The following is a 56365-nucleotide window of genomic DNA, read 5'->3' on the forward strand; positions in this document are numbered from 1 at the left end:
CCGGCGAGCGCGAGGCGGGCGCGGGGGGGGGGAGCCGTCCCCAACACCCCCCCCCCCCCACCACCCCCGACGCCCCCCCCCCCCCCCCCCCCCCCCCCCCCCCCCCCCCCGGGCCCTTCCCCGTTCGTGTGCCGCTGATGCGCGGGCGGTCCGCCCGGGCGGTCCGCTCAGGCGTCGAGGACCTGGCCCTCGCGGCGCACCACCGGCGGCTCGACGGACCACGGGAAGTTGATCCAGTCGTCGGTGCGCTTCCAGACGTACTCGCACTTCACCAGCGACTGCGGCTTCTCGTAGATGACCGCGCTGCGCACCTCGGCGACGGTCTCCAGGCAGAAGTCGTGCACGAGCTTGAGCGTCTTGCCGGTGTCGGCGACGTCGTCCGCGATGAGGACCTTCTTGTTGGAGAAGTCGATCGCGTTCGGCACCGGGGCGAGCATGACCGGCATCTCGAGCGTGGAACCGACACCCGTGTAGAACTCGACGTTCACCAGGTGGATGTTCTTGCAGTCCAGCGCGTAGGCGAGGCCGCCGGCGACGAAGACGCCGCCACGCGCGATGGACAGGATGATGTCCGGCTCGTAGCCGTCGTCCGCGATGGTCTGTGCCAGCTCACGGATGGCCTCCCCGAAGATCGGGTAGGTCAGGTTCTCGCGGATGTCGCTCACGTTGCTCTTCGCCTTGTTCCCTGGTCGCTCAGACCTGCGTGCGGTGGAAATTCTGGAAGGACCGCGAGGGCGTCGGCCCGCGCTGGCCCTGGTACCGGGAACCGTGCTTCGCGGACCCGTAGGGATGTTCGACGGGGGACGTCAGCCGGAACATGCACAGCTGCCCGATCTTCATCCCGGGCCACAGCTTGATCGGCAGCGTGGCCATGTTCGACAGCTCCAGCGTCACGTGCCCGGAGAAGCCCGGGTCGATGAAGCCGGCCGTGGAGTGCGTCAGCAGGCCGAGGCGGCCGAGGCTGGACTTGCCCTCCAGTCGCGAGGCGACGTCGTCCGGGAGCGTGATCACCTCGTACGTCGAGGCCAGCACGAACTCGCCCGGATGCAGGATGAACGCCTCGTCGCCCTCCGGCACCACCTCACGGGTGAGGTCCGCCTGCTCGACCGCGGGGTCGATGTGCGGGTACCGGTGGTTCTCGAACACCCGGAAGTAGCGGTCGAGCCGCACATCGATGCTCGACGGCTGCACCATCGATTCGTCGAACGGGTCGATCCGCACTCGGCCGGCGTCGATCTCGGCCCGGATGTCCTTGTCTGAGAGAAGCACGCCTCGAGGATACGCAAAGAAGACGGACAACCTGACAACGCGGGCCCGGGCCGCCCGGCCCGGGCCCGCGCCCGATCACCTCTTCTCGCCCGTCACCGGCACGGACCGGCGCAGTCGCGCGCAGCGCGGGCAGCGCAGCAGCCGCCCGGGGCCGATCCGGGCCGCGTCGAGGTTCTGCATCGGGAACGAAGCGGTGCTGAACACGTGCCCCTCGGCACAACGAACGACGGTGCGCTCCATCGAGCTCCCTTTCCCCACGGCATGAAAGACAAAAGCCACATTAGGGGATGTAACGGACCGACTCGAAGGCGGCACCCCGACAGCCCCCCGGCCGCTTGCCGACCCCCACGGTACGCCCCAACTGCCGTCCCCCACGCCCGCATCCCCATGCCGCGCACACCCCCCTCACACACGAAGAAGACCCCCGCGACAAGTGCGACGGAGGCCTTCGATGAGGTAGAGTGTGCGACGATGCGACGCCCTACGGGGCGCCCTCAAGCGGGCGTAGTTTAATGGTAGAACATGAGCTTCCCAAGCTCAGAGCGCGAGTTCGATTCTCGTCGCCCGCTCGGTTTCCGGCCCCTGGACCCTCGGTCCAGGGGCCGTTCGCGTTCCGGGCCCTTCACCGGCCGGGTCAGGTCCCGGGGTCCTCGTCCTCGTACGGCGCCTCCTCCGCGAGGCGTTCGGCGATCTCGGTGGCCCAGGTGCCGGCCCAGTGGCGGAGGGCGGTCGTCGTGGCGGGGTCCAGGCCGCAGGCGGCGAAGTCGGTGTCGTCGGTCCAGTCCGCCGCCTCCAGGCGGGCCTGGAGGTCGGCCGGGTCGAAGGTGTCGGGGGCGTGGCGGCGGCCGAACTCCTCGAGGTCGGCCGGGGACCAGCGGGCCGCCGCCGCGTGGACGTCCACCAGGTCGCGGGCCAGACCGCGGTCCGCGAGGGCGCGGACGCGGGTGCCGACGACGTCCTCGGGGGCGAGGGCGAGGCCCAGGGCGGTCCGGACGGGCGGGCGCCACATCGTCTCCTTGAGGAGGACCACCAGGTGGTCCTCCTCCGTCGTGGCGTCGGTCAGCCCCAGGCGCGCCTCCAGCGGGCCCGTGTCGGCGTCGCCCGGCCGCCAGCCGCGCTCGGCCAGGCCCGAGCGGACGGCGGCAGCGATGCCGGTCATGGGCACCGGGCTGTCGGTGGCCAGCTCCACGGTCCGGCACGGGCGGTCCACCAGGCCGTGCGCGTACATCGCGTGGCCGCCGGAGAGGGCGAGCGGGTACGGCGCCCCCACGGCGGCCAGATCACCGAGCAGCCGCAGGCGGGATGCGGTGAGGCTCATGATCCGGATTATCGCGCGGGCACGGCCCGGGTGGCGTCAGCGACCGGGCCAGCCGCCGTCCAGCCGGCGGTGGACCTCGACGGTCGGCCGGGCCGCGTGGGCGGCCGTGGTGGAGGCGGGGTCGCCGAGGAGGTTCTTGACCTCGCCCGCCAGCGCGTCGGCCTTCTTCTTCAGCTCGGCCGCGGGGAGGCGGGAGCGGCCCAGGGCATCCAGGCGGTGGTGGACGTCGGCGAGGCGTCGCTGGGCGCTCGCGGTGAGCCGGGTGGGCTTCGCGGTGGAGAGGACGAACTGGTAGGCGCCCGCGAGGGTCTGGCAGCCGGTGCAGTGCTCGTTGACGGCCCGTCCGTTGTTCACGGCGTTGAGCCGGACGCGCGGCCCGGAGACCGTGACGATCTGGAAGGACAGCGCCACCGAGCGGCAGGCGTCGTCCGCCGAGCAGCCCACCGACCGGGCGGTGGCCCGGTTGTCCGCGCGGGCGGCGGTGACGGCCCCGAGCTCGCGGACGGAGAAGCTGTCGCGGAACTGCGTGGGATGGCGGTGGTCGGCGGTGGTGCGGACGCTGTCGGCGACCACGACCGCCTCGGCGGCCTGGGCCGGGCCGGCGGTGACGACGGTGGCGAGGCCGGCCGCCAGCAGACCCAGGCGGACGAGGCGGCGGGAGGGACGGTGCTTCACGGGCTCCTCCTGGAGCTGATCATGGCTCCTGGAACGGTTCGCGGTTCGCGGTTCCGGGAGCGGTTCACGGTGACGGTGCGGTGCGCGGGTGACGTGCGCGGTGCGCGGGTGACGTGCGCGACGCGCGGGTGACGTGCGCGACGCGCGGTGCCGATCGAGCGACGCGCGTGGCGGTGTGATACGCGGTGGCAGCGCGCTTCACGGTGACGGTGCGGTCGACACCGCCGGCGCGGGCGGCGCCGGGGTGGTGGCGGCCGCGGACGGGCTCGCCGACGGCGCGGGGGCCGGGGCGGGCGGCGCGGACGCCACGGGCGAGGGCGCGGCCGTGGCACTGGGCGCCGGAACCGGTGCCGGCGCGGGGGCCGGCGGGGCGGACGGCGGCAGGGCCGGCGGGAGCGCGGGTGGCATGGAGGGCGGGATGACGACGGGGACCGGGGCCGCGGCGGTGGGCCGGGGCGCCGGGGCCGGGGTGGCCGCCGGGGCGCCGGGCGGCACCCGGACCGCGGCCGGGGCCGGGGTCGGCAGCCCGGGGGCGGCCGGCGGGGTGCGCCAGGGCAGCGGCGTCACGGCCGGGGCCGCGCCGTCCGGCGTCCAGGCTCCGGGGCGGCCCGGGGCGGACGGGTCGTGGCCCGGCAGGGTGGGGCTCGGCGCCACCGGGGCGACGGGCACGTGGGGCTGGAGGATCGGGGCGATCGGCGGCTGGGGCGGCAGCGGCTTGGGCGTGACGCCGCTGGTCCAGGCGTAGGCGAGGGTGGTGGCGACGGCGCCCACGGCCAGCACGAGCCCGACCCGCAGCCGGGGCCGGTCGGCGGTGTAGCGCAGCGCGTTGCGGCCCAGCCGGCCGGAGAGCCGGACGGACAGGTACGTCATGCCGGCCAGCGGGACGACGAGCATGAGGCTGCCGAGCACGCCGGCCAGCCCGGCCGCCAGTTCGCCGTCGCTGAACGCCTCGTAGGTACCGGTGAGTTGCTGGGTGAGCGAGCGGATGCCGGTGGCGACCAGGCGCGGCAGGTTCCACAGGGCGTAGCAGAGCTCGCCGAGCAGGAAGGGCACCATGGTGAGTACCCAGGTGGTGACGATGACCCGGGTCCTGCGCTTGAGGTCGGCGACGGCCGGGTCGGGCCTGCGGCCCGGGATCATGCTGAGCAGGATCGGCTTGATCTTGCCGTAGAGGTCCGGCACTCCGGCGAGGTCGCCGAGGATGAAGTAGCCGTCGAGCCGGACGGCCGGCATCAGCTGTTCCAGGACCTCGAAGTGGCCGAGGTAGACGGCGCACAGCAGGAAGGGCTGCCCGGTGACGAAGTAGGCGCCGGTCAGCAGCAGCATGAAGACGACGTTGAAGTAGACGCCGCCCAGGTCGGTGCGGATGCGGCCGGCGCGGCCGAGCCGGTAGACGTCGGTGACGTCGGTGTACATCGAGGGCCAGATGAGGAAGATGCCGCAGCCGATGCAGCCGGGATGCGCGCCGTCGTATCTGCACGCCGACGCGTGTCCGAACTCGTGGAAGACGAGCGAGGCGACGGTCAGCACGAAGACGACGAGCAGCAGCAGCGGCTGGTCGAGGACGCTGAGCACGGGCTCCATCGCGCCGTGGAAGCCGAAGAGCCAGACGTCCATGGCGACGGCCGCCAGCAGGACGGCGGTCACGACGGGCGGGCGGTGGAGCCAGGCCAGCGAGCGCGCGATGACGGCGACCCGCTTCTCGTTGAAGACGACCCGGTGGCCCTTGAGGCTCAGCAGCAGGTCGGAGCGTGGTCCGGTGACCTCGTCGCTCTCCTGGCCGGGCGGCACGGTGATGCCGAGCGGCTCCAGCTTCCGCTCCACGAGGTAGGCGATGTTCTCCTCGCTGACCTCGCGCCCGTAGCCGGCGCTGACCTGGGCCGCGATGGCGCGCAGGTCGCGTACGCCGTCGATGGCGGACGCCACCAGGTGAAGCAGCCGGGAGAGCTGGACGACCTGTCCGTCGCCCCGGCGGGCGATGTACTTGGGCTCGTTGAAGCCGGAGCCCTGGTACTCGCCGTGCAGCCGCAGCCCGGCGCCGAGCCGTGGGACGACGGCTTCCGCGCCGGGCCGCCACGACGGCTCGGGCTGCCGTGCGAGCGGCGGGCCCGGGGGTGGTGGCCCCCCGGGGTCCTCCGCGTCGTCGGCCCCGTCCCCGTACGTCTCCTCGTACGCGCGGGACGCCGCGTACGGGAATCCGCCGGGGCCCGGCACCGGGGCGCCGGCGTCCCCTGTCCGGACGTCGCCGGCCCCGGTGTCCCATGGGAGTGTCGCGGTCTCACCGATGCTGCGATGGCGGCTGCGGCCGGCCTCGTGGTCTCCGACCACCGTCATCCACGTTCCTCCCCCTCGGCGAAACCGCTGGTGTCCCCCCCCTGTCGGCGGGCCGCGCTTCCCCTGGACGCGACCCGCCGAGCGTGTGGGCCGGGCTACTGCTTGATCGAGATGACCTGGCTCGCCTCGGACTGCGCCACGGCGAAGGGCGAGTTGTCGTTGACGGCCAGGGACTCGTTGTGCGCGTGGACGGTGGCCACGTGCTTGGTGACGTTCGTGGTGCGGGAGAAGCTGAACTTCAGCTTCCCGAGCGCCTCACGACCGGGCAGCAGCTCGGCGGACTCGGCCTCGAGCTCCATCGGGTTCATGCTCATGGCGATGCCTTTCTCTCCAACGACGTGTGCAACGACGTGCCGTGCGGCCGGTGCGGGCCGCGGACACTTCTGACGACGATCTGTCGCACGCCTGTTGCGGACGGCGGCGTGCGGCCGCGGTGTACTGGACGCGGCGTCCTGGACGGGTGCCCCGGGACGTCCCTGACGGACGTCCCGGGCGCGGCGTCCTACTGCTGGATGGCGATCGCCTGGCCGGCCGCCGACTGGGCCACGGCGTCCGGCGAGCAGACGTTCAGCGCCGACGAGGCGTTGTGCGCCGAGACGTTGGCGACGTGCTTGGTGACGTTCGTGGTGCGGGAGAAGCTGAACTTCAGCTTCCCGAGCGCCTCACGACCGGGCAGCAGTTCAGCGGACTCGGCCTCGAGCTCATGCGCGTCGAGCATGGTCGTCCCCCTCCGGGATGGTGTTCGCGGGATGCGCGCTCGGGCACGGGCAGGACCCCCCGGCCTCGTGTCCGATACGGTCGGACGTGCTGTCCAACGAGATTGGACACTAGTGGCGGTCGGCGGCCCCGCGCAAGCGGTTCCTCTGGACGCCGCCCGTAGAATCGGTTCCACCCGAGGGACGGGCCAGCCGAGAGCCGAACCGCCGAGAGCAGGAAGCGACCGTCAGTGGCCAACGCACTGCAGCAGTTGATGAGACAGCGCCTGGACCGGCAGGGATGGTCCTACGGGGAGGTGGCCCGCCGGGGCGGCATCCCCCGCTCGACCGTGCACCATCTGGCCACCGCCGAACGCCTGGTGCGCATGCCGCAGCCCGCCACCCTGGAGGGCCTGGCGCGGGGCCTCGAACTCCCCCTGGACACCGTGCGGCGGGCCGCAGCCGAGGCCTGCGGCATCCACCTCTACCCGGCGGGCGAGGAAACCCCGGCGACACGGCCGGACCCCGAGGTCGACATGCTGATCGCGAGTGTCCAGCGGCTGTCGTCCGACGACCGCCGGCATGTGGCCGCCCTGGTGGAGTCATTGCTCGAACGCGCGCCCAAGGAGTCACCCGCCGGGGACTGAACCGAACCGTTCCGGCCCAGGCCGGCGTACCGGACGCCGCCCTCAACCCGGCCGGTTCCCGGAACAGTTGAATCCAGCGAATATTCCCGACCGGCCGAGGATCATGCCCCGCCCCGGATATCGTCTCGCTCTGCCGAGGCCAGGGGGAATGTGTGCTCGTAGTCAGTGGTGGTTCGACGTCCCACGCCGTCGTCCGGGGACGCACCGGGGAATCCGTCGTCCTGCTCTCCGGCGATCTGCCGGAGGTCCTCACGGACCGGAGCGTCGCCGAACTCCTCGACCTGGCGGCCGCGGTGCTGACGGGCGAGGAGATGACGATGTTCCGCGCCTGCCTGCGGGCGCTGCGCCGCGGCGAGGGCCTGGGGCAGCGGCGCGTCGAGGTCGGCGGTGCCGTGCTCACCGTCTACTACGAGGGCTGACGCGACCGGGGAGCCCGTACGTGGAGCCCGTACGTGGAGCCCGTACGTGGAGCCCGTACGTGGAGCGAGCACCGCCCCGGGATCGCCGGGGGCGGTGCTCGCTCCTGAAGGGCCGCGCGGGACGCGTGCGGTCAGTGTCCGCCGTGCCCGTGGTGGTCGTGACCGTGGTCGTGCCAGTGCTCGTGACCGTGGTCGTGACCGCGCCCGTGCTCGTGCTCGTAGCCGAGCACCCGGTCCAGGCGTTCGTTCCCCGAGCCGTTGCCGGACAGGATCGGGATGTCGTCCAGGATGTGCGACAGCGGGTCGTCGCCGTCGTTGATCGTGGAGTTCTCGGTGCACTGCTGTTGTTGCTGCGAGGACAGGATCGGGATGTCCTGGACGCTGATCAGGCCGACGAGCGAGTTCAGGCCCAGCTTGCCGATGGCGATGCACGGCTTGTTGAAGGAACCGTTGATGAGCCCCATCTGCGGGCTCATATAACCACCGGTCCAGGTGTTCCCGTACATCTGCGTGGCGCCGTTGCCGTTGATGACGTCCTGGTGGTCACCGCCGCCGGCCGCCAGGGCGGGGCCGGCGGTACCCCCGACCGCGGAGAAGGCGAGCGCGGCCGTGGCCATCACTTTTTTGATCACAGTTGTTCCTTCGCTCCTGGGCGGCGGGCCGACGGGCCGACACATGACAAGCCATGACAAGAACGTCATGCCTAACCCGGGCGCGGCCGCGAAGGTTATCGGGCTTCATTCGTACGGCCCATTCGACGCCGCGTTCCGGCCCGATTCCCATGACAAGCCGATGAGTTCGCGGATCGTGCGCGCCGCGATTTCCGCATCGGTCCCCGGCACGGGAAACCCCCCGCGACGGGTCCCGCACACCCGTCGCAGGGGGAATTCCCATGGTCCGTACGGATCCCGGTCAGTGACCGTGACCGTGCTCGCCGAACAGGCCGCCTCCGCTGTTCCCGGAGCCGTTGCCCGACAGGATCGGGATCTCGTCCAGGATGTGCGACAGCGGGTCGTCGCCGTCGTTGATCGTGGAGTTGTCGGTGCACTGCTGCTGCTGCTGGGACGTCAGGATCGGGATGTCCTGGAGGTTGATCGGAACGGCGCCGAGCAGGCCCTGCGCGTTGATCTTCCCGATGCCCAGGCACGGCTTGTTGAGAGTGCCCTGGATCAGGCTCATCTGCGGGCTTTCATGACCGCCGGTCGCGGTGTTGCCGTAACCCGTCTTGGCGCCGTTGGCGTTGGCGACGTCCTGGTCGTTCCCGATGGCCATCGCGGGGGAGGCGATGGCGCCGACCGCGGAAGCCGACATGGCGGCCGTCGCGAGTACCTTCTTGAGCACGTCTATAGCCTTTCGATCGTGTAGCGCCCCCACTGAGAAAGCGTTCTGAATAACTCCGGCCCTTTACGGAGGTTCCGGGCATTCACCGGGCTTTCACTCATTCGAGCCAGTGGAATTCGCTACCCCGAAATCGGCATCAACGTGTCAGCCGTCGATAGGAAAAAATGCTGGTCAGTGTCACATAGCGGTACTGCCCGCCGCGTTCGCTGCACAGTTCGCCGCGCTCGATGAGGTGGGCGACGGTCCAGGGCGTCAGCCCGAGGAGCGACGCCGCGGTCCGGATGGGGACGCTCATCCCCTCGAAGACCGCGGGAAGGGGCTCCTCGGTCGCACCGCCGTCCAGCTCGTGCTCGTCCGCCGCGTGGTCGTCCGCCGCGTAGTAGTCGTGTGCGGCGTAGTAGTCGATCGCGGCAGCAATGTGTCGTGCCATCCCGACGCGCACCATCCCCTCGGTCCAGTCGCGTTTTTCGTACTTGCCGCCAGGCCAGCCAGCTCCGCCGGAAGAGTATGCAGCCCCTAACCGGGCGTCAAGTATGCTTTTTACTAACTTGCCGACCGGTAAGAGACCTCTCAACGAAATATCCCGGCCACAAGGTTCCGGCCAGCGGCCCGATGGTGAGGGAGCGTCACATCCGCGGGTTGACCGCGCGGACGGTGACCAGCGGGAAGTTTTGTTCACGCCGGCGGAACGGCGTCGCGGGCCGGCCGGGGGCACGGGTGCCCTGGCGAGGGCGCGGCGGACGACGCGACCGCACCCCCTACGCCCCCGGGAGGACGGGGTCCGGGCGGTATCGCCGTACCGATCGTGTCCTGGGAGCCGATCTTTCTCCCCTAACGTGGGCGGGAGGCCCCCCTGTACTTACTTGCCGACGGGCTAGTTGAGTACATGGACGACGGACGACGGACAGCAGGAGAGTGAGCCCATGGGCAGCACGCCACAGCCCCGCAAGAGCGACACCCGCGAGCGCATTCAGAGGACCGCGCTGGACCTGTTCGTGACGCGGGGCTACGAGAAGACGTCGCTGCGGGAGATCGCCGAGGAGCTCGGGGTCACCAAGGCCGCGCTGTACTACCACTTCAAGACGAAGGAGGACATCCTCGGCGCGCTCTCGGACCAGTTCGGCGCCCCGGTCGACGAGCTCATCGCCTGGGGCGAGGCGCAGCCCGCGACCCTGGAGACCAAGCGGGAGCTGCTGCGGCGCTACAGCGAGGCCCTGCGGGAGGCCGCCCCGATCTACCGCATCCTCCAGGAGAACCAGGCGACGCTGCGCGAGCTCACCATCGGCCGGACGCTGCGCCGGCGGGTCGCGGCCGTGTCCCGGCTCATCCAGGCCGGGGACGGCGAACTGGAGAGCTCCGTGCGGTACTCCAGCGCGCTGCTGACGGTCCACTTCGGCACGTTCATGGACGGCATGAAGGGCGACCCCGAGGACAAGCGCGCCGCTCTCCTCCGGGTCGCCCTGGAGATCCTGGACTCGGCCGGTCGCGAGGACGCGACCGAGGCCCCCACGGTCCGGTGACCGCGGCGCGGCTCCGCGGGACCTTCCATACCGGCGAGTCGGTTTGGCTGAATGCCGCGCGGTCGGCCGCTCTTCCCGGCGCGTACGCCGGGGCGCTCCGGCCCTCCGGCCGGAAGGGTTCGTGCCGTCAGCCGGCGGCGATCAGGTGCCCGTCCTCGGCCCGGCCCCCGGTCCCGTGCTCCGCCCGGATCATGGCCAGCACCCGGGCGCCGCGGCCGGGGCTCATGTCGAGCCGGGCCAGCACCGAGGGAACCGCCACGCTGGGCATCACGTGCTCGTAGAGCACGATGGCCCGGCGTTCGAGGTCGGCGCGGTTGGTGACCACCTGGGACATGGTGTTGACGCCCGCGTACGCGCCGACGATCAGCTCGGCGGTGTCGGCCGGCACCACGTGGGGCAGCACCTCGCCGCGCTCCTTGCCCTCCAGCAGCACCCGGGTGTGCACCTCGGTCCAGCCGATGAAGGGGCTGGACCGGTTGAGGTTCGACGACCCGTGCTCCAGCGTCAGCCGGACGCTGCCGCGCAGCAGCGGGTCCTCGAGCATGCGGTACGCGAAGATCATGCCCATGTCGACCAGCTCCTGCATCTTGCAGGAGCCGGCGAGCTCGGCCGGCTCGGGGACGGTTGTCATCTGGGCGTCTATGACCGCGAGCGCCAGCTCCTCCTTGGAGGCGAAGTGGAAATACAGCGCCCCCTTGGTCACCTCGGCCCGCGCCAGGATCTCCGTAATGGTGGCGGCGTCGTAGCCACGCTCGTCGAACACCACCGCGGCCGCTTCGAGAATGGACTGGCGAGTCCTGATCGCACGGTCCTGCTTTGCCACGGTTGCCTCCGGATCAATGGGGTCGCTTCGCCGCATGTCGGCGGCGAGGACGACAGGTGCACCCCCTGGTGCGGTTGCCGCCCCCGAAATCAAACCGGCGAGTCCGTATCCTATCAAGCCCGGCCTCGCAATCTGGCGCAATTCTCACCCTGGTGAATGGGACCCGCCAAGGCGAATCGCACCGGCTGGAATCACACCATGGTGAATCCGCCGTCCACCGGCATGGTGACGCCGGTGACAAAGGACGCGCGGTCGCTGAGCAGCCACGCCGCCGCCTCGGCGATCTCCTCCGGCTCCGCCGTGCGGGGCTGCGGGGTCGCGGCGTGCAGCGCGGCCTCGATGCCCGGGTTCCGCGCGAACCAGTCCGCCACGACCTCGGTGCGGGTGGTGCCCGGGGCCACGGAGTTCACCCGGATGCCCTGGGCCGCGTACTCCGCGGCTGCCGCCTTCGTCAGACCGATGACCGCGTGCTTGGCCGCCACGTAGGGCGCGGCGACCGGGGTGGCCAGCAGACCGCCGACGCTGCTGTTGTTGACGATCGCGCCACCGCCGGACTCCAGCATCGCGGCGATCTCGTCGCGCAGGCAGTTCCACACGCCGCGGGCGTTGACGTCCATGATGCTGTCGTACTGCTCGTCGTCCATCAGGTGCAGCGGGGTGCGGCCCGTGCCCCAGCCGGCGTTGTTGAACGCCACGTCCAGTCGCCCGTGGCGCTCGACCGTGAACTCCACGGCCCGCGCGGTGTCCTCGCGCCGGCTGACGTCCGTCACCACGTACGCGGCCTCGGCGCCCTTGGCGCGCAGCTCGCCGACCAGCTCGCGCAGCCGCTCCTCGCGCCGGGCGGCCAGCACCACCGTGGCCCCCTCGCGCGCGAACACCCGCGCGGAGGCGGCTCCGATGCCGCTGCTCGCCCCCGTGATCAGCGCGACCTTGCCTCGGAGCAGCCCGTGCTCGCCGTTCATCCCCTTGTCCCCTCTTTCTTTTCTGCGCCGGTCCCCGTCCACAGGGTCCCGGCCTCGGCCTCGGCGTCGATCGCGCGCAGCAGCGCCTCGTCGATCGCGGAGAGCGCCCCGGCCACATGGCGCACGCCTGCCGCCCGCATCAGCTCGCCCTGGAAGCCATGGGCGAAACCGGAAGGGTGACCGATGAACGCGGTGCCCAGCGAACGCGCCGTCTCCGCTACCCGGGCCACGTCGTCGATGAAGACCGCCGCGTCGAAGCGGAGGCCGAAGACGTCCCTGGTGATCTCGGCGATGCCTGGCCGGAAATCGTTGGTGCATACATACCCCGGGCCGTCGAAGAGGTCCGCGTGCTCCCCGAGGTGGCGCCGGAAGTGGGAGGCGTCGAGGCCGCCGTAGCAGACCGTGCGCAGCCCGAGGGCGCGCAGCCGGTGCAGCAGCTCGACGGCGCCGTCGAGGAGGCGGATCGGGTCCTCGCGGAGGTACTCGGCACGCTCCTCGAAGTAGGCCTCCAGGACCTGCTCGGGGGTCCAGTCCAGCCCGGCCGCCCTGCCCATCGCGGCGGCGGCCACCAGCTGCGTCTGCGAGAAGACGGCGCGTTCCACGTCCGCGGTGTACCGACCACCGCGACGGGTCACGAAGCGGTGGATCATCGGACTGAACGTATCGTTGAGAAGAACGCCGTCGATATTGACGGCGGCCAGTCGTATCCGGCGCAGCGGCGCGGCCACAATCAACCTCCATCGTCGAGGGAAGAGCCCCCCGAAATTAAACCGCCCGGCCGGGTTTTTCCGCATGCGAGAGGTGAATCACATCGAGGCTGATCGGTCGTCAACCGCCTTGTATCTTGGCCCCCCGAAGGGCGTTCACCCGGGAACGTTAGCACTTTAAAAGAAAACCCGACGGAACGCACCTTGACATTGATGGACAACCGGCCCGATCCACTTATCGACTGAGGGGGAAACATGTACCCGACCACTACCGTGCCCGGGTCCATCACGTCCGATCTGCCCCGGCTCACCACCACGGTGCCGCGTGAGTTCGTGCACCGCGCGGCGGTTGCCGAGGTCCTGCTCACGGGGTGCCGCGGAGTGGCCGCGGAGCGCTTCCGGATCACCGCGCAATGGCCTCGTGGCCACAGCTTCTTCACCCCGGTGCACGGCGCCCGGCACGACCCCATGATGGTCGCCGAGACGATTCGCCAGGTGGGCGCGCTGCTGGCGCACACCGAGTTCGACGTCCCACTGGGCTACCAGTTCCTCATGTGGCACCTGGACTACTCGGTGCGGCCCGAGGGCCTGGTGATCGGCCCGGCACCGGCCGAGCTGGAGCTGGACGTCACCTGCTCCGAGGTGCGCCGGCGCGGCCGGACACTGTCGGCCATGCGCTACGAGGTGGTGCTCCACCGCGACGGCGAGGTCGCCGCGACCGGCGGCGCGTCCTTCACCTGCACCTCGCCGGAGGTCTACCGAAGACTGCGCGGCGCCCGGGAGCCCGGGGTGCCCACCCAGCTGAACGCGCCACCCGTGCCACCCGAACACGTGGGCCGTACAGCGGTCTTCGACGTGGTCCTGGGCCGGGAGGAGCGGGACCGGCCGGGGCGCTGGATGCTGCGGGCCGACGGCCGGCACCCCATACTCTTCGACCATCCCGTGGACCACATCCCCGGGATGGTGCTCATGGAGGCCGCGCGCCAGGCGGCGACCGCCCTGTCCCCGCACCTGGTGGTCCTGCCCACCGTGCTCAAGGCGGAGTTCCACCGGTACGCCGAGCTCAACGGCCCGATCGGGATATCCGCCGAGCGCGATGCCCCGGACGCGTCGGGCACCTGTGTCACCCGGGTCAGCGGGCACCAGGACGACGAGCTGCTCTTCTCCTGCGAGCTCTCGGCGGCACCGCCGCCCGTCCCGGCGCCCTCGATGTGAGCACGACAGCCCGACGCGACGACGTCGGGCTGCTCAGCCGGCGGCTCCGGCCGTACCGGCTATTCGGAAGCCCCCTCGCCGTCCCCCCGGGAGGATTCCGCTTCCGGCCCGGCGTCCCGGCTCTCCGCCTCGTCCTTCTTCCGCTTCTCCTCCTCTTCCTTCCGCTTCCGCTCGGCTTCCTCCTTCTTCCGCTGATCGGCGTTCTTCTGCTTGTCCGCCGTGTCCTGCGGGAAGGTGAGCTGCTTTCCCATCCATTCCAGCGTGGGGGCGATCTCGCGCCGCCAGGTGGTGAAGTTGTGGCTGCCGGACGGAAGGATGATCTTCGCGGCCGTCATGGGTTCTTTCACCGCAGCGAGGAACTTCTTCGTCTCCTCGTAGTTCTTCTCGCCCTTTTCACTGCTGGTGACGAGCACCGAGACGTGCGGGGTCGGGAGATTCTTCAGCCGCCAGATCAGATCGTGTTCGCGCTGACGCTGCTTCGCCTCCTCGCCGGAGCCGAAGAGATTTCCGGTGGTGAGGTCGTTCTTCACCTTGTAATCGGCGGAGAGGGCGGCCGCCACGGGATAGGTCCCGGGCTGGCGCATGGCCAGCTCCAGCGCGCAGGTGCCACCCGAGGAATAGCCCATGACGCCCCAGGCACTGGCCTCGTGGCCGACGCGGTACGCGCTCCGCAGCGCCTCCGGCAGGTCCTTGGTGAAATAGCTCTCGGACTGCGGACCGTCGGGCACGTCCACGCACTCGGTGTCGCGCGGCGGGGCGATGGTCGGGCGGACCATCACCACGATGGTGGGCTGCATCCGGTTCTCGGAGATCAGCGTGCTCGCGGTCCTGGGTACTTGCAGGTACTGCGCGAGGTTGTTGATGCCGCCGGGGTAGCCGCTGATGGCGACGACCACCGGGAAGCGGGCCCGCTCGTACTGCTTCTGGAAATACTGCGGCGGGAGGTAGACGAAGGCGGGCTCGACGACGTTCGCGCGGCGCGCGACCAGCCGTACCGACTCCAGGGCGCCGACCTTGTCCTTGGGCCCCTTGGGGAGCGCCGCCCGGTCGAGCCCCTCGGACCCGGCGGGGCGCACCAGCCCGCCCTTGCCCGCGTCGACCCTCGCCCCTCCGGTGGCGTTCTCGGCGCCCTGGACGACCTGTCCCGGCGACCGGTCGTACTTACCGATCAGCTCGCCCCAGGTGCCGTAGAAGCTATTGGCCGAATTCACGGCGAGCAGCACCGCCGACATGATGGTCAGCTGGGTCACCAGGATCGCGCCGAGACGTCCCAGGACGGGCAGCGCGCCGCGCCCGGCGAGCCTCGGCCAGAGCCATATCGTGAGCCCCACGCACACAATGGCGACGAACACCACCGTGTACAAGAGTGACCGGCTGGTCAGACCCATGCGCCTCTCAACTCCCTGCCCCCGTGGTGGGTACTCGCGTTCGGTTCGGCAATAGTCATCGATAAAGAGGCGGGAACGGACCGGGAGGGTTGCCCTGCGGGCGTTTATTGCCCGGCTCTTGGCCTGCCCGTGTCCTGCGCTTCTCCTGGCGTTCCCGGCAACGAATGCCCGCCGGGGCCGGTTACCCGCCATGGATGAAGGACAGCCGACGAACGGATGGAGGCTGGCCGAACCCTTCCTTCCGCTGGATGGTGGAGGGAGGGCCCCGCGCGGCGGGGCACCGGCCCGGCGACGGCCGGGGGAGGGCCGGCGGAGGTGACCGGATGACGGACCCGCATCCCTATCTGAGCGGTCTGTACGCACCCGTGCGCGACGAGACGACCGCGGTCGACCTGCCCGTGACCGGCGCCCTCCCGGACTGCCTGCGCGGCCGCTATCTGCGCAACGGGCCCAATCCCCTGGACGTCGCCGACCCGGCCGCCTACCACTGGTTCGGGGGCGAGGGCATGATCCACGGGGTGCGGCTGCGCGACGGCCGCGCCGAGTGGTACCGCAACCGCTGGGTGCGCTCGGACGCGGTGGCCGGGCGGCTGGGCGAGAAGCTGCTGCACGGCCCGCGCCACCTGGACATGGACTTCGCGCCCAACACCCATGTGCTGTCCTTCGCCGGGCACTGCCTCGCGCTGGTGGAGGGCGGCACCCTGCCGTACGAGATCGATCCCGAGCTCTACACGATCGGGCCGTTCGACTTCCACGGCACGCTGCCGGGCGGGCTGTCCGCCCATCCCGTCGTCGATCCGCTCGACGGCGAGCTCCACGCGGTGGCCTACTGCCTGGCCTGGCCGTATGTGCAGTACGTCGTCGCCGGGAGGGACGGCCGGGTGCGCCGGCACGTCGAGATCCCGGTCCTCGGGCACCCGATGATGCACGCCTTCTCGCTCACCGAGCGGTACGTCCTGCTGTACGACCTCCCGGTGGTCTTCGCCCCGGACGCCCGCGCGGGCGGGCCGCACCCGGTCTGGGACCCCCACCGCCCGGCCCGGCTGGGACTGCTGCCGCGCGACGCGGGCGCCGACCGGGTGCGCTGGCTGGAGACCGACCCCTGCTTCGTCTTCCACCCCATGAACGCCTATGAGCACGACGGGCACCTCATCACCGTGCACGTCGCCGGCTACGAGCGGTTCTTCGACACCGACCGGCCGCGGCCCGGGGAGCGGACGGCGCGCCTGGAGCGCTGGACCGTGGACACGGCCGCCGGGACCGTGCGCCGGCGGCGGGTCGACGACCGCCCGGTGGAGTTCCCCCGCGTCGACCCGCGCCGCCCCACCCGGCCGCACCGCTACGGCTACGCGGTGCGCGAGCGGGAGCCGGGGCGGGACTCCGCGCTGCTCAAGTACGACCTGGAGCGCGGCACCTGCGCGGAGTTCACCGTGCCGCCGGGCGGCGACGTGGGCGAGGGGGTGTTCGTCCCGGCGGCCCCGGACGCGGCGGAGGACGACGGCTGGGTGCTGGCGTTCGCCTACGCGCCCGAGCGCGCGGCCACCGACCTGGTGGTGCTGGCGGCCCAGGACATCGCGGCCGGGCCGGTGGCCCGCGTCCATCTGCCGGTGCGGGTGCCGCTGGGGTTCCACGGGAGCTGGATCCCCGACCACGGGTGACACGCGCCGACGGCGTGTCGGGTGTGAACGGACGGGACCGTACTTGACGGCTAGCCTTACGTCGTCGCTACGCCAGGGGATCTATCCCTGTATTACGGACAATTCACTCGCACCCGAGACACATGAAGGACATCTCCCCATGGGCATTCGGAGTCTGCTGCGGAACGCGTTCGGCCGGTCCAGGACGGACACGCCCGACGAACCGAGTCTGCCCCAGCAGAACGCGGGGCCCGGTGACGGCGGCGGCGCCCCCGTGTCCGTCCCGGCCCAGCCGACCGCCGAGACCGCCGACCGCACCCTTCCCACCGTCCCCGACCCCGGCCCGCTCGGCCCGATCCCCACGCCCGGCCCGCCGCGCCCCGAGCCGGTCCCCGAGCCCGAGCCGGCGCCGAGCCCGATGCCGTCCCCGAAGCCCGTCCCCGACCCGGAGCCGGCCCCCCGGCCCGAACCGGGCCCCTTCCCCGACCCGGCGCCCGCCCCGGAGCCCGAGCCCTCCCCGTCGTTCGCGGCGCCCGACGGCCCGTCCGCCGTCGGCCCGGCCGCCGTCAGCCCGGCCGCCATCAGCCTGGAGAAGGTGGAGCGCACCGCGCCCGGGCTGGTCAGCCTCTACAAGTCCGCCGGCGTCTCGCTGCGCAAGCAGGGACTGGCCGGCCGGCGCGCGGCCGTCTACCTGGTCCTCGACCGCTCCGGCTCGATGCGCGGCTACTACAAGGACGGCACCGTCCAGCACCTCGCCGAGCAGGCGCTGGGGCTCGCGGCCCACCTCGACGACGACGGCGTCGTGCCCGTGGTCTTCTTCTCCACCGACGTCGACGGCACCGCCGAGCTGGACCTGACCGACTACGAGGGCCGCATCGAGAAGCTCCACGCGTCGTACGGCCACATGGGCCGCACCAACTACCACTGGGCCATCGAGGCCGTCGTCGACCACTACAAGAAGTCGGGCAGCACCGACCCCGCCTTCGTCATCTTCCAGACGGACGGCGCCCCCTACAGCAAGCCCGCCGCCGAGCGGGCGCTGTGCGAGGCGGCGAAGCTGCCGATCTTCTGGCAGTTCGTCGGCTTCGGCGACCCCGCGGGCAAGGGCTTCGACTTCCTGCGCCGGCTCGACGACCTGCCGGTGCCGGAGCGCCGGGTGGTCGACAACGCCGGCTTCTTCCACGCGGGCCTCGACCCGCGGGCGCTGTCCGACGAGGAGCTCTACCGCGAACTCATGGTCGAGTTCCCCGAGTGGTTGTCCGAGGCCCGCGCCGCCGGAATCCTGCCGTAGCCACCCCGGACCGGGCCGCCCGGCCCGGTCCCGCACGGTTCGCGGGCACCGCGCCGCCGTCCCCGCAGCAACCCGGAATATCACACTCCGTAGCTACCCGCCCGACTGATCAGTTGCCGTCCGAGTGGGCATGCATAGGGCGTGAACAAAGAAATTCCCGCCGGCGCCTATGCCGTCGACACCAGGACCGGCCGGCTCGGACAGGTCATGGACCACCACGCCGGTTACGTACAGCTACGGCCGCCGCGCGGCGGGCTCGAGTGGAACTGCCCGCCCGAGCACGCCCGGCCCGTGACCGAGGAGGAGACGACCGAGGCGGCCGGGGGGTGGCCGCGGTGACCGCCCGGACGGTCTTCCTCTTCGGCACCTGGACCCTCCAGCCCGATCAGGAGCCCGACGCGGAGCCGCTCACCTACGCCATGGAGTGCGCGGTGTGCGGGGCCCGGTCCGAGACCTCCGAGGACGCCGGCACGGCCCAGGGCTGGACGTTCGCGCACGCCGGCCGCAACCCCTCGCACCACACCTACCGGGAGCTGATCACCCGGCCCTGGCGGGCCTGGATGCGGTGAGACGGGGCGCCCCGAGCGTTGACACAGCCGCCATAAACACCGCGCGGTACGCCCCTGGCCCTCGGATACGCTAAAGGCGCACCTCAAGACGAACACCCACCGACCAGGGAGCAGCCGCAATGGCTCGACACCTCATCACCAGCGCCCTTCCGTACATCAACGGGATCAAGCACCTGGGCAACATGGTGGGGTCCATGCTCCCGGCGGACGTCTACACCCGCTTCCTGCGCCAGACCGGCCGTGAGGCGCTGTACATCTGCGCCACCGACGAGCACGGCACGCCCGCCGAGCTGGCCGCCAAGGAAGCCGGGCTGCCCGTCGCCGAGTTCTGCGCCCAGCAGCACGACGCGCAGAAGGCGATCTACGACGGATTCGGGCTGTCCTTCGACTACTTCGGTCGCAGCTCCTCCCCGCAGAACCGCGAGATCACCCAGCACTTCGCGCGGCAGCTGCAGGAGAACGGCTTCATCGAGCAGCGCTCGATCCGCCAGGTCTACTCCCTGACCGACGGCCGCTTCCTGCCCGACCGCTACATCGTCGGCACCTGCCCGCACTGCGGCTACGACAAGGCCCGCGGCGACCAGTGCGAGAACTGCACCCGCGTCCTGGACCCGACCGACCTGATCGACGCCCGCTCGGCGATCAGCGGCAGCAGCGAGCTGGAGGTCCGCGAGACCAAGCACCTCTTCCTCCTCCAGTCCAAGCTCCAGGGCGAGGTCGAGGCCTGGATCGACGAGCACGGCAAGGACTGGCCGGTGCTGGCCTCCTCCATCGCCCGCAAGTGGCTGACCGAGGGCCTCAACGACCGCGCCATCACCCGTGACCTGGAGTGGGGCGTGCCGGTCCCGGCCGACACCTGGCCGGAGCTGGCGGCCGAGGGCAAGGTCTTCTACGTCTGGTTCGACGCCCCGATCGAGTACATCGGCGCGACCAAGGAGTGGGCCGACCGGAACCCGGCCGAGCGCGACTGGAAGTCCTGGTGGTACGAGGCCGAGGACGTCCGCTACACCCAGTTCATGGCGAAGGACAACGTCCCGTTCCACACGGTGATGTTCCCGGCCACCGAGCTCGGCACCCGCGAGCCCTGGAAGAAGGTCGACTACGTCAAGGCCTTCAACTGGCTGACGTACTACGGCGGCAAGTTCTCCACCTCGCAGAAGCGCGGCATCTTCACCGACGCCGCCCTGGAGATCCTGCCCGCCGACTACTGGCGCTACTTCCTCATGGCCAACGCGCCGGAGTCGGACGACAGCTCCTTCACCTGGGAGCACTTCACCGCCTCGGTGAACAAGGACCTCGCCGACACCCTGGGCAACTTCGTCAACCGCGTCCTGTCCTTCTCCCGCAAGCGCTTCGGTGACAACGTCCCCGCGGGCAACGAGGAGGGCGAGGCCGAGGCCGAGCTGGGCCGCCAGATCGCCGAGCTGCTCGCCGAGTACGAGCGGCACCTCGAGGAGCTCCAGTTCCGCAAGGCCGCGCAGGCCCTGCGCGCGCTGTGGAGCGCGGGCAACTCCTACCTGGAGACCAAGGCCCCCTGGCTGGAGATCAAGACCGACCCCGAGGCCGCCGCGCTCACGCTGCGCACCGCGATGAACCTCATCCACCTCTACTCGGTGGTCTCCGAGCCCTTCATCCCGGCCTCCGCCGCGGCCATGCGCTCCGCCTTCGAGCTGGCGGACGACACCGCGACCTGGGTGACCCAGGACGAGGCGAAGTCCCTGACCTTCGTCCCGGCCGGCACGCCGTTCACCGTGCCGCCGGTCCTCTTCGCGAAGATCACCGAGGACGACCTGGCGTCGTACACCGAGCGCTTCGGCGGTGGCGACACGGAGGCGTAAAGCCCCCGCGGCCCCGACGCGAAGGGCCCGGAACCGCATGGTTCCGGGCCCTTCGCACATCCGTTGATCGTTCGGCAATCGATCGTTGAGCCCGTCCGGTGAGCATGAGGGAGTCGATACACGGGGGAAGACGAGGAAGAACAGTGTTCGAGAAACGCATCACCGTGAACGTCCGTGCCACCGACGACCTGGGCCGCCACCGGATCGTCCGGCAGCTGCGCACCCTGCCGGGGGTCGGCGTCGTCCGGGGGGACGAGGACGCCGCCGTCGACATCCTGGTCATGGGGCGCGACGACCGCGAAGCCCCGGCCGAACTGCGCCGGCTGGCGCGCGCGGGCCGCGCGCCGCTGGTGGTGATCGTGCACCAGCTGGGCGAGACCGAGCTGATGGCCGTGTCGGAGTACGGCGTGCGGTCCGTGCTGTGGGGGGACCGGCTCACCCCGGGCCGGCTGTCGCGCGCGGTGCACCAGGCGGCGGGCTGTTGTCCGAGAGAGCCGATAGCCACCGCCCTGGTCTGACCGGGGCCGGATCGGACGCGGCACCGCCGCGGACACGAAGACGCCGCGGGGCGGGCTCGTCGGTCGAGCCCGCCCCGCGGCGTTCGCGTGTGCGGAAGGGGGTTACTTCACCTGCGGCTTGCGGATCGTCAGGTGGAGCTCCTTCAGGCGGGCCTCGTCGACCTCGCTCGGGGCGCCCATCAGCAGGTCCTGCGCGTTGCCGTTGAGCGGGAACGCGATGGTCTCGCGGATGTTCGGCTCGTCGGCCAGCAGCATCACGATGCGGTCGATGCCCGGGGCGATGCCGCCGTGCGGCGGGGCGCCGAACTTGAACGCGCGCAGCATGCCGCCGAACTCGCGCTCGACCTCCTCGTTGCTGTAACCGGCGATCTCGAAGGCCTTGTACATGACCTCGGGCTCGTGGTTACGGATGGCGCCGGAGGACAGCTCGGTGCCGTTGCAGACGATGTCGTACTGCCAGGCGAGGATGTCCAGCGGGTCCATCGTGTTCAGGGCCTCGAGGCCGCCCTGGGGCATGGAGAAGGGGTTGTGGGAGAACTCGATCTTGCCGGTCTCCTCGTCCTTCTCGAACATCGGGAAGTCGACGATCCAGCAGAACCGGAAGACGTTCTCCTCGAACTGGCCGGCCCGCTTGGCGGCCTCGACGCGCACGGCGCCCATGATCTTGGAGACCTCGTCGAACTCGCCGGCGCCGAAGAAGACGGCGTGGCCCGGGGTGAGGCCGAGGCGCTCGACGAGGGCCTTGACGTTCTCCGCGGTGAGGAACTTGGCGATCGGGCCGGAGAGGACGTCGCCCTCGCCCACGCGGACCCAGGCCAGGCCCTTCGCGCCCTGCTCGACCGCGTAGTCGCCGAGGCCGTCGAAGAACTTGCGCGGCTGCTCGCCGGTGTCCGGGACGGCCAGCGCGCGGACGTGCTTGCCGGCGAAGGCCTTGAACTCCGAGCCCTCGAAGACATCGGTGACGTCGACGAGCTCCAGCTTGGCGCGCAGGTCCGGCTTGTCGGAGCCGTACTTCAGCATCGCCGTGCGGAACGGGATGCGCGGGAAGGGCGAGGTGACGTGGCGGCCGTTGCCGAACTCCTCGAAGAGGTCGGTCATGACCTTCTCGATCACCTGGAAGACGTCCTCCTGCTCGACGAAGGACATCTCCATGTCGAGCTGGTAGAACTCGCCCGGCGAGCGGTCGGCGCGGGCGTCCTCGTCGCGGAAGCAGGGCGCGATCTGGAAGTAGCGGTCGAAGCCCGCGATCATCAGCAGCTGCTTGAACTGCTGGGGGGCCTGCGGCAGCGCGTAGAAGCGGCCGGCGTGGAGACGGGACGGCACCAGGAAGTCGCGCGCGCCCTCGGGGGAGGTGGCGGACAGGATCGGGGTGGCCATCTCGTTGAAGCCGAGGTTCGTCATCTTCTCGCGGATGGAGGAGATGACGGCGGAGCGCAGCATGATGTTGCTGTGCATGCGCTCGCGGCGCAGATCGAGGAAGCGGTACTCCAGACGGCGCTCCTCGTTCACCCCGTCCTCGGTGTTGATGGTGAAGGGGATCTGCTCGGCGGCGCCCAGCACCTCGACCTCGGAGACCTCCACCTCGATCTCACCGGTGGGCAGCTCGGGGTTGACGTTGTCGGCGCCACGGCTGGTGACCTTGCCGTCGATGCGGACGACGGTCTCCTTGGTCAGGCTGCTCAGCGCCTCGTTGGCGGCGGTGCCGGGGCGGGCCACCAGCTGGACCAGGCCGTGGTGGTCGCGCAGATCGATGAAGAGGATGCCGCCCAGGTCGCGCCGATTGTGCAGCCAGCCACTCAGACGGACGTCGGTGTCGACGTCAGCCGCACGGAGCTCGCCGCAGTTGTGGGACCGGTACCGATGCATCGTTCATCCAAGTCGTGGTCGAGGGCGTTGGTCGTGAAGTGCGCCGTGCCGATCTGCACAGGACCGCCCCACCGGGTTACCGTTCGGGCAGTGTGCATACAGCACCCAGCAAGGGTACTGCCCCACCCGGCATCGGTGGTCTCCCCTGCGCATACCTGCATAAAGTGGGGCAATGCGCACCGAGGACGTACTGGCCGCCGTCGCCACAGGTCTGTGGCACTGGGACAACGCCTCGCGCAGGGTCACCTTCGACGCGGAGGCCGCGCGGCTGCTGGGCATGCCTCCCACCCGGGTGGAACTGACGGAATCCGCCACCCGGGCCCGCTTCCACGCGGTGGACTGGGTGGAGGTCCAGGGCATCATCAACCTCGCCGTGGCCGAGGGCACCCTGGCCGAGGCCCGGATCCGGGTGGTGGACGACGAGGGGCGGGTCCTGCGGACCGTGCGCAGCCGCACCCGGCCCGTCGGGCGCGAGCACGGCTACGCCCTGGTGGGCACCATCGAGGAGGTCCCCGAACCGCAGCCCGGCACCACCGCGGCGCGCACCCCGGTCACCGGCGACTGGCGGCGCAACCGTGAGGCGTTCCTGCTGGACGCGGGCCGGGCACTGGCGGAGGCCCGCTCCACGGCCGAGGTGCTGCGGGTGGCGGCGACGCTGTCGATGCCGGGCTTCGAGCCGTCGGGGCTGGCCGTGTTCGTCAGCGAGGCCGGCCGGGTCAAGCTCATCGGCCACCACGGCTACGCCCCGGGCGACATGGAGGAGTTCCTCGACCAGCCGATGGACACCGGCGCCCCGGCCGCCGAGGTGATCCGCACCGGCCGCGCGGTCTATCTGCCCTCCCCCGACGACTACCGGCGCCGCTTCCCCGAGATCTTCCCCCTGGTGGAACGTTTCGGCCGACGCTCCTGGGCGTTCCTGCCGCTCATCAACGCCGGTCGCACGATCGGCGCCTGGATGGCCGGCTTCAGCATCCCGGTCTCCTTCACCCCCGACGAGCGCTCGGTGCTCACCACCGTCGCCCGGATGCTCGCCCAGGCGCTGGGCCGGGCCAGCGTGCACGAGTCCGAGCGCGAGCTGACGGTGGGCCTCCAGCGCTCGATGATGCCCACGGTGCGCCCCGATGTCCCCGGCATGTCCGTGGCAGCCCGCTACGTGCCCACCGGCGGCGGCCTGGAGGTCGGCGGCGACTGGTACGACATGATCCCGCTGCCCTCCGGCAAGATCGCCCTGGTCATCGGCGACGTCCAGGGCCACGACGTGCGCGCCGCCGGGCTCATGGGCCAGCTGCGGATCGCCCTGCGCGCGTACGCCTCCGAGGGCCACCACCCCGACGCGGTGCTCTCCCGCGCCTCCCGCTTCCTGGCCGGCATCAACGGCGACGGGGACCACCTCGGGGAGATCCCCGCCGACCAGCGCTTCGCCACCTGCCTCTACATCGAGGCCTGCCCGACCAGCGGGCTGCTGGTGATCGCCCGCGCCGGCCATCCCGACCCGGCCATCCGGCTCAGCGACGGCACGATGCTGGTGCGCCCCACGGCGGGCGGGCTGCCGCTGGGCATCGTCCCGGACACCGACTACCCCACGACCCGGATCGTCCTCGAACCCGGCGAGACCATGCTGGTCTGCACCGACGGGCTGATCGAGACGGGCGGCCACGACCTGGAGACCGGCTGGAACCGGCTGCGGGAGGTCATCGAGGGGCATCCCCCGCACGACGGGGAGGACGACCTGGAGGAGCTCGCCGACGCCCTGGTGCAGGCCGTCCACGGCCCGCCCTCGCACTACACCACCGGTCCGCTCATCGACCGCCGGGAGGACGACATCGCCCTGCTGCTCCTGCGCCGCGACCTGCCGGCCCCGGCCGCCGTGGGCGCGCCGCCCGCCGTGCCCCGGCCGCCCCGGCGCACCGTGCTCACCATCGCCCAGGCCGAGCCCGAGCGGATCGCCGAGGCCCGGCAGCACATCCGTGAGCTGATGCACGACTGGACCGACCCGGACCAGACGGACTCGGCGGTGCTGATGGTCTCCGAGATGGTGACCAACGTCCTGGTGCACACGGACGGGGACGCGCTGCTGATCGCCGAGATATCCGGGGAGACCGGTGCCCGCCGGGTCCGGGTGGATGTCGAGGACGCCAGCGACGAGCTGCCGCACCGCCGCCACCCGGGGGAGATGGCCTCCTCCGGGCGGGGGCTGGTGCTGATGGAGCTGCTCGCCGGCTCCTGGGGCGTGGACCCCAGGGGCGAGGGCAAGAACATCTGGTTCGAGCTCTACGAGGCGGCTCCGGCCAGGGACTTCGAGGAGATCACCTAGGGTCGCCCGCGGGCCGCACGCCGTCCGCGGGGATCCGGCCGAGCCGGCCGGCCTGGAAGTCGTCGAAGGCCTGGGCCAGCTCGGCGTGGGTGTTCATCACGAACGGGCCGTAGTGGAACATCGGCTCCCGGATCGGCAGGCCGCCGAGGAGCACCACCTCGAAGTTCTCGGTACGGGACTCCTGGCGCTCGGCGGCGCGGACGGTGATCGCGTCGCCCTCGCCGAAGACGACCGTCTGCCCCATGCGGAAGGGGCGCCCCTCCGCACCGGCCGAGCCGTGCCCGGCGAGCCCGTAGGCCAGGGCGTTGAAGTCGGGCCGCCAGGGCAGCGTGACCTCGGCGCCGGGGTTCACCGAGACATGGATCATCGTGATCGGGGTGTGGGTGGCGCCGGGACCGGCGTGCCCGGCCACGTCGCCGGCGATCAGCCGGATCAGGGCGCCGCCGTCCTCGGACGTCAGCAGCTTCACGCTGCCGCCCCGGATGTCCTGGTACTTCGGCGGGATCATCTTGTCCGCGCGGGGCAGGTTGACCCACAGCTGGAGGCCGTGGAAGAGGCCACCGCTGATGACCAGCTCCTCCGGCGGGGTCTCGATGTGGAGCAGGCCGGAGCCCGCCGTCATCCACTGGGTGTCGCCGTCGGTGATCACACCGCCGCCCCCGTGCGAGTCCTGGTGCACGAAGGTGCCGTCGATGATGTACGTCACCGTCTCGAAGCCCCGGTGGGGGTGCCACGGGGTGCCCTTGGGCTCCCCGGCGGCGTAATCCACCTCGCCCATCTGATCCATCATGATGAACGGGTCGAGGTGGCGGTAGTCGATGCCGGCGAAGGCCCGGCGGACCGGGAAGCCCTCACCCTCGTAGCCCTGCGGCGCGGTGCCGACGTGCAGCACCGGGCGCTGCCGGGTGGCGTCGGCGGGCGCGGCGACGCGGGGCAGCACCAGCGGGTTCTCTACGGTCACGGCGGGCATGGCGGCCTCCTCGGGTCTGTACGCCTTCCAAGTTAGTTGAATCCTTAACAAACAACAAGGCCCCCTTCATTCCCGGACAGGGGACACTTGATCAATGCGCCTCAGACACGCCGCCCTCCTCACCGCCGTCGTGGCGGTCCTCGCCGCCGCCGGCCTGTTCGTGGCCGGTCACGTCCCGGCGACGGGCGGCCCCACGGCCGAGGGGGACTCCGCGGGGCACTTCCGGCAGCCCAGGGCGGAGGCGGACCGGGCCGGCGAGGCCATGCGGTCCGCGGTGCGCGCCGAGCCGGCCGCGCCGCTGATCGCCCGCGACCCGGGCGCCGGGCGGACGGACCCGCTGCCCGCCTCCCGTCCGACGGCGGCCGCCGAGGCGCGACCCTCGCCCGCGATCGGGGCGCTGTTCTACACGGCCGGGGGCACCCCCGGCCACGGCTGCACGGCGAGCGTGGTGCACAGCCCCCGGGGCGACCTGGTCGCCACCGCCGCGCACTGCGTCCACCAGGGCGGCTTCCGCACCGACATCGCCTTCGTACCGGGCTACCGGGACGGGACGGCGCCCTACGGGGTGTGGGTGCCGGTCTCGATCGACGTGGCCCCCCAGTGGACCGACGGGCGGGACCCCGACCACGACGTGGCGTTCCTGCGCGTCCGCCCGGTGAGCGGCGACACCCCCGTCGAGCGGGTCACCGGTGCCGAGCGCGTCCGCTTCTCCCCGCCGCGCGAGCGGCCCACCCGGGTGCTCGGCTACCCCAACGCCGCCGAGCGTCCCGTCTCCTGCCAGAACACCACGGCGGCCGAGTCCGCCACGCAGCAGCGCTTCGACTGCGCCTTCCTGCCCAACGGCACGAGCGGCAGCCCGTTCCTCACCGACGTGGACGCCGCCACCGGGCTGGGCACCCTCGCCGGGGTGCTCGGCGGCAAGGACGAGGGCGGCGACGAGGAGACGTCGTACAGCCCGTACTTCGGTCCGGCCGTCGAGAAGCTCTACGCGCGCGCGACGGCCCGGAGCGGCGCCTAGCCGTACATCCGGCGCATCGCGAAGTCCACCATCTGCTCCACCGACTTCGCGTCGAAGACGATGCGGTGGTCGCCCTCCATGTCCAGGACGAAGCCGTAGCCGGTCGGCAGCAGGTCCAGCACCTCGGCGCCGGTGATGACGAAGTACTTGGACTCCTTGCCCGCGTACCGGCGCAGCTCCTTGAGCGAGGTGAACATCGGGATCACCGGCTGCTGGGTGTTGTGGAGCGCCAGGAAACCGGGGTTGTCGCCGCGCGGGCAGTAGACCTTGGAGTTGGCGAAGACCGTCTGGAAGTCCTCGGCGGACATCTGTCCGGTGGTGAAGGCCCGGACCGCGTCCGCGAGCGAGGGGGGCGACGGCTCGGGGTAGAGCGGCTGCTCGCCGTAGCCCCCGGGCTGCTGCGGCGGCGCGTAGCCCTGCTGTGCCGCGTTCTGGTCGTAGCCGTACATGGGCCAAAGCGTAACGAGTCACAGTTGGGCGATCAGGTCTTGCGTCTTGTTACCGCTGGGTAGCATCATTCTGCTTACTGACCGGTACGCACAGAGGATCGCCCTCCCGTCACCTACGGAGCCGTCTGTCATGGGCCACTACAAGTCGAATCTCCGCGACATCGAGTTCAACCTCTTCGAGGTGCTCGGTCGCGACAAGCTGTACGGCACCGGGCCGTTCGGTGAGATGGACGTCGAGACGGCGAAGAGCGTGCTGTCGGAGATCGCCCGCCTCTCGGAGAACGAGCTGGCCGCCTCCTACGCCGACGCCGACCGCAACCCGCCGGTGTTCGACCCGGAGACGAACACCGCGCCGCTGCCCGAGTCGTTCAAGAAGAGCTACCAGGCCTACATGGACGCCGAGTGGTGGCGCCTGGGCATCCCGGAGGGCATCGGCGGCACCACCACGCCGCGCTCGCTGCTGTGGGGCTTCGCCGAGACGATCCTGGGCTCCAACCCGGCCATCTGGATGTACTCCTCCGGCCCGGCCTTCGCCGGCGTGCTCTACGCCGAGGGCACCGACGAGCAGAAGAAGATCGCCAAGCTCGCGGTGGACAAGCAGTGGGGCTCCACCATGGTCCTCACCGAGCCCGACGCCGGCTCGGACGTGGGCGCCGGCCGCACCAAGGCCGTCAAGCAGGAGGACGGCAGCTGGCACATCGAGGGTGTGAAGCGCTTCATCACCTCCGGTGAGCACGACATGGCGGAGAACATCTTCCACTACGTCCTCGCCCGCCCCGAGGGCCACGGCCCGGGCACCAAGGGCCTGTCCCTCTTCCTCGTGCCGAAGTTCGACTTCGACTGGGAGACCGGCGAGCTGGGCGCCCGCAACGGCGTCTACGCCACCAACGTCGAGCACAAGATGGGCCTCAAGGCCTCCAACACGTGCGAGATGACCTTCGGCGACAAGCACCCCGCCAAGGGCTGGCTCATCGGCGAGAAGCACGACGGCATCCGCCAGATGTTCATGATCATCGAGTTCGCCCGCATGATGGTCGGCACGAAGGCGATCGCCACCCTCTCCACCGGCTACCTCAACGCGCTGGAGTACGCCAAGGAGCGCGTGCAGGGCCCGGACCTGGCCAACTTCATGGACAAGGCCGCGCCCAAGGTCACCATCACCCACCACCCCGACGTGCGCCGCTCGCTGATGACGCAGAAGGCCTACGCCGAGGGCATGCGCGCCCTGGTGCTCTACACCGCCTCCGTCCAGGACGAGATCCTGGTCAAGGAGGCCGCGGGCGAGGACGCCAAGGCCCTCCACGGCCTCAACGACCTGCTCCTGCCGATCGTCAAGGGCTACGGCTCGGAGAAGTCCTACGAGCAGCTGGCACAGTCGCTCCAGACCTTCGGTGGCTCCGGCTACCTCCAGGAGTACCCGATCGAGCAGTACATCCGGGACTCCAAGATCGACACCCTCTACGAGGGCACCACGGCCATCCAGGGCCAGGACTTCTTCTTCCGGAAGATCGTCCGCGACCAGGGCCAGGCGCTGACCACCCTCTCCGAGGAGATCAAGAAGTTCCTCGCCGAGGCCGCCGGCGGCGAGGAGCTCGCCGACGCCCGCGAGAAGCTCGCCAAGGCCGCGGTCGACCTGGAGGCCATCGTCGGCGCCATGCTGACCGACCTCGCCGCCACCGAGAAGGACGTCAAGTCCATCTACAAGGTGGGCCTGAACACCACCCGCCTGCTGATGGCCTCCGGTGACGTCGTCGTCGCCTACCTGCTCCTCAAGGGCGCCGCCGTGGCCGCCGAGAAGCTGCCCACCGCCGCCGCCAAGGACAAGGCCTTCTACGCGGGCAAGATCGCCGCCGCGAAGTTCTTCGCCCACACCGTGCTGCCGGCCCTCGCCGTCGAGCGCTCGCTCGCCGAGACCGTCGACCAGTCGCTGATGGAGCTGGACGAGGCCGCCTTCTAAAAGGCCGCGTTCCGGACCCGGGGAATCCACCGGGTCACGACCACTCAAGGGGCAGGAGCCGGGCGCCGAAAGGACCGCCCGGCTCTTGCCCTGATCCTTATCCTGAGGCCATGAGCTCTGCGCACCGCTTCGACCGCGGCCACACCGACGACCTGATCACCTTCCTCGCGGCGAGCCCGTCGCCGTACCACGCGGTGGCCAACACCGCCGAGCGGCTCGAGAAGGCAGGCTTCCGCCGGGTCGCGGAGACCGACGCCTGGGACGGACGGACCGGCGGCAGGTATGTGACGCGCGGCGGCGCCGTCATCGCCTGGTACGTCCCCGAAGGGGCCACCGCCGCCACGCCGTTCCGCATCATCGGAGCCCACACCGACTCCCCCAACCTGCGCGTGAAGCCGGTGCCGGACACCGGCGCCCACGGCTGGCGCCAGGTGGCCGTCGAGCTCTACGGCGGCACGCTGCTCAACACCTGGCTCGACCGCGACCTCGGCCTCTCCGGCCGGGTCACCCTCCGCGACGGCAGCGACCACCTCGTCAATGTCGACCGCCCGCTGATGCGCGTGCCGCAGCTCGCCGTGCACCTCGACCGCACGGTCAACCAGGACGGCCTCAAGCTCGACAAGCAGCGCCACATGACGCCGATCTGGGGCCTGGGCCCGGTCGCCGAGGGCGACCTCGTCCGCTTCGTCGCCGAGGAGGCCGGACTCGACGCGGAGAGCATCGCCGGCTGGGACCTCATGCTGCACAGCGTCGAAGCCCCCGCCTACCTCGGCCGCGACCGCGAGCTGCTGGCCGGCCCCCGCATGGACAACCTCCTGTCCGTGCACGCCGGTCTGGCCGCGCTGCTCGCCGCCACCGCCTCCGAGGGACTGCCGTACATCCCGGTGCTCGCCGCCTTCGACCACGAGGAGAACGGCAGCCAGTCCGACACCGGCGCCGAGGGCCCCCTGCTCGGCAACGTCCTGGAGCGCTCGGTCTTCGCGCGCGGCGGCACGTACGAGGACAAGGCCCGCGCCTTCGCCGGCACCGTCTGCCTGTCCTCCGACACCGGCCACGCCGTCCACCCCAACTACGCCGAGCGGCACGACCCCGGCCACCACCCCATGCCCAACGGCGGCCCGCTGCTCAAGGTCAACGTCAACCAGCGCTACGCCACCGACGGCAGCGGCCGGGCCGTCTTCGCCGCCGCCTGCGAGCGGGCCGGCGTGCCGATGCAGCACTTCGTCTCCAACAACTCCGTTCCGTGCGGCACCACCATCGGCCCCATCACCGCGGCGCGGCACGGCATCAGCACGGTCGACATCGGCGTGGCCATACTGTCGATGCACTCCGCGCGCGAGATGTGCGGCTCCGACGACCCGTTCCTGCTGGCCGCCGCGCTCACCGCCTTCCTGGAGGGCTGACGCCGGCGGTCCGGTCCGCGCCGCACGGCCGAAACCCCGTGCGACACGGCTGATATACACAGCCCCACCACTCTTACGTCCTACCGGGGGAAGCACCCATGACCACCCGCACCCTGCGGATCGCCGCGGCCGCGCTCACCGCCGCGGCCGCCCTCACGCTCACCGCCTGCGGCGGCGGGTCCGGCTCCGAGGACGCCAAGTCCAAGGACAAGGCCTCCGACCAGGCGGCCGGCGGATCGGCCGCGGGGGACGAGGCGAGCGACGGCGGCGCGGACGACGGGGCCGGCGAGGGCACCGTCGACGAGGCCGAGCCGAAGGAGGCGGGCGACGCCTGCACCCCGGCCGATGTGAAGGTCGAGGTCCGGGCGGTGACCTCCCCCGTCAACCACGTCCTGCTGGTGGCCACGAACACCTCGAAGAAGTCCTGCGTCGCCTACGGCTTCCCGTTCCTGCGCTTCGACCAGGACCAGGCGACGGCCGGCACGGTCGAGGAGAGCAAGCCCAAGGGCCGGATCGCCCTCGCCCCCGGCAAGGCCGCCTACGCCGGCGTCACCGCCTCCGCGGCCGACGGCTCGGGCGGCAAGGGCCGCGACGCCCAGCAGCTCTCCGTCACCTTCCAGACCGCCAAGGGCGACCCGGTCACCGGCCCGGCCCAGGCCGCCCTGCCGGGCGGGAAGCTGCACATCGACGACGCGGCCCGGACGACCTACTGGCTCGCGGACCAGGCAGCGGCCCTGAAGTGGTGACCGCGCCGGCCCGGTCGCCCGGGCCGGCCCACCGCGTTCAGCCGTCCAGGCCCGCCAGCACCAGCGGCAGCCGGTCGGCGCCCGACGCGACGACGCGCACCGGCACTCCCCAGTCCTGCTGGTGGACATGGCAGGCGGGGTACTCGTTGGCGGGGTCGTCGTCGCACGAGGCCGCCATCGCGGACACGTGCAGCACGCCTTCCGTCACCCCGTCCGCGAGCACCAGCTCGCGGCCCAGGTCCGTGCCCGCGCCCGCGCCCTCGGCGAGCAGCTCGGGCGGGGTGGAGCTGACGAGCAGCCGCGTCGACGGCCCGTAGCGGGTGTCGAGCTTCTGGCCGGCGGGCGCCTGGAAGACCACGTCCAGCAGCAGCCGGCCGGGGGCGACCTCGGTGGCCTCCCGCCGGGTGCGGTGGGCCACGGCCTCCACCCGTACGGCCTCCTCGGGCAGCCGCAGCCGCGTGAGCCGGTGCCGGGCCGACTCGACCACCACGATGTCCTCGCCCGCGAGAACCGCGTCCGACGGCTCGCGCAGATCCGTGGCGAGCGTCGTGACCTGCCCGGTCGCCGGGTCGTAGCGGCGCAGCGCGTGGTTGTAGGTGTCGCTGATCGCGACGGACCCGTCGGGCAGCGCGGTCACGCCCAGCGGGTGCTGGAGCAGCGCCTGTTCCGCGTCGCCGTCCCGGTGGCCGAAGTCGAAGAGGCCGGCGCCGACGGCCGTGCGGACGGCGAAGCCGTCGCCGTCGCGTTCCACCCAGCGCAGCGCCGAGGTCTCGGAGTCGGCCAGCCACAGCCGGTCCCCGGCCGCCGCGAGGCCCGACGGCTGGGCGAACCAGGCCTCGGCCGCCGGCCCGTCGACCAGGCCCTCGTTGGTGGTGCCGGCGGCCACCGCGACGGTGCCCGCCTCCGGGTCGTACGTCCACAGCTGGTGGACGCCCGCCATGGCGATCCACACCCGGTCGGCGAACCAGGCGACGTCCCACGGCGACGACAGGTCCACCTCGCGGGCCGGGCCCGCGGTCGTAGAGCCCTGCCACCACTGCCGGCCGGTGCCGGCGACGGTCTCCACGGCGCCGGTCGCCGGGTCGAAGCGGCGCAGCGCGTGGTTGACGGTGTCCGCGACGAGCACGGTGCCGTCGGGCAGCGGCGCGAGGCCCTGCGGCTCGCTGAAGCGCACGGGGCTGTCGCTGAACCCGCGCTCGCCCGTACCGACGCGGCGGACGACCGTCTCGCCGTCGGCCTCCAGCTCGACCAGCTGGTGGCGGGTGGAGTCGGAGACGAGGAAGGTGCCGCCGGGCAGCAGCACGGCCTTGCCGGGGAAGCGCAGATCGGTGGGTACGGGCTCGGGCGCGACGTACGGCCCGTCGCCGCGCCGCAGCGTGCCCTTGGCCTCGTGGGCCGCCTCCAGCTCCGCGACCAGCGCGGCGATGGCGTGGGCGTGGCCCTCGCCGGCGTGCTGGGCGACGACGTAGCCCTCGGGGTCGATCACGACGAGCGTGGGCCAGGCCCGGACGGCGTACTGCTTCCAGGTGGCGAGCTCGGGGTCGTCGAGGACGGGGTGGTGCACCTCGTAGCGCTCGACGGCGTCGACGACGGCCTGGTGGTCGGCCTCGTGCGCGAACTTCGGCGAGTGGACGCCGATGATCACCACGGTGTCGCGGTGCTTCTCCTCCAGCTCGCGCAGCTCGTCGAGGACGTGGAGGCAGTTGACGCAGCAGAACGTCCAAAAATCCAAGATCAATATGCGACCTCGGAGATCGGCGAGCTTCAGATCCTTGCCGCCGGTGTTGATCCAGCCGCCCTTGCCGATCAGCTCGGGGGCGCGGACACGGGCACGGCGGGGCGCGGGGGAGGACGCCGGGGCAGCATCGTTCATGCTTCAAGCTTGCCATCCCCCTGTGAACGCGGGATCACGCCCGCACGAAGCACCTGTTCAAGGCGCCAACTCCGCCCCAGCACCGTCCTTCGTCGACCAGATGATTCGGCAACGCTCGTCACCGTCGAACCTGACGCCCACCTTCCCCCGCCGGACTTCCACGCGATCGATCGCAAGAGCAAGGCGCTCGCGCCGCCCGGGCGTGTCGTCGGCTTCCCAGGCTTCCCGCAGAAGTCCGGCATCCAGGAGCGGGGAGATGTCCACGGAAGGGTTCGGCATCCGCAGCAGATCCGCGCGCAACCCTTCGATCCGGTGGCGAAGTCGTCCGGCGAGCCGGTTGTACCGATCGATGCCGTCCGCGCCGTCGAATTCACCTCGGACGTACCTGGCCTCCTCCAGGTCCGCCAAGCGGACCCTCTCATCCGCGATCTCCGCCTCGATGGCATCCCGCTTCGCGAAGACCTCCGGGTTCTCCCTCTGCACCAAGCGATCGGCGATCACGGCGAGCAGCGGGTCCTGGTGCTCCAGGGACGGCAGGCGTGAGAGGAACGCCCGGGTCACGTAGTCGTCGATGCTCTCCACCCGAGCCGAGACGCCGGAGCATCCTCGCCCCATCCGGTGGCTGGAGCACTGGTACGACGTGCCGGCCTTGCTCATCCGGGCCCCACAGAGCCCGCAACGCGCTATCCCGGTGAGCAGTGACTTCCCTTGCTTGTGGCCGTGCCGCTTCCCCGCCAGAGGAAACGTGCGCGCTTCGAGCTGGCGGAGGATGAGCTCGCGCTCTCCGACCGTGATGATCCCCTCGCCGATTCTCACGGTTTCGAGGGTCTCCGGATCCCGGTAGGGAGAGACCCGGTTCATGTACTTGCGGGTCCCGTCCGGCTGTTCCTCGTATTCGGTCCGCGGCATGAGACCGGCGAGGGCCGGTGAGCGAAGGAGTTGCATGACGCTCGACGAGTTCCATTCGCCTCCACGGGCCGACTCCACCCCGTGCTCGTTCAGCAGCCGGGCGATGTGGACAAGCGCCTTCCCGGACAGCGCTTCGTCGGCGATCAGGCGGGCGTAGACGGCCGTCTCGGGGTCGTGGACGAGCTTCTTCGTATCCGGGTCCACCAGGAGCCCGTAGGGCGGCTGTCCGCCGATCCATTGCCCCCGTCGCCGTAGGTATCGCTTTGCGCTGCCGACACGCATCCCGAGATCGCGCGACTCGTTGCGCGCGATCTCCGCCAGCGTCGCGATGGTGACCCGGGCATTGTCGTTCTTCGTGTCGAGGCCGTCCATGACGGAGACCAGCCGTCCGCCTACCCGGCCCATGTCGTCCAGTGCCTTGCCGACCTCGCCGATGCCCTTGCGGGACAGACGGTCGAGCTTCCAGACGATCAGGACGCCCACGACTCCGGCCGTGACGGCTGTGATCGCCGCATCGAACCCCTTGCGACCGACATTCTTGTAGCCGGAACGTCCACGGTCGATATGGACCTTGCGGACGGTGAGTCCGTTGCGCTCCGCCCACGCCCGGCAGTCGGCTTCCTGACGATCGATCGCGGTCTTGCCTTCCCGGTCCAGGGACAAGCGCACGTACAGATCGGCAGTGGTGTGTTGATGCACGTCCTCACGCTAGCGAGCAGTGCTCACATTGGTTCAGGAAATCAGGAAGTCGAGAAGAACGGTCTTGTACGCAGCTCAGCCGTCATGTGCGGCACCACGTCCCGGGCTCGGCGGCCGGCTCAGCGCCCCAGCACGCGGTCCTTCAGTGCCGGGAACTCCTCGCGGACCTTCGCCACGCGGGCGAGGTCCAGGTCGGCGGTGAGGACCTCCTCGTCGTGGCCCGCCTCGGCGAGGACCTCGCCCCAGGGGTCGACGATCACGCTGTGGCCGGCCTGTGGCACGCCCGCGTGGGTGCCGGCCGTGCCGCAGGCCAGGACGTAGGCCTGGTTCTCGACGGCCCGGGCGCGGGCCAGCAGGCTCCAGTGGCCGCGGCGGCGCTCGGGCCAGCCGGCGGGGACGACGAAGGCCTGCGCGCCCGCGTCGGTCAGGGCCCGGAAGAGCTCGGGGAAGCGCAGGTCGTAGCAGGTGGCCAGGCCCACCGTGGCCTCGGGCAGGCGGGCGGTGACGGGCCGGTCGCCCGCGCCCATCAGGACGGCCTCGCCCTGGTCGAAGCCGAAGCGGTGGATCTTCCGGTAGGTGCGCACGAGGGCGCCGGCCGGGGAGTAGACGAGCGAGGTGTTGTACATCGGCCCGTCGGCGGCGCGCTCGACGATCGAGCCCGCGTGCAGCCACACCCCGGCGTCGCGCGCGGCGGCCGCCATGGCCTCGCCGGTCGGGCCGTCCAGCGGCTCGGCCGCGGCCGCGAAGGAGTCGAAGGCGAACGCGCCCACGGGCCACAGCTCCGGGAGCACCACCAGATCGCTGCCGCTCAGCGACCTCACCATGCCCGCCGCCCGCTCGCGCCGGGCCTCCGGGCTCTCGTCGTCGTCCACGCCGAGCTGGATCAAAGAGGCGCGCACAGTACCACCACTCTCCGCATGCGTCACACGAAACCTCTGCCGGGGCGACCGTCCGCAGCGTAACTTAACTGCGTAGAACCCAGACAGCACTTGCCGCCCGCGCGCACGCAGCCATCGCCCAGCACCGCCGAGGGATCGCCCGTGACAGTCCATCCCAGCCTCCAGCCCGCGATCGACGCCTGGACCCACTCCGTCGAAGCCGTCCACGAGTTGACGCAAACCCTCGCCGAGAGCGACTGGAACCGGGCCACGGAGTGCCCGGGGTGGTCGGTCCGCGACGTGGTCTCGCACATCATCGGGGTGGAGTGCGAAATGCTGGGCGAGCCACGGCCGATCCACACCCTGCCCCGCGATCTGCGCCATGTCACCGACGAGTTCTCGCGCTACATCGAGGTGCAGGTCGACGTGCGGCGCTGCCACACGGCGCTGGAGATGACCTCCGAGCTGGAGTACACGATCATCCGGCGCCGCCGGCAGCTGCGCAACGAGAGCCGTTCCCCGGGGGCGATGGTGCGCTGGCCGCTGGGCGGCACCGTCGAGCGCACGCTCGAACGCACGCTGGTCGTCCGGGCCTTCGACGTCTGGGTGCACGAGCAGGACCTGCGCCGGGCGCTGGGCCGGCCGGGCAACCTGGACTCCCCCGCCGCGCTCCTCGCGCGGGACGTGCTGCTGGGGGCCCTGCCCGACGTGGTCGCCCGGCGGGCGGGGGCCGGGCCGGGCGCCACGGCCGCCTTCGACGTGCACGGTCCGCTGGAGTTCCTGCGGACGGTCCGGGTGGGCCCGCAGGGCAAGGGCACGGTCGACGGCAGCGTCTCGCTGGGGCCGACCGTGTCGCTCGCGCTGGACTGGGAGACGTACGCCCGGCTGGCGTGCGGGCGGGTGCGGGCCGAGGCGGTGGCCGACCGCGTCGGGGTCGAGGGGGACCGGGAGCTGGCGGCGGCGATCCTGCGGGAGTTCGCGGTCACGCCCTGAGGCCCTCCCCCTCCCCCCGAGCGGTCACACGGGCACGTGCACGGTCTCCACGCGCGAGGCCACGATCCGCTCCCGCTCGCGCCGGCCCGCCCGGCCGCGCAGCCGCAGGATCTGGGCGAGCCCCAGGGTCTGGAGGACGAAGACGGAGGAGAACGCCACCCCGTAGTCGCCGCCGGTGGCGTCCAGCAGCACGCCCACGGCCAGCAGCGTGGTGATCGAGGCGACGAAGCCGCCCATGTTCACGATGCCGGAGGCGGTGCCCTGGCGCTCGGGCGGGTTGGCGGGGCGGGAGAAGTCGAAGCCGATCATCGAGGCGGGGCCGCAGGCGCCCAGTACGGCGCACAGCGCCATCAGCAGCCACAGCGGGCAGTGTGCCCCGGGCCAGCCGGTCACGGCCGCCCAGAGCAGGGCCGTGGCCCCCAGCGTGCCCAGCGCGAGCGGCAGCCGCGCGGCGTGGTGCCGGCCGATGACCTGCCCGAAGACGAGTCCGACGGCCATGTTCACCAGGACGACCAGGGTCAGCAGGGAGCCGGCGGTGCCCCGGTCGAGCCCTTGGTCCTCGACCAGGAACGGCATCCCCCACAGCAGCAGGAAGACCATCGCGGGGAACTGGGTGGTGAAGTGCACCCACAGCCCCAGCCGGGTGCCGGGCTCGCGCCAGGCGAGGGCGATCTGCCGGCGGACGTAGCCCTTGCCGGGCCGGGGGCCGGCCGGCGGCGCGAAGCCCTCGGGGTGGTCCTCCAGGAAGGCCAGCAGCAGGACGAGGACGACCACGCCCGCCGCGGCGCTGCCCGCGAACGTCGCCGTCCAGCCGGCGCTGTGCAGCAGCCGGGCCAGCACCAGCGTGGAGACGAGATTGCCCGCCATCCCGAAGAGGGCCGCGATCTGCGCGATCATCGGGCCGGTGCGGGCGGGGAACCAGCGGGCGCCCAGTCGCAGCACGCTGATAAACGTCATCGCGTCGCCGCAGCCCAGCAGGGCCCGGCAGGCGAGCGCCGCGGGGTAGGAGTGGGCGAGGGCGAAGCCCAGCTGGCCGGCGGTGAAGAGGACGACGCCCAGGGTCAGCACCTTCCGGGTGCCCAGCCGGTCGACCAGCAGGCCGACGGGTATCTGCATCCCGGCGTAGACGAGGAGCTGGAGGATGGAGAAGGTCGACAGGGCGGAGGCGCTGATGTGGAAGCGCTCGGCGGCGTCGAGGCCGGCGACGCCGAGGCTGGTGCGGAAGATGATCGCGACGAAGTAGACGGCGACCCCGACGCCCCAGACGGCCACCGCCCGCCGTCCGCCGGGTGGGTCGCCGGGCAGTGATATCCGGCCTCGGCTCATCGGGTCTCCCCCCTGGCGAGATTGCGGACCCAGCTGATGTGCCGGTCGACGACGGCGATCGCCGCCTCGGCGTCCCCGCGGCGCAGGGCCTCGAGGATCTCGGTGTGCTCGGCGATGTTCTTGGCGATCCGGTCGGGGTGGGCGTGCATCACGGCGACGCCCATCCGCAACTGCCGGTCGCGCAGCTGCTCGTAGAGGCCGGAAAGGATCTGGTTGCCGGCGTTGCGCACGATCTCGGCGTGGAAGGCGCGGTCGCTGAGGGAGACGGCCTCCAGGTCGCCGGCGGCCGCCTGCCGGCGCATGGCGCCGACGAGCTCCTCCAGCCGCGCGACGAGCCGGGGCGGGGCGGGCACGGCCTTGCCCACCGCGTGCTTCTCCACCAGCAGCCGGGTCTCCACCACGTCCGCGATCTCCTGGGCGGACACCGCGAGCACGAGCGCCCCCTTCTTGGGATAGAGCTTGAGCAGCCCCTCCCCCTCCAGCCGCAGCAGCGCCTCGCGGACGGGGGTCCGCGAGACCCCCACGGCCTCGGCCAGATTGCCTTCGGTCAGGAGGGTGCCGCCCTCGTAGCGCCGTTGCAGTACGGCCTGTTTGACGTGCGCGTACACCCGCTCGGCGGCGGGGGGACGGCTGTCCTGGACGGCGGGTGCGGGAGACATGCGCACAGCATAGATACAACAAGGACGCGCTGGTGAGAGGCTGTCCGCGATCCGGACGATCGACGGGGCGTCAGACGCCCGCCCAGCCGTCGGCGGCGGTGATGAAGACGAACCGCAGATCGGTGCGTTGTATGGGCAGCAGGACGTGGGTCGTCACCTGGATCTCGGCGTTTCCGTGGTACGGCAGGCGCAGCCGGAAGACATGGCCGTCGCGGTGCTCGACCACGTCGTACTCCTGGGCCCAGATGCGCCGGCAGTCGGCGTCGGCGTCGAGGATCTCCCGGACCAGGCCGCGCAGTTCCTCGTTGGCGGGGTCGCTGTTGGCGGCGACGCGGAGCATGGCGAGGTAGACGCGGGCGCAGCTGTCCTCCCAGTCGAGCATCTGCTCGCGGGCCTCGGGGTGGAGCAGGGCCCAGCGCATCAGGTTGGGCCGGGGCCGGCGGACCCAGGGGAACCATTCGCCCATCAGGGCGTTGGACGCCACGATGTTCCAGGCCACGTCGGAGAGGTAGGCCGGGTAGGTGACCTGCTGCTCCAGGAGCGCCTTGACGCCCTGGGGCAAGTCGGCGCACGGGCGGCCCGGTTCGGGCGGCCGGCGGCCGCAGACGGCGAGGAAGAGCGTGAGCGTCTCGGCCTCGCTCAGCCGCAGCGCCTCGGCGACGCGGAGCAGGAAGGCCTCGGAGAAGTCCTGGCGGCGTCCGGCCTCCAGCGCGCGGTACCAGCCCTCGCTCACCCCGGTCATCCGGGCGACGTGCTTCTGGGAGAGCCGCCGGCCGGGACGGGGGAGGACGCCGCGCAGCTCGGGGACGGTCCTGGGGTCGATCCTGCCGCGCCAGGCCCGGAGCAGGCGGCTGATGGATTCGCCGTCCTCGCGGTCCACCGTGCCTCCGATTCCGACACTGCAAGTGTCGGTCAATCTTAAGTAAATTGCCCAGCACGGGCCATTCCACCGCGCTGTCGGAGGATGGCCCGAGGCCGCTCCGTACACGGATCCAGGGCCCGGACGATCCGCTCTCTCCTCGCCGGAGGGGGGCGAGGAGAGAGCGTCCGGGCCCTGGATCTTTTGTATCCTTCCGGGGCCGTCAGCCCCAGGTGATCAGGCGCTGCGGGTGCTCCAGGACGCCCGCGATGTCCGCGAGGAAGCGGGAGCCCAGCTCGCCGTCGATCAGGCGGTGGTCGAAGGACAGCGCCAGGGTGGTGACGTGGCGCGGCTTGATCTTGCCCTTGTGGACCCACGGCTGGAGCTTGATCGCGCCGACCGCCAGGATCGCGGACTCGCCCGGGTTGATGATGGGCGTGCCCGTGTCGACGCCGAAGACGCCGACGTTGGTGATCGTGATCGTGCCGCCGGACATGTCGGCGGGGCTCGTCCGGCCCTCCCGTGCCGTGCCGACCAGGTCGGCCAGGGCCTGCGACAGCTCGGGGAGCGTCTTGGCCTGGGCCTCCTTGATGTTCGGCACGATGAGGCCGCGCGGGGTCGCGGCGGCGATGCCCAGGTTCACGTAGTCCTTGCGGACGATCTCCTGGTTGTCCTCGTCCCAGGCGGCGTTGACGTCCGGGTTGCGGCGGACGGCCACCAGGACCGCCTTGGCGATCAGCAGCAGCGGGTTGACCCGCAGGCCCGCCATGTCCGGGTCGTCCTTGAGCTTCTGGACGAGCTTCATCGTGCGGGTGACGTCGACGGTGACGAACTCCGTGACGTGCGGCGCGGTGAAGGCGCTGGCCACCATCGCCTGCGCGGTGGCCTTGCGGACGCCCTTGACCGGGATACGGGTCTCGCGCGCCGCGAAGGCGGTCACCGGTACGGCCTCGGGGACCTGGGGGACCTGGGGGACCTGGGGGGCCTCCGGGGCCGGGGCGGCCTCGGGCACGGCACCGGCGGTGGCCGCCGCGTGGACGTCCTCGCGGGTGACGATCCCACCGGGGCCGGTCGGGGTGACCGCCGCCAGGTCGATGCCGAGGTCCTTGGCGAGCTTGCGCACCGGGGGCTTGGCCAGCGGCCGGGAGCCGGGACGCGCCACGGGGGCGGCGGGGGCCGCAGGGGCCACGGGAGCCGCGGGGGCCACAGGGGCGGCGGGGGCGACCACGTCCGGGGCGGCGGGCGCCGGGTGGCCGTTCATCTCCGCCTGGATGGCGGCGGCCAGCGGCTGCGCCGGGACGCCGGGCACCTGCTTGCGCGGGCGGCGCTTGGTGGACGAGGGCGCCGCGCCGTAGCCGACCAGCACGGCCTGGCGGCCCTGCTGCTCCGGCTCGGCGGCCTCGGCGGTGCCGGCCGTGGTGGGCGCAGCGGCGGCCGGGGCCTCCTCCGCGGGCCCCGATCCGGGCCGCGTGTCCACGGAAATGATCACCTGGCCGACGTCGACCGTGGTGCCCTCGCCGAAGCGCAGCTCGTGCACCACGCCGTCGTAGGGGATCGGCAGCTCGACGGCCGCCTTGGCGGTCTCGACCTCGCAGACCACCTGGCCGTCGGTGACGGTGTCACCGGGGGCCACGTACCACTTCAGGATCTCCGCCTCGGTGAGTCCCTCGCCGACGTCCGGCATCTTGAACTCGCGGAACCGCTGGGTGTTCGCAGTCATCGTCACGCCCTCCCTCAGCCCTGGAACGCGAGCGCGCGGTCGACGGAGTCCAGCACCCGGTCCAGGCCGGGCAGGTACTCGTCCTCCAGCCGCGACGGCGGATAGGGCGCGTGGTAGCCGCCGACCCGCAGGACGGGGGCCTCAAGGTGGTAGAAGCACCGCTCGGTGATCCGGGCGGCGATCTCGGCGCCCGCGCCGAAGAAGACGGGGGCCTCGTGGACGACGACCAGCCGGCCGGTCTTCTCCACGGACTTCTGGATCGCGTCGAAGTCGATGGGCGAGATCGAGCGGAGGTCCAGGACCTCCAGCGACTTGCCCTCCTCGGCGGCCGCCGCCGCGGCCTCCAGACAGGTCTTGACCATCGGTCCGTACGCGACCAGCGTCAGGTCGGTGCCCTCGCGCACCGTGCGGGCGGCGTGCAGCGGGCCCGGGATCGCGGCCGTGTCGACGTCGGAGCGGTCGTGGTAGCGGCGCTTGGGCTCGAAGTAGATGACCGGGTCGTCGCTCTGGATGGCCTGCTGCATCATCCAGTAGGCGTCCGCGGCGTTGGACGGGGAGATCACCTTCAGGCCCGCGACGTGCGCGAACAGCGACTCCGGCGACTCGCTGTGGTGCTCGACCGCGCCGATGGCACCGCCGTAGGGGATACGGATGACGACCGGCAGCTTGATCTTGCCGAGCGCGCGGGCGGGCATCTTGGCCAGCTGGGTGACGATCTGGTCGTACGCCGGGAAGACGAAGCCGTCGAACTGGATCTCCACCACCGGGCGGTAGCCGCGCAGGGCCATGCCGATGGCGGTGCCGACGATGCCGGACTCGGCCAGCGGGGTGTCGATCACCCGGTCCTCGCCGAAGTCCTTCTGGAGGCCGTCGGTGACGCGGAAGACGCCGCCGAGCTTGCCGACGTCCTCACCCATGATCAGGACCTTGGGGTCGTTCTCCAGGGCCGTGCGCAGGGAGGCGTTGATCGCCTTGGCGATCGTGAGCTTCTCGGTGCTCATGGTCAGTTGCTCTCCTCTGCGAACGAAGCCTGGTACGCGGCGAACTGCGCGCGCTCCTCGTCGACCAGGGCGTGCCCGTCGGCGTAGGTGTGCTCGAACATCGCCAGGTGGTCGGGGTCGGGCATGCTGCGCACGGTGTCCCGGACCCGCTTGGCCAGCGCGTCGCTCTCCGCCTCCAGCGCCGTGAAGAACTCCTCGTCCGCCAGCCCCTGCTTCTCCAGGTGGGCGCGCAGGCGCAGGATCGGGTCCTTCGCCTCCCACAGCTCCCGCTCCTCGTCGCGGCGGTAGCGGGTGGGGTCGTCGGAGGTGGTGTGGGCGCCCATGCGGTAGGTGAACGCCTCGATCAGCATCGGGCCCTCACCGGTGCGGGCGCGGTCCAGGGCGGCCTTGGTGACGGCCAGGACGGCCAGCACGTCGTTGCCGTCGACCCGGACGCCGGGGAAGCCGTAGCCCTGGGCGCGCTGGTAGAGCGGGACGCGGGTCTGCTTCTCGGTGGGCTCGGAGATGGCCCACTGGTTGTTCTGGCAGAAGAACACGACCGGCGCGTTGTAGACGGCCGCGAAGGTGAAGGCCTCCGCCACGTCGCCCTGGCTGGAGGCGCCGTCGCCGAAGTAGGCGATGACGGCCGAGTCGGCGCCGTCCTTGGCCACACCCATGGCGTAACCGGTGGCGTGCAGCGCCTGCGAGCCGATGACGATCGTGTAGAGGTGGAAGTTGTTCTCGTTGGGGTCCCAGCCACCGTGGTTCACACCGCGGAACATGCCCAGCAGGTTGGTCGGGTCGACCCCGCGGCACCAGGCCACGCCGTGCTCGCGGTAGGTCGGGAAGACGTAGTCGTCGTCGCGCGTCGCCCGGCCCGAGCCGATCTGCGCGGCCTCCTGGCCGAGCAGCGAGGCCCACAGGCCCAGCTCACCCTGGCGCTGCAGGGTCGTCGCCTCGCCGTCGAAGCGCCTGGTGAGGACCATGTCGCGGTACAGGGACCGCAGTTCCTCGGGCGACAGGTCGATGGAGTAGTCCGGGTGCTCGACCCGGTCCCCTTCCGGCGTCAGCAGCTGTACGAGCTGGGGCTCGCCGTCCGCCTTCTTGGCGCCGACGCGCTTGCCACCGCGTCGCGGCTTGCGCGCGGCAGTGCTGTCCACGGTCACGTGTGCTCCTCCGTCTGTCCGGCCCCCGGGGTCGCCGGCGGCCAGAGGGGGTCCCTCCACCGCGAGGGCGGAGAGAGGCTCGCCCGTCCCCGACGGCACACGGGGTGGGTGTGCCGAGGCCGGAGCCGGGCGTGACAGGTCGCCCCGGCGAATGGCCTGCAATAAGCACGTTACCCAGTGCGAGGCATTCCTGCGAAACCCCACTTGACCTGCGATTTTGCTTGGATTTCCAAGCAAATCGAGAAAGCCTGGCCATTGCGGGGGCCAATCCACTGGTCAGCGCCTTGCGAGCCGCCGGAACGGGGGCACGTTATCCCGGAGGACAAGAGCAGGGGAAGAGTCGATGTGTGAGACTGGCAGCGTGCGCGAACAAGGAAAAATCACGGTATTTCTGCTTGACGACCATGAAGTCGTACGCCGCGGTGTCCACGAGATGCTCTCCGGTGAGGAGGACATCGAGGTGGTCGGCGAGGCGGGCACCGCGGCCGACGCCCTTGTCCGCATTCCCGCCACCAGGCCCGACGTGGCTGTACTGGACGTTCGCCTTCCGGATGGCAGCGGAGTCGAAGTATGTCGTGAGATCCGATCGCAGGACGAAAACATCAAATGCCTGATGCTCACCTCCTACGCCGATGACGAAGCGCTCTTCGACGCCATCATGGCGGGCGCGGCCGGCTATGTGCTGAAGGCGATTCGCGGCAATGAGCTGCTCTCGGCCGTCCGGGACGTGGCCGCCGGGAAATCCCTCCTGGACCCGGTGGCGACCGCCCGGGTGCTGGAACGGCTGCGCGACGGAAAGACCACGGGCGGTGACGACCGGCTCGCCTCGCTCACCGAGCAGGAACGCCGCATCCTCGACCTGATCGGCGAGGGCCTGACCAACCGGGCCATCGGCGAACGGCTGCACCTCGCCGAGAAGACCATCAAGAACTACGTCTCCAGCCTGCTGTCCAAGCTGGGCATGGAGCGCCGCTCCCAGGCGGCGGCCTATGTCGCCCGGTTGCAGGCGGAGAAGCGCTGACGGCGGAGAAGCGCTGACGGCGGAGAAGCGCTGACGGCGGGCAGACGCCGAGGGCGGGCAGACGCTGACAGCGGGACCGGCAGCAGGGAGGCGCGGAAACCGGGCGGCCCGGGTCACCGGATGGGCTGAACGGCTGTTCTCGGGACGAACGTCCCTCTCAGGAGGGGCGGGTGGCTCTAGGTGACCGGGGGACAGCAGTGCACAGTGGTGCCCATGCTTGCAGCGGCTTCCCGGCCTTCCGACGACTACCGGGCCCTCGAACTCCTGACCAGCACCCCCTACGGCAGGGTGTCGGTCAGCATGCGCGCACTCCCGTTCGTGACCGTGGCCCGGCACATCGTCGTCGACGGGCAGGTGCTGCTCCGGCTGCACGGCGGTTTCGGCTATGCCGGAGCCTGCGACGGCAGTGTGGTCGCCTACGGCGCCGACAACCTGGCCGGCCGCGAGGACGGCGACGAATCCGTCTGGACCGTGCAGTTCGTGGGCACCGCGCGGATCTTCGCGCCCGGACCGGCGGAGCTGGAGCTGTTCGGCCGCGCCCCCCGTTCGGCGGACGACGCGCCCTTCGTCCCCGAATACCTGTGCATAGAACCTCAGTTCATCTCACTGCACCACCTCGAAGGCGTACCCGCGCGACGAGTCGAGCACTCAGCGTGAACTAACATTTGGGACGTGCCGCGCTCACTTGTCACCGATGCCCTTCCCGACACCGGCTCCGACACTGACCCCGACACCGCCCCCGACGCCGACGCCGAGGCCCGCGTCGGCTCCCGCCTCGGCTCCGGTACCGGGCACGCCCCCGACGCCGGCACCCTGCGCACCCTCCTGCGCCGCTACGACGGCGCCGGCGAGCCCGTGGCCTGCGAGACCCTCACCGAGGGGCTGCTCAACCGCGGCTACCGGCTGACCACCACCCGGGGCCGCTTCTTCCTCAAGCACCACCTGGACGGCGACCGCGAGGCCATCGCCCGCCAGCACACCGCGACCCGCCGCCTGGACGCCCTGGGGCTGCCCGTCGCCCCGCCCGTCGCGGACGGCGACGGCAACACCGTGACCGTCCTCGGCGGCCGCTGCTACGCCCTCCACCCCTGGGTCGACGGCCGCCACCGCGACGGCGGCGAGCTCACCACGGCCCAGTCCCGCCGCCTGGGCGCCCTGCTGGGCCACGTCCACACCTGCCTCGCACGGATCATGGACGAGGAGAACGGGCCCGAGGAGGCCCCCACGAGCCCCTCGGCGGCCTCGTACCGGGCCGCCCGGCCCGAGGAGACCTTCACCCTCATCGAGGAGCTCCTGAGGCTCGTCAGGCGCGGCAGGAGCGGCCGCCCCCGCGACTCCTTCGACGAACTGGCCGAGCACCGCCTGGTCGAGCGCCGCGCCCTGCTGGAACGGCACGCCCACCGCCGCCCGCCGGCCGCCGCCACCCCGGCCCGGGGCTGGGTGCACGGCGACTTCCACCCGCTGAACCTGCTCTACCGCGGCGGCGAGCCCGCCGCGATCGTCGACTGGGACCGGCTGGGCGTCCAGCCGCGCGCCGAGGAGGCCGTACGGGCCGCGGTGATCTTCTTCCTGAAGCCCGACGGCACGCTGGACCTGGCGAAGGTGCGGCCGTACGCGCGCGCCTACCGCCGGGCGGCCGGCGCGGACGCGGCCGAGCTGGCCGCCGCCGTGCACCGGGTGTGGTGGGAGCGGCTCAACGACTTCTGGATGCTGCGCTGGCGCTACCAGCTCGGAGACCACCGCGCCGACCCCGGTTTCCCGGCGTCGGCGGCGTTGTCGGTGTGGTGGACGGGCGCGTACGAGTCCGTACGCGCCGCGTTCACGGGCTGAGCCGGGCCCGGCGAGCCCGGCCCGGCCCGGCGGGTCAGCCGGTCGCGCCCTGGGCGGTGTTGCCCTGGGTGGCCGGGTTGGGCGGGGCTGTGGGGGGCGTCGACGGCTTGTTGTCGCCGCCGCCCGTCGGGCCCGTGCTGGGCTGGGTCGACGGCTGCGGGTCCGTCGAGGGCTGCGTCGAGGGGCCCGTGGAGGGCTCCTGCGAGTGCCAGCCCCGGGACGGCCCGGTGTTCGTGTCGTTGCCCGTGTCCGAGTCGCTGTCGCGCTCGCCGGTGTTGCCGGTCGTGCCGCCCTGGTCGTGGGGCGTGCCGCTCGGCTTCTTGGCGCCCTTGCTGGCGTCGGGGCTCGGCGAGGTGGACGCGCTGCTCTGCTGGGTGGGCTTCTTGTCCTTGCTGGTGCTGCCGGTGTTCCCGCCCTTGAGCGCGAAGGCGACGCCCGCGAGGGCCACGATGACCACCATCGCGACGGCCACCCACAGCCCCTTGCCCTTGCCGCCGGGGCCCCGGCCGCCGCGGTTCGGGTCGTAGCCGTTGAAGCCGCCGTCGTCGGCGCCCGGGCGCCGCGGCATGACCGGCTGCTGCGAGGTGTCGCCGTGCTGCGGGCGCGGCATGGCCGTGGTGGCGCCCACGGCGCCGATGACCTGGGTGGCGGCGGTCGACTGGTCGACCGGGCCGGTGTTCCACACGCCCGTGTGGCTGCCGGCGTCGTGCAGCATCTGCAGGCCGTACTGGACCAGCCCGCGCATCTCCTCGGCGCTCTGGAACCGGTCGTCCGGGTCCTTGGCCAGGGAGCGCATGACCAGGCCGTCCAGCTCCGGCGGCACCGTGTCCAGCACCTGGGACGGCGGCACGGGCGTGTCCTGGACGTGCTGGTAGACCACCGAGAGAGGGGTCTCACCGGTGAACGGCGGACGCAGGGCCAGCAGTTCGTAGAGGAGGCAGCCGGTGGCGTAGAGGTCCGAGCGGGCGTCGACGGTCTTGCCGAGGGCCTGCTCGGGGGAGAGGTACTGCGGGGTGCCCATGACCATGCCGGTCTGGGTCATGGTCGACGCCGCGCCGTGCAGGGCGCGGGCGATGCCGAAGTCCATGACCTTGACCGCGCCCGTGTTGGTGATGATCACGTTGGCGGGCTTGATGTCGCGGTGCACGATGCCGTGCTGGTGGCTGTAGGCCAGCGCCTCCAGCACACCCGAGACGATGATCAGCGCCTGCTCCGGCGGCGGCGCCTCGGCGTTGAGCAGGAGGTCGCGAATGGTGCGGCCTTCGACCAACTCCATGACGATGTACGGCACGACGTTGCGGCCGACGGTGTCCTCGCCGGAGTCGTAGACGGCGACCACGGCGTGGTGGTTGAGGCCCGCGACCGACTGCGCCTCGCGGGTGAAGCGCGCCTTGGAGACCGGGTCCTCGGCGAGGTCGGCGCGCAGGAGCTTGACCGCGACCGTCCGGCCGAGGCGTACGTCCTCGGCGGCGAAGACCTCCGCCATGCCGCCGCGGCCCAGTCGGTGGGTCAGGCGGTAGCGGCCGTCGCCGACCAGTCCGCCATTACCCCACATTTCAGGCACATCGGGCATTCCGCCCCCGTTGGCGTCAGGGTCGGATGGACCCTGGGCGCTCTGCGTCTGTGCCATCAGTCCTCGCCGTCGTATCTGGTCCGCTTCGCGTTGAGAGGCGAATGCGCGGGGAAACTCTGTGAAGCTGCCTTCCGCTAAGGCACGCTACAGCCTCCGGGGCATGTGCCGGTCCGGGATGGACCGGCTATCAAACCCGTACCGGTATGAGCAAGGCAAATCTCGTGACACCTTGTCGCGCATCCGGTCACGGAACGGGCACGCGGCTTGACGTGCCCGTTGCCTGGGGCAGACTTGGCCGGGATACGACGAAGATAAGCCGGATCGGTCCTATGAACAGACGGGCGAGGGCCCGTCGGCGAGAGGCCGTGCGCCAAGGGGGAAGTAACACCATGAGCCAGGACGGCGCACAGGGCCGATACGCGGGCCGGACCGTCGGCGGTGGCCGCTATCAGCTGCGCGATCTCCTGGGCGAGGGCGGCATGGCGTCCGTTCACCTGGCCTACGACTCGGTGCTGGACCGGCAGGTCGCCATCAAGACGCTCCACACCGAGCTGGGCCGCGAGTCCTCCTTCCGCGAGCGCTTCCGCCGCGAGGCCCAGTCCGTGGCCAAGCTCACGCACACCAACATCGTCTCGGTGTTCGACACCGGCGAGGACGACCTCGACGGGTCGACCATGCCGTACATCGTCATGGAGTACGTCGAGGGCCAGCCGCTGCGCTCGGTGCTGGACGCGGACATGGCCCAGTACGGCGCGATGCCCACCGAGAAGGCGCTCAAGATCACAGCCGATGTGCTGGCGGCGCTCGAGGTCAGCCACGAGATGGGCCTCGTCCACCGCGACATCAAGCCCGGCAACGTGATGATGACCAAGCGCAACGTGGTCAAGGTGATGGACTTCGGCATCGCCCGCGCCATGCAGTCGGGCGTCACCTCCATGACCCAGACCGGCATGGTCGTCGGCACCCCGCAGTACCTCTCCCCCGAGCAGGCGCTGGGCCGCGGCGTCGACGCCCGTTCCGACCTGTATTCGGTCGGCATCATGCTCTTCGAGCTGCTGACGGGCCGGCTGCCGTTCGACGCGGACTCGCCGCTGGCCATCGCCTACGCGCACGTCCAGGAGGAGCCGGTCGCGCCCTCCACCATCAACCGGTCCATCCCGCCGGCCGTGGACGCGCTGGTCCTGCGCGCGCTGAAGAAGAACCCGAACGAGCGCTTCCCCAGCGCCGAGGCCATGCGCGACGAGTGCGGGCGGGTGGCCGGCACGGCGATGGCCGCGCCCTCGCCCATCATCATCGCGGGCGGCCCGCCGGCCCGCAGCGGCGCCGGCGTCAGCTCGGCGGTCTTCCCGCCCGTGGACGGCCAGGTGCCGCCTCCGGGGCCGCACAGCGTCCAGACGCCGTACCAGCCCCAGACCGGCCCCCAGAGCCCCTACAGCGGCGGCTACGGCCCCTCCACGCCCCCTCCGGGCCCCCAGGGCTACGCCACCGTCACGCAGCCCTACCAGGGCGGCCCGAGCACGCCCCCGCCGTACGCGTCCCCGTCGGCCCCCGTCGGCGGCTCCCAGGGCGGCGGCAAGAGCAACAAGCCGGTGCTGATCGGCTCGGGCGTCGTCGCGGTGCTCGCGGTCATCGGTGTCATCGCGGCCATCGCGCTGAACGGCAAGGGGTCGAAGGACGAGGCGAAGGACAGCCCCTCGCCGGCCGCGTCCTCGGCCACCCCGGGAGGCGGCGGCAACGTCACCGGAGGCACCACGGGCGGCGCCCAGGCGAAGGTCAAGGAGGGCGACAAGTCCAAGACCATCGACACCGAGCGCTGCACGAAGGCCTACGAGAGCTACCGCGACAAGTCGAAGAAGAGCGCCCCGGACTTCAAGTACATCTACATCGACTCGGTGAAGGAGTGCCTCAACGCCGCCGGGTGGAAGTACCGCGTCGACAACGTGGACGAGAACACCTGGGGCAAGGGCACCGTCATGACCCAGCTCCCGGACTCCGGCGACCCGTTCGACCCCAAGACCGGGCAGTTCGTGCTGACCGTCTCGTCGGGTCAGGCGCCGTCGTAACGGCCGGCTGGTCGTAACGGCCCACTTCGCACGGAGGCCGCCCGCCGGGAATCCCGGCGGGCGGCCTCTTGCGTCGTATCCGGCGACCGGACCTACAGATACGGGCCCGAGCGGGCGCCGCCGTGCTGCGGGCCGTCGTGGTCGTCGTCGCCCATCACACCGGCCGGCAGGGCGCGGCGCATCTGCTCCAACTGGGCCCGGGCGGCCATCTGCTGGGCGAACAGCGCGGTCTGGATGCCGTGGAAGAGCCCTTCGAGCCAGCCGACCAACTGGGCCTGCGCGATGCGAAGTTCCGCCTCGGTGGGGATCGTCTCGTCGGTGAAGGGCAGCGACAGCCGCTCCAGCTCCTCGACCAGCTCGGGGGCGAGACCGTCCTCCAGCTCCTTGACGGAGCTGTGGTGGATCTCCTTGAGCCGGACGCGGCTGGCCTCGTCCAGAGGTGCGGCCCGGACCTCCTCCAGCAGCTGCTTGATCATGCTGCCGATGCGCATCACCTTGGCGGGCTGTTCCACCATCTCCGTCACCGGGACCTCGCGCGACTCGTCGTCGCCCTCCCCGCCGCCGGGGCTGGCGCTGCCGAGAGCCATGCCGTCCGGGCCTACGACCAGGACGTGCGGGCTCTCCTGCGACCGTTCATTCCTCGGCATATCCATGCCGCCATTCTCTCGCACAAGTGATTTCCCCCTGGTGATGCCCCCGTACACACCTGATCCACCGCAGGGGCGCGCAGGGGCGCACAGATTTTCGGAGCGCACGCCCTCGGGTGCGCGGCGCCGTACGCCCCCGGGCCGGTCGCGGGCGGGCGCGGGCAGGCGCGGGGCGGGCGCGGGCAGGCGCGGGCGGGCGCGGGGCGGCTACCCGCGGCGCAGGCGCAGGGCGATGAAGCCCAGGCCCAGTCCGGTCAGGGCCATGCCCGTGCCCAGCGGCAGCACGCGCGTCACCCGTTCCCGCTCGGCCCCGTCGGCCCGCTCGCGCGCCGTCTGCCGGGCCCCGCGCCGGGCGGGCGCCCCCGGCGGCGCCGGCTTCGGGGCCGGCTCCTGGCCGGCCACCGCCTTCCCCGGCCCGTCCGCCCGCGGGTCGCCCCCGCCCGGGGAGGCGGGGGAGGCGGAGACATCGCCGGGCGACACCTCCGGCCGGCCGGGGTGGCGGCGGCCCGCGCCGGCCGACGTACCGGCCAGGTCCCCCGCTCCGGGGGACGGCGGCGCCGACGGGAAGACGGTGGTCGAGGTCGTGGACGCGACCGGTATCGACGGCGGCGGGAAGGACGGCTCCGGGTCCGCGGCGCGCGCCGCGTCCGGGGCTATCAGCGAGGCCGAGACCGCCAGTCCGAACAGGATCGCGGCCCGCGCTCCACCGGTCATGGCGTCACCCTCCGTAGGAGACACCCCCCTGACGGACACCCCTCCAGGACACCACCACCCTCACACGCGGGGCCGCGCGGGGCGCGTGCGAGCGGCCGCCCGGGTGACGCCGGAGCGGTGCCGGACCGCCGTCAGGGCGTGAGGAGCACCTTGCCCACGTGGGCGCTCTCCTCCAGCACCCGGTGCGCCGCCGCGGCGTCCCGCAGCGGCAGCGTGCGGTCGATCACGGGGGCGACGCGGCCGCCCGCGACGAGCGGCCACACGTGCTCGCGCACGGCCGCCACGATGGCCGCCTTCTCGGCGAGCGGCCGCGCCCGCAGCGTCGTACCGGCCACCGCCGCCCGCTTGGTGAGCAGCTTGCCCAGGTCCAGCTCGGCCTTGCGGCCGCCCTGGAGACCGATGATCGCCAACCGGCCGTTGACGGCGAGGGCGTCGACGTTCCGGTCCAGGTACTTCGCCCCGATGATGTCGAGGATGACGTCGGCGCCGACGCCGCCCGTCACCTTGCGCAGCTCCTCGACGAAGTCCTGGGTGGTGTAGTCGATGAGGATGTCGGCACCCAGCTCGCGGCAGGCCTCCAGCTTGTCCTGGCCGCCGGCGGTGACCGCCACCCGGGCGCCGACCGCCTTCGCCAGCTGGACGGCCATCGTGCCGATGCCGCTGCCGCCGCCGTGCACCAGGAAGGTCTCCCCGGGCCGCAGCCCGGCCACCATGAACACGTTCGACCAGACGGTGGCGGTCACCTCGGGCAGCGCGGCCGCCGAGACCAGGTCCAGACCGTCCGGCACCGGCAGCAACTGGCCCACCGGGACGCACACCTTCTCGGCGTAACCGCCACCGGACAGCAGCGCGCAGACCTCGTCCCCGACGGCCCAGCCGTCGACTCCCGGCCCCAGCGCGGTGATCCGGCCGGACACCTCCAGCCCCGGGTAGGGGGAGGCGCCGGGCGGCGGGTCGTAGAAGCCCTGTCGCTGCACGACGTCGGCGCGGTTGACGCCCGCGGCCACGACGTCGACCAGGACCTCGCCCTCGCCGGGCACGGGGTCGGGGACCTCCGCCCACACCAGGGCCTCGGGTCCGCCGGGTACGGGAATGGTGATCGCATACATGCCAGCGAAACTACTCCCGGGGCCGCCCGAATTCCCGGGGCCGCGCGCTACTCCCCGTCGCCGGCCGGGCGCGCCCGCACGATCGTGATCAGACGGTCCGTCGACTTGAGCGGGCTGGCCTCCGGATCGTCGTAGCCGAGCAGCCGGTGGCCGCGCAGCACGGACACCACGAGGTCGTCGGTGTCCCGCACCCCGCGCCCCACCTCCGCCTTCACCACGGGCCGTTCGACCAGGTCGAGGCCGCTGCCCTTCTGGATGAGGTCCTCCATGACCGTGCCCGCGCTGGGGCTGAGCACGGACATGCCGAGCAGCCGGCCCGCGGCGCTGGCACTGGTGATCACCGCGTCGGCGCCGGACTGGCGCAGCAGCGGGGCGTTCTCCTCCTCGCGCACCGCGGCGACGATCTTCGCGGTCCGGTTGAGCTGCCGGGCGGTGAGGGTGACGAGGACAGCGGTGTCGTCGCGCTGGGTGGCGACGATGATCTGACGGGCCTTCTGGACCTCGGCGCGCAGCAGGACGTCGCTGCGGGTGGCGTCCCCGACGACGCCCGCGAAGCCGTGCGCGGTGGCCGACTCCACGACCTTGGGGTTGGGGTCGACGACGACGATCCGCTCCTTCTCCCGGGGCGGGGCGGCGGGACCGCAGATGGTCTGCACGGCCGAACGGCCCTTGGTGCCGAAGCCGACGACGACAGTGTGCTCGCGCAAGGCGGACCTCCAGCGGGTCAGCCGCCATTGCTCCCGGGTCCGCTCGGTGAGGACTTCGAGGGTGGTGCCGACCAGGATGATCAGGAAGAGGACACGGAGGGGCGTCACCAGCAGCACGTTGGTCAGCCGGGCGCTGTCGCTGTACGGCACGATGTCGCCGTATCCGGTCGTGGACAGGGTGACGGTGGAGTAGTAGACGGCGTCGAGGAAGTCCACGCTGCCGTCGGCGTTGTCGTGGTAGCCCGCACGGTCGACGTAGACGATGAGGATCGTCGCGACCATCACGAGCAGCGCCATCAGCAGGCGGCGGCCCACCTGCCGTATCGGCGCCACCTTGTAGCGCGGCAGCAGGACGCGGAAATCGCTCTCGTGGACGTCGCGGGCGGCGGCGTCGTGGCTGGGCAGGATCATGGGAGGCCCCCGGTGACGTCGTCCTGCCAGGGGAAGCCCAGCAGGACGGTCTCCGCGCCGCGCGTGGCGCCGCCGGGCGGGACGACGGCCAGCGCGTCGGCCGCGGCCAGGCCGCGCAGCATGGCGGGTCCGTGGAAGGCCAGCGGACGGGCCGTGCCGTCGCCGAGGCGGACCACCGGGACGAGCCGGGTGTGGGTGGGGTGACCGCCGGCGGCCTCGGTGAGCCGGGCCGTGAGCGGCCACGCCGGCGGGCGGCCGGCGAGCGCCCGCAGCAGGGGCTCGGCGAGCGTCAGCAGGCCGGCCACGGCGGCCAGCGGGTTGCCGGGCAGGCCCACCAGGTGGCGTCCGGGCGCGATACGGGCGAGCAGCATCGGATGCCCGGGGCGGACGGCGACGCCGTCCACCAGCAGCTCGGCACCCAGCAGACGCAGCGTGGGGTGGACGTGGTCGACCGGCCCCGCCGCGGTGCCGCCGGTGGTCAGCACGACATCGGCGTCCGAGGCCTCCAGGGCGGCCCGCAGCGCCGTCGCGTCGTCGCCCAGGCAGCGGGTGCCGGTCACCTCCGCGCCGAGGGCGCGCAACCAGGGGGCGAGCATGGGGCCGAGGGCGTCGCGGATCAGCCCGTCGTGCGGCAGCCCCTCGCGCAACAGCTCGTCGCCGAGGACGAACACCTCGACGCGGGGGCGCGGTACGACGCGCAGCCGGTCGTAGCCCGCGGCCGCCGCCAGACCGAGGACGGCGGGCGTGACCGGTGTGCCGGCGGGCAGCAGTTCGTCGCCCGTACGGCACTCCTGGCCCCGGGGCCGGATGTCCTGCCCCTGGGTGAGGTGCCGGCTCGCGTACAGCTCCGCGTCCAGGCGTACGGTGCCGTGCTCGCTGCGCAGCACGGCGGTGGCGCCGGGGGGCACGCGGGCGCCCGTGGCGATGCGCACGGCCCGGCCGTCGCCGAGCGGGCGGAGGTCGCCGCTGCCGGCGAGCACGCCCTCGCCGTCCTCGGGCAGCCGCCACGGGCCGGGTCCGGCGACGGCCCAGCCGTCCATGGCGGAGGTGTCGAACGACGGCAGGTCGGTGAGCGCGGTCAGCCGGTCGGCGAGCAGGTGTCCGAGGGCGTCGCCGAGGGGGCGTGCGCCGGGCTCCAGCGGGCGCGCGGCCCGGGCGGCGACGGCACGCGCGGCGGCCCAGGAGAGGGCGGTCTCGGCCATGGCCGGCTCCTCGGGACGGTCCGGGCTTCCGGGGGCGGGGGCGGGCGCCGCGGCGGCTTCCGGCGCCGGGGGGAGGGCCGGGAGGCCGAGGACGGTGTCGGGGGCGGTGTCCGGGGCGGTGGGCGCGGGGAGGGGGGTGACGGGGGACGGGACGGGTGGCTTTCCCTCTGTCCGGCGCTTCGTGTCGTAGAAGCGGACCCCGGCGAAGGGGACGTCGAGCTCGTCGGCGGCGTCGGCGACCGGGCGCGCCCCCGCCTCCCCCTCCCCCGCGAACGGGTCCTCGACGAAGTCGAAGTCGAAGGAGAGACGCACGCCGTAGGGCGGCCGCTCCACGGCGGGCCGGGCGGCCGGACGGGACCGGCGCGCGTCCGCGAGCAGGGCCAGCGCCTCGTCGGTAGCCCGGTCCAGACCGGCGTCGGGGCGGGGCCCGCCGTGCTGCCCCTCCTGCTCCTGCTCCCGCTCCCTCATGACGCCCCGTCCGGCGTGGTGTCCGGGCCCGGGTCGGGCGCCGCCTCCCGGGACTCCTCGGCCCACCGGGCCGCCAGGGCCCCGGCCTCCCGGGCCGCCTTGGCGACCGCCTCCGGGCCGCCGCCGCGCAGCGCGGCCGCGTAGCCGACGAGGAAGGTCGTCAGGGGCGCCGCGGGCCGGGCCACCCCGTGCGCGGCGTCGCGGGCGAGGTCGAGGAGCCCGGCCCTGTCGACGTCGAGTTCGATGCCCAGCTCGGCCTTGACCGCGGAGATCCATTCATCCAGCACGGTCCTATCGTCCCTGATGCGCGCGCGGGCGGTGCTGATGTCCTCCCAGGTGTCGCAGTCGAAGGACGCGGTGGGATGGGGGACGCGGGCGAGCGCGAGCTCCTCGGTGACCAGGCGCAGCGGGAGGCCGGCGAGGGTGCCGTGCTCGGCGGCGAGCAGGGCGATCTCGCGGCGCAGCGGCTCGGCGCGGTAGGCGGCGACCAGGGGCTGGGCGCGGCCGCCGGGGTCGGTGAGCACGGCGCCGTCGACGCCCGCCTCGCCGTCGAGGGCGGCGAGCAGCGCGCGGGCGGTCGCCGGGTCCAGGAAGGGCAGGTCGGCGGAGAGGACGAGCACGAGCGGGGCCGTGACGTGGCGCAGGCCGGCGTCCAGGGCGGCGGGCGGG

The 56365-nt window shown here is 71.9% G+C and carries 53 protein-coding genes, 1 tRNA gene and 1 pseudogene (1 of these 55 running past the window's edge); 21 read left to right on the top strand and 34 right to left on the bottom strand.

Annotated features, from left to right (window positions below):
• Positions 1 to 167: 167 nt before the first annotated feature.
• The 3 genes from AC07BS_RS19125 to AC07BS_RS19135 form a co-directional block, all read right to left on the bottom strand.
• Positions 168 to 665: a phosphoribosyltransferase gene (locus tag AC07BS_RS19125; protein WP_478648973.1), complete on the bottom strand. Its 498-nt coding sequence runs from the start codon at positions 663 to 665 to the stop codon at positions 168 to 170.
• Between the two features lie 28 nt (positions 666 to 693).
• On the bottom strand, positions 694 to 1269 hold the full coding sequence (gene dcd, locus AC07BS_RS19130; protein WP_071962992.1) for a dCTP deaminase: 576 nt from the start codon (positions 1267 to 1269) through the stop codon (positions 694 to 696).
• 75 nt (positions 1270 to 1344) lie between these two features.
• Positions 1345 to 1473: a hypothetical protein gene (locus AC07BS_RS19135; RefSeq protein WP_478649244.1), complete on the bottom strand. Its 129-nt coding sequence runs from the start codon at positions 1471 to 1473 to the stop codon at positions 1345 to 1347.
• Positions 1474 to 1767: 294 nt separating this feature from the next.
• On the opposite strand from AC07BS_RS19135, the gene AC07BS_RS19140 reads away from it, so the two are divergent.
• Positions 1768 to 1838: transfer RNA gene (locus AC07BS_RS19140), tRNA-Gly, on the top strand.
• 65 nt (positions 1839 to 1903) lie between these two features.
• Here the strand turns inward: AC07BS_RS19140 and AC07BS_RS19145 are convergent.
• The 5 genes from AC07BS_RS19145 to AC07BS_RS19165 form a co-directional block, all read right to left on the bottom strand.
• Entirely contained in the window at positions 1904 to 2587 is a 684-nt protein-coding gene (locus tag AC07BS_RS19145; RefSeq protein ID WP_478933314.1) for a hypothetical protein, read from the bottom strand.
• Positions 2588 to 2623: 36 nt separating this feature from the next.
• Positions 2624 to 3262 carry a hypothetical protein gene (locus AC07BS_RS19150; protein ID WP_478648992.1) on the bottom strand — a complete coding sequence of 213 codons (639 nt, stop codon included), beginning with the start codon at positions 3260 to 3262 and terminating at the stop codon, positions 2624 to 2626.
• 198 nt (positions 3263 to 3460) lie between these two features.
• A complete protein-coding gene (locus AC07BS_RS19155) occupies positions 3461 to 5596 on the bottom strand; it encodes a hypothetical protein (protein WP_478648995.1) in 2136 nt (711 codons plus the stop codon).
• Positions 5597 to 5691: 95 nt separating this feature from the next.
• On the bottom strand, positions 5692 to 5910 hold the full coding sequence (locus AC07BS_RS19160; protein ID WP_478648998.1) for a hypothetical protein: 219 nt from the start codon (positions 5908 to 5910) through the stop codon (positions 5692 to 5694).
• A gap of 188 nt (positions 5911 to 6098) precedes the next feature.
• Entirely contained in the window at positions 6099 to 6314 is a 216-nt protein-coding gene (locus tag AC07BS_RS19165) for a hypothetical protein (protein ID WP_478649000.1), read from the bottom strand.
• A 228-nt stretch (positions 6315 to 6542) separates the two neighbouring features.
• Between AC07BS_RS19165 and AC07BS_RS19170 the strand changes: the two genes are divergently transcribed.
• Entirely contained in the window at positions 6543 to 6938 is a 396-nt protein-coding gene (locus AC07BS_RS19170; protein ID WP_478933317.1) for a helix-turn-helix domain-containing protein, read from the top strand.
• Positions 6939 to 7090: 152 nt separating this feature from the next.
• Positions 7091 to 7357 (top strand): hypothetical protein, encoded by a 267-nt coding sequence (locus AC07BS_RS19175; RefSeq protein WP_478649005.1) that lies wholly within the window; start codon positions 7091 to 7093, stop codon positions 7355 to 7357.
• 242 nt (positions 7358 to 7599) lie between these two features.
• On the opposite strand, the pseudogene AC07BS_RS19180 reads toward AC07BS_RS19175, so the two are convergent.
• The 3 genes and pseudogenes from AC07BS_RS19180 to AC07BS_RS19190 all read right to left on the bottom strand — a co-directional run.
• Positions 7600 to 7989: pseudogene (locus AC07BS_RS19180) on the bottom strand (rodlin); the annotation flags it as partial.
• 280 nt (positions 7990 to 8269) lie between these two features.
• Positions 8270 to 8698 (bottom strand): rodlin, encoded by a 429-nt coding sequence (locus AC07BS_RS19185; RefSeq protein WP_478649008.1) that lies wholly within the window; start codon positions 8696 to 8698, stop codon positions 8270 to 8272.
• A gap of 136 nt (positions 8699 to 8834) precedes the next feature.
• Positions 8835 to 9128 carry a hypothetical protein gene (locus tag AC07BS_RS19190; RefSeq protein WP_478649010.1) on the bottom strand — a complete coding sequence of 98 codons (294 nt, stop codon included), beginning with the start codon at positions 9126 to 9128 and terminating at the stop codon, positions 8835 to 8837.
• 493 nt (positions 9129 to 9621) lie between these two features.
• Between AC07BS_RS19190 and AC07BS_RS19195 the strand changes: the two genes are divergently transcribed.
• Complete coding sequence (locus AC07BS_RS19195) at positions 9622 to 10218, top strand: TetR/AcrR family transcriptional regulator (RefSeq protein WP_478649013.1); 597 nt, start codon at positions 9622 to 9624, stop codon at positions 10216 to 10218.
• A 127-nt stretch (positions 10219 to 10345) separates the two neighbouring features.
• On the opposite strand, the gene AC07BS_RS19200 is transcribed toward AC07BS_RS19195, so the two are convergent.
• The 3 genes from AC07BS_RS19200 to AC07BS_RS19210 all read right to left on the bottom strand — a co-directional run bounded on the left by AC07BS_RS19200 (position 10346) and on the right by AC07BS_RS19210 (position 12731).
• Positions 10346 to 11041, bottom strand: a complete 696-nt coding sequence (locus tag AC07BS_RS19200; RefSeq protein ID WP_478649015.1) for a ScbR family autoregulator-binding transcription factor — start codon at positions 11039 to 11041, stop codon at positions 10346 to 10348.
• A gap of 191 nt (positions 11042 to 11232) precedes the next feature.
• Entirely contained in the window at positions 11233 to 12003 is a 771-nt protein-coding gene (locus AC07BS_RS19205; RefSeq protein WP_478649018.1) for an SDR family NAD(P)-dependent oxidoreductase, read from the bottom strand.
• On the bottom strand, positions 12000 to 12731 hold the full coding sequence (locus tag AC07BS_RS19210; protein ID WP_478933321.1) for an HAD family hydrolase: 732 nt from the start codon (positions 12729 to 12731) through the stop codon (positions 12000 to 12002). Before AC07BS_RS19210 ends, AC07BS_RS19205 begins: the two co-directional genes overlap by 4 nt.
• Before the next feature lie 234 nt (positions 12732 to 12965).
• On the opposite strand from AC07BS_RS19210, the gene AC07BS_RS19215 reads away from it, so the two are divergent.
• Positions 12966 to 13925 (top strand): ScbA/BarX family gamma-butyrolactone biosynthesis protein, encoded by a 960-nt coding sequence (locus AC07BS_RS19215; RefSeq protein WP_478649023.1) that lies wholly within the window; start codon positions 12966 to 12968, stop codon positions 13923 to 13925.
• A gap of 59 nt (positions 13926 to 13984) precedes the next feature.
• On the opposite strand, the gene AC07BS_RS19220 is transcribed toward AC07BS_RS19215, so the two are convergent.
• The gene (locus AC07BS_RS19220) at positions 13985 to 15313 is read right to left on the bottom strand and encodes an alpha/beta hydrolase (protein WP_478933323.1); all 1329 of its coding nucleotides are present in this window, start codon (positions 15311 to 15313) and stop codon (positions 13985 to 13987) included.
• Positions 15314 to 15636: 323 nt separating this feature from the next.
• Between AC07BS_RS19220 and AC07BS_RS19225 the strand changes: the two genes are divergently transcribed.
• The 6 genes from AC07BS_RS19225 to AC07BS_RS19250 all read left to right on the top strand — a co-directional run bounded on the left by AC07BS_RS19225 (position 15637) and on the right by AC07BS_RS19250 (position 21166).
• Positions 15637 to 16971 (top strand): carotenoid oxygenase family protein, encoded by a 1335-nt coding sequence (locus AC07BS_RS19225; protein WP_478649028.1) that lies wholly within the window; start codon positions 15637 to 15639, stop codon positions 16969 to 16971.
• A gap of 139 nt (positions 16972 to 17110) precedes the next feature.
• Positions 17111 to 18241: a vWA domain-containing protein gene (locus tag AC07BS_RS19230; RefSeq protein ID WP_478649030.1), complete on the top strand. Its 1131-nt coding sequence runs from the start codon at positions 17111 to 17113 to the stop codon at positions 18239 to 18241.
• A 141-nt stretch (positions 18242 to 18382) separates the two neighbouring features.
• Positions 18383 to 18580: a hypothetical protein gene (locus AC07BS_RS19235; protein WP_478933326.1), complete on the top strand. Its 198-nt coding sequence runs from the start codon at positions 18383 to 18385 to the stop codon at positions 18578 to 18580.
• Positions 18568 to 18810 carry a DUF7848 domain-containing protein gene (locus tag AC07BS_RS19240; protein ID WP_478649035.1) on the top strand — a complete coding sequence of 81 codons (243 nt, stop codon included), beginning with the start codon at positions 18568 to 18570 and terminating at the stop codon, positions 18808 to 18810. Before AC07BS_RS19235 ends, AC07BS_RS19240 begins: the two co-directional genes overlap by 13 nt.
• Positions 18811 to 18929: 119 nt before the next feature.
• Complete coding sequence (gene metG, locus AC07BS_RS19245) at positions 18930 to 20648, top strand: methionine--tRNA ligase (RefSeq protein ID WP_478649037.1); 1719 nt, start codon at positions 18930 to 18932, stop codon at positions 20646 to 20648.
• Between the two features lie 143 nt (positions 20649 to 20791).
• Positions 20792 to 21166, top strand: coding sequence for a DNA-binding response regulator (locus AC07BS_RS19250; RefSeq protein ID WP_478649040.1), 375 nt, complete (start codon positions 20792 to 20794; stop codon positions 21164 to 21166).
• A gap of 102 nt (positions 21167 to 21268) precedes the next feature.
• On the opposite strand, the gene aspS is transcribed toward AC07BS_RS19250, so the two are convergent.
• On the bottom strand, positions 21269 to 23032 hold the full coding sequence (gene aspS, locus AC07BS_RS19255) for an aspartate--tRNA ligase (protein ID WP_478933329.1): 1764 nt from the start codon (positions 23030 to 23032) through the stop codon (positions 21269 to 21271).
• 172 nt (positions 23033 to 23204) lie between these two features.
• On the opposite strand from aspS, the gene AC07BS_RS19260 reads away from it, so the two are divergent.
• Positions 23205 to 25346 (top strand): ATP-binding SpoIIE family protein phosphatase, encoded by a 2142-nt coding sequence (locus AC07BS_RS19260; protein ID WP_478649044.1) that lies wholly within the window; start codon positions 23205 to 23207, stop codon positions 25344 to 25346.
• Here the strand turns inward: AC07BS_RS19260 and AC07BS_RS19265 are convergent.
• Complete coding sequence (locus tag AC07BS_RS19265; RefSeq protein WP_478933331.1) at positions 25339 to 26316, bottom strand: pirin family protein; 978 nt, start codon at positions 26314 to 26316, stop codon at positions 25339 to 25341. The two genes, AC07BS_RS19260 and AC07BS_RS19265, sit on opposite strands and share 8 nt — an antisense overlap.
• Positions 26317 to 26410: 94 nt before the next feature.
• Between AC07BS_RS19265 and AC07BS_RS19270 the strand changes: the two genes are divergently transcribed.
• Complete coding sequence (locus AC07BS_RS19270) at positions 26411 to 27334, top strand: trypsin-like serine peptidase (RefSeq protein WP_478933333.1); 924 nt, start codon at positions 26411 to 26413, stop codon at positions 27332 to 27334.
• Here the strand turns inward: AC07BS_RS19270 and AC07BS_RS19275 are convergent.
• The gene (locus AC07BS_RS19275) at positions 27331 to 27783 is read right to left on the bottom strand and encodes an SseB family protein (protein ID WP_478649052.1); all 453 of its coding nucleotides are present in this window, start codon (positions 27781 to 27783) and stop codon (positions 27331 to 27333) included. The two genes, AC07BS_RS19270 and AC07BS_RS19275, sit on opposite strands and share 4 nt — an antisense overlap.
• 130 nt (positions 27784 to 27913) lie before the next feature.
• On the opposite strand from AC07BS_RS19275, the gene AC07BS_RS19280 reads away from it, so the two are divergent.
• The 3 genes from AC07BS_RS19280 to AC07BS_RS19290 all read left to right on the top strand — a co-directional run bounded on the left by AC07BS_RS19280 (position 27914) and on the right by AC07BS_RS19290 (position 31889).
• Entirely contained in the window at positions 27914 to 29740 is a 1827-nt protein-coding gene (locus AC07BS_RS19280; protein ID WP_478649055.1) for an acyl-CoA dehydrogenase, read from the top strand.
• 110 nt (positions 29741 to 29850) lie between these two features.
• Positions 29851 to 31143 (top strand): M18 family aminopeptidase, encoded by a 1293-nt coding sequence (locus tag AC07BS_RS19285; RefSeq protein ID WP_478649057.1) that lies wholly within the window; start codon positions 29851 to 29853, stop codon positions 31141 to 31143.
• Between the two features lie 98 nt (positions 31144 to 31241).
• Positions 31242 to 31889 carry a DUF4232 domain-containing protein gene (locus tag AC07BS_RS19290; RefSeq protein WP_478649060.1) on the top strand — a complete coding sequence of 216 codons (648 nt, stop codon included), beginning with the start codon at positions 31242 to 31244 and terminating at the stop codon, positions 31887 to 31889.
• Positions 31890 to 31926: 37 nt separating this feature from the next.
• On the opposite strand, the gene AC07BS_RS19295 is transcribed toward AC07BS_RS19290, so the two are convergent.
• The 3 genes from AC07BS_RS19295 to AC07BS_RS19305 form a co-directional block, all read right to left on the bottom strand.
• Complete coding sequence (locus AC07BS_RS19295) at positions 31927 to 33762, bottom strand: NHL domain-containing thioredoxin family protein (protein WP_478933337.1); 1836 nt, start codon at positions 33760 to 33762, stop codon at positions 31927 to 31929.
• 57 nt (positions 33763 to 33819) lie between these two features.
• Positions 33820 to 35370 (bottom strand): recombinase family protein, encoded by a 1551-nt coding sequence (locus AC07BS_RS19300; protein WP_478649065.1) that lies wholly within the window; start codon positions 35368 to 35370, stop codon positions 33820 to 33822.
• Between the two features lie 119 nt (positions 35371 to 35489).
• Complete coding sequence (locus AC07BS_RS19305; RefSeq protein ID WP_478649067.1) at positions 35490 to 36269, bottom strand: carbon-nitrogen family hydrolase; 780 nt, start codon at positions 36267 to 36269, stop codon at positions 35490 to 35492.
• 141 nt (positions 36270 to 36410) lie between these two features.
• On the opposite strand from AC07BS_RS19305, the gene AC07BS_RS19310 reads away from it, so the two are divergent.
• Positions 36411 to 37241, top strand: a complete 831-nt coding sequence (locus tag AC07BS_RS19310; protein WP_478649069.1) for a maleylpyruvate isomerase family mycothiol-dependent enzyme — start codon at positions 36411 to 36413, stop codon at positions 37239 to 37241.
• 24 nt (positions 37242 to 37265) lie between these two features.
• Here AC07BS_RS19310 and AC07BS_RS19315 read toward each other — a convergent pair whose 3' ends face one another.
• The 6 genes from AC07BS_RS19315 to pdhA form a co-directional block, all read right to left on the bottom strand.
• On the bottom strand, positions 37266 to 38567 hold the full coding sequence (locus AC07BS_RS19315) for an MFS transporter (RefSeq protein WP_478933340.1): 1302 nt from the start codon (positions 38565 to 38567) through the stop codon (positions 37266 to 37268).
• The gene (locus AC07BS_RS19320; RefSeq protein WP_478649074.1) at positions 38564 to 39226 is read right to left on the bottom strand and encodes a GntR family transcriptional regulator; all 663 of its coding nucleotides are present in this window, start codon (positions 39224 to 39226) and stop codon (positions 38564 to 38566) included. Before AC07BS_RS19320 ends, AC07BS_RS19315 begins: the two co-directional genes overlap by 4 nt.
• A 70-nt stretch (positions 39227 to 39296) precedes the next feature.
• The gene (locus AC07BS_RS19325) at positions 39297 to 40106 is read right to left on the bottom strand and encodes a helix-turn-helix transcriptional regulator (protein ID WP_478649076.1); all 810 of its coding nucleotides are present in this window, start codon (positions 40104 to 40106) and stop codon (positions 39297 to 39299) included.
• Between the two features lie 202 nt (positions 40107 to 40308).
• The gene (locus AC07BS_RS19330; protein WP_478933343.1) at positions 40309 to 41805 is read right to left on the bottom strand and encodes a dihydrolipoamide acetyltransferase family protein; all 1497 of its coding nucleotides are present in this window, start codon (positions 41803 to 41805) and stop codon (positions 40309 to 40311) included.
• A 14-nt stretch (positions 41806 to 41819) separates the two neighbouring features.
• The gene (locus AC07BS_RS19335) at positions 41820 to 42806 is read right to left on the bottom strand and encodes an alpha-ketoacid dehydrogenase subunit beta (RefSeq protein ID WP_478649082.1); all 987 of its coding nucleotides are present in this window, start codon (positions 42804 to 42806) and stop codon (positions 41820 to 41822) included.
• A gap of 2 nt (positions 42807 to 42808) precedes the next feature.
• The gene (gene pdhA, locus AC07BS_RS19340; RefSeq protein WP_478649085.1) at positions 42809 to 43951 is read right to left on the bottom strand and encodes a pyruvate dehydrogenase (acetyl-transferring) E1 component subunit alpha; all 1143 of its coding nucleotides are present in this window, start codon (positions 43949 to 43951) and stop codon (positions 42809 to 42811) included.
• A gap of 361 nt (positions 43952 to 44312) precedes the next feature.
• On the opposite strand from pdhA, the gene AC07BS_RS19345 reads away from it, so the two are divergent.
• From AC07BS_RS19345 to AC07BS_RS19355, 3 genes are all read left to right on the top strand, one after another.
• On the top strand, positions 44313 to 44972 hold the full coding sequence (locus AC07BS_RS19345) for a response regulator (RefSeq protein ID WP_478649087.1): 660 nt from the start codon (positions 44313 to 44315) through the stop codon (positions 44970 to 44972).
• 213 nt (positions 44973 to 45185) lie between these two features.
• Positions 45186 to 45629, top strand: coding sequence for a pyridoxamine 5'-phosphate oxidase family protein (locus AC07BS_RS19350; RefSeq protein WP_478933346.1), 444 nt, complete (start codon positions 45186 to 45188; stop codon positions 45627 to 45629).
• 156 nt (positions 45630 to 45785) lie between these two features.
• Positions 45786 to 46802, top strand: coding sequence for a phosphotransferase (locus AC07BS_RS19355; RefSeq protein ID WP_478649241.1), 1017 nt, complete (start codon positions 45786 to 45788; stop codon positions 46800 to 46802).
• Between the two features lie 34 nt (positions 46803 to 46836).
• On the opposite strand, the gene AC07BS_RS19360 is transcribed toward AC07BS_RS19355, so the two are convergent.
• Positions 46837 to 48432 (bottom strand): protein kinase domain-containing protein, encoded by a 1596-nt coding sequence (locus AC07BS_RS19360; RefSeq protein ID WP_478649092.1) that lies wholly within the window; start codon positions 48430 to 48432, stop codon positions 46837 to 46839.
• 332 nt (positions 48433 to 48764) lie between these two features.
• Between AC07BS_RS19360 and AC07BS_RS19365 the strand changes: the two genes are divergently transcribed.
• The gene (locus tag AC07BS_RS19365; RefSeq protein WP_478649094.1) at positions 48765 to 50438 is read left to right on the top strand and encodes a protein kinase domain-containing protein; all 1674 of its coding nucleotides are present in this window, start codon (positions 48765 to 48767) and stop codon (positions 50436 to 50438) included.
• A 92-nt stretch (positions 50439 to 50530) separates the two neighbouring features.
• Here AC07BS_RS19365 and AC07BS_RS19370 read toward each other — a convergent pair whose 3' ends face one another.
• The 6 genes from AC07BS_RS19370 to AC07BS_RS19395 form a co-directional block, all read right to left on the bottom strand.
• Positions 50531 to 51091, bottom strand: coding sequence for a bacterial proteasome activator family protein (locus AC07BS_RS19370; RefSeq protein WP_478649096.1), 561 nt, complete (start codon positions 51089 to 51091; stop codon positions 50531 to 50533).
• A gap of 201 nt (positions 51092 to 51292) precedes the next feature.
• Positions 51293 to 51799, bottom strand: coding sequence for a hypothetical protein (locus tag AC07BS_RS19375; protein WP_478649098.1), 507 nt, complete (start codon positions 51797 to 51799; stop codon positions 51293 to 51295).
• Positions 51800 to 51930: 131 nt separating this feature from the next.
• Positions 51931 to 52908 carry an NAD(P)H-quinone oxidoreductase gene (locus AC07BS_RS19380; protein WP_478649100.1) on the bottom strand — a complete coding sequence of 326 codons (978 nt, stop codon included), beginning with the start codon at positions 52906 to 52908 and terminating at the stop codon, positions 51931 to 51933.
• Between the two features lie 47 nt (positions 52909 to 52955).
• Entirely contained in the window at positions 52956 to 54026 is a 1071-nt protein-coding gene (locus tag AC07BS_RS19385; RefSeq protein ID WP_478649103.1) for a potassium channel family protein, read from the bottom strand.
• Positions 54023 to 55696, bottom strand: coding sequence for a molybdopterin molybdotransferase MoeA (locus AC07BS_RS19390; RefSeq protein ID WP_478933350.1), 1674 nt, complete (start codon positions 55694 to 55696; stop codon positions 54023 to 54025). Before AC07BS_RS19390 ends, AC07BS_RS19385 begins: the two co-directional genes overlap by 4 nt.
• A protein-coding gene (locus tag AC07BS_RS19395; protein WP_478933352.1) for an NTP transferase domain-containing protein crosses the window boundary here: on the bottom strand, positions 55693 to 56365 show its 3' portion. 209 nt of this gene lie beyond the right edge of the window; only the last 673 of its 882 coding nucleotides appear in the window; the start codon falls outside the window, past its right edge; the stop codon is at positions 55693 to 55695. The genes AC07BS_RS19390 and AC07BS_RS19395 overlap by 4 nt, the downstream gene beginning before the upstream one ends.

This window comes from Streptomyces sp. NPDC044063 (assembly GCF_056434285.1).

Excerpts from the sequence above, each read along its gene's own strand:
- AC07BS_RS19330 (WP_478933343.1), bottom strand. The coding sequence starts at position 41,805 with ATGACTGCGAACACCCAGCGGTTCCGCGAGTTCAAGATGCCGGACGTC.
- AC07BS_RS19365 (WP_478649094.1), top strand. The coding sequence starts at position 48,765 with ATGAGCCAGGACGGCGCACAGGGCCGATACGCGGGCCGGACCGTCGGC.
- aspS (WP_478933329.1), bottom strand. The coding sequence starts at position 23,032 with ATGCATCGGTACCGGTCCCACAACTGCGGCGAGCTCCGTGCGGCTGAC.
- AC07BS_RS19295 (WP_478933337.1), bottom strand. The coding sequence starts at position 33,762 with ATGAACGATGCTGCCCCGGCGTCCTCCCCCGCGCCCCGCCGTGCCCGT.
- AC07BS_RS19275 (WP_478649052.1), bottom strand. The coding sequence starts at position 27,783 with ATGTACGGCTACGACCAGAACGCGGCACAGCAGGGCTACGCGCCGCCG.
- AC07BS_RS19370 (WP_478649096.1), bottom strand. The coding sequence starts at position 51,091 with ATGGATATGCCGAGGAATGAACGGTCGCAGGAGAGCCCGCACGTCCTG.
- AC07BS_RS19260 (WP_478649044.1), top strand. The coding sequence starts at position 23,205 with ATGCGCACCGAGGACGTACTGGCCGCCGTCGCCACAGGTCTGTGGCAC.
- AC07BS_RS19285 (WP_478649057.1), top strand. The coding sequence starts at position 29,851 with ATGAGCTCTGCGCACCGCTTCGACCGCGGCCACACCGACGACCTGATC.
- AC07BS_RS19220 (WP_478933323.1), bottom strand. The coding sequence starts at position 15,313 with ATGGGTCTGACCAGCCGGTCACTCTTGTACACGGTGGTGTTCGTCGCC.
- AC07BS_RS19335 (WP_478649082.1), bottom strand. The coding sequence starts at position 42,806 with ATGAGCACCGAGAAGCTCACGATCGCCAAGGCGATCAACGCCTCCCTG.
- AC07BS_RS19280 (WP_478649055.1), top strand. The coding sequence starts at position 27,914 with ATGGGCCACTACAAGTCGAATCTCCGCGACATCGAGTTCAACCTCTTC.
- AC07BS_RS19290 (WP_478649060.1), top strand. The coding sequence starts at position 31,242 with ATGACCACCCGCACCCTGCGGATCGCCGCGGCCGCGCTCACCGCCGCG.
- AC07BS_RS19380 (WP_478649100.1), bottom strand. The coding sequence starts at position 52,908 with ATGTATGCGATCACCATTCCCGTACCCGGCGGACCCGAGGCCCTGGTG.
- AC07BS_RS19165 (WP_478649000.1), bottom strand. The coding sequence starts at position 6,314 with ATGCTCGACGCGCATGAGCTCGAGGCCGAGTCCGCTGAACTGCTGCCC.
- AC07BS_RS19265 (WP_478933331.1), bottom strand. The coding sequence starts at position 26,316 with ATGCCCGCCGTGACCGTAGAGAACCCGCTGGTGCTGCCCCGCGTCGCC.
- AC07BS_RS19230 (WP_478649030.1), top strand. The coding sequence starts at position 17,111 with ATGGGCATTCGGAGTCTGCTGCGGAACGCGTTCGGCCGGTCCAGGACG.
- AC07BS_RS19225 (WP_478649028.1), top strand. The coding sequence starts at position 15,637 with ATGACGGACCCGCATCCCTATCTGAGCGGTCTGTACGCACCCGTGCGC.
- AC07BS_RS19320 (WP_478649074.1), bottom strand. The coding sequence starts at position 39,226 with ATGTCTCCCGCACCCGCCGTCCAGGACAGCCGTCCCCCCGCCGCCGAG.
- AC07BS_RS19375 (WP_478649098.1), bottom strand. The coding sequence starts at position 51,799 with ATGACCGGTGGAGCGCGGGCCGCGATCCTGTTCGGACTGGCGGTCTCG.
- AC07BS_RS19205 (WP_478649018.1), bottom strand. The coding sequence starts at position 12,003 with ATGAACGGCGAGCACGGGCTGCTCCGAGGCAAGGTCGCGCTGATCACG.
- AC07BS_RS19155 (WP_478648995.1), bottom strand. The coding sequence starts at position 5,596 with ATGACGGTGGTCGGAGACCACGAGGCCGGCCGCAGCCGCCATCGCAGC.
- metG (WP_478649037.1), top strand. The coding sequence starts at position 18,930 with ATGGCTCGACACCTCATCACCAGCGCCCTTCCGTACATCAACGGGATC.
- AC07BS_RS19160 (WP_478648998.1), bottom strand. The coding sequence starts at position 5,910 with ATGAGCATGAACCCGATGGAGCTCGAGGCCGAGTCCGCCGAGCTGCTG.
- AC07BS_RS19390 (WP_478933350.1), bottom strand. The coding sequence starts at position 55,696 with ATGAGGGAGCGGGAGCAGGAGCAGGAGGGGCAGCACGGCGGGCCCCGC.
- AC07BS_RS19350 (WP_478933346.1), top strand. The coding sequence starts at position 45,186 with ATGCTTGCAGCGGCTTCCCGGCCTTCCGACGACTACCGGGCCCTCGAA.
- AC07BS_RS19195 (WP_478649013.1), top strand. The coding sequence starts at position 9,622 with ATGGGCAGCACGCCACAGCCCCGCAAGAGCGACACCCGCGAGCGCATT.
- AC07BS_RS19270 (WP_478933333.1), top strand. The coding sequence starts at position 26,411 with ATGCGCCTCAGACACGCCGCCCTCCTCACCGCCGTCGTGGCGGTCCTC.
- AC07BS_RS19145 (WP_478933314.1), bottom strand. The coding sequence starts at position 2,587 with ATGAGCCTCACCGCATCCCGCCTGCGGCTGCTCGGTGATCTGGCCGCC.
- AC07BS_RS19190 (WP_478649010.1), bottom strand. The coding sequence starts at position 9,128 with ATGGCACGACACATTGCTGCCGCGATCGACTACTACGCCGCACACGAC.
- AC07BS_RS19385 (WP_478649103.1), bottom strand. The coding sequence starts at position 54,026 with ATGATCCTGCCCAGCCACGACGCCGCCGCCCGCGACGTCCACGAGAGC.
- AC07BS_RS19315 (WP_478933340.1), bottom strand. The coding sequence starts at position 38,567 with ATGAGCCGAGGCCGGATATCACTGCCCGGCGACCCACCCGGCGGACGG.
- AC07BS_RS19360 (WP_478649092.1), bottom strand. The coding sequence starts at position 48,432 with ATGGCACAGACGCAGAGCGCCCAGGGTCCATCCGACCCTGACGCCAAC.
- AC07BS_RS19215 (WP_478649023.1), top strand. The coding sequence starts at position 12,966 with ATGTACCCGACCACTACCGTGCCCGGGTCCATCACGTCCGATCTGCCC.